Genomic DNA, 57,671 nt, shown 5'->3' on the forward strand with positions numbered 1-57,671 from the left:
TCCCAAACAGGACAGTCGAGACGTCAGTCAGGCGAGGGGTCAGACCCACCAGCGGCGTCACCACGTCACATCCTCACTGTCAGGCGAGTTCTCCGGCCGACTTCGCGCCACGCTCGCGCAGCCAGTCGGCCAGGCCGGGGTGGCCGGAGCGGTGCGCGGCGTCGAGCGGGGTCAGGTCGTCGTAGCCGGTCCAGTTGATGTCGCCGCCGCGCTCCAGCAGGTGGGCGGCCATCTCCCGCTGGCCGCCGTGGCAGGCGCACCACAGCGCGCCGGTGATCTCCTGCGGGCTGGGCGGCTCGGCGGCCGGCGGGAAGCAGGCGGTGACGCGGTCGGCCGCGCCGAGGGCGGCGGCCTGCCACAGTGTCGTGCGCGCTCCGCGCTCCAGCAGCCGCCGGGCGGCTCTCCACTGGCCAAAGGCCACCGCGTCGGACATCGGCGTGCCGCCGTCGATGACGGAGCCGTCGGCCTCGATGTCCGCGCCCAGGTCGAGCAGGGCGTCCAGGACGGCGACGTCGTCGCAGCTGGCCGCCCAGTGCAGCGGGGTCTCGCGGTGCGGGCCGGTGAACCGCGCGTTCACGTCCGCGCCCGCGCCGGCCAGGGCGGCGACCGTGCCGGGGCCGTTCGGGACGTGGCCGGGCCAGTCGGTGACGACGTGCAGCAGCGTGCGGGTGGTCTTCAGGTTGCCCAGCCGGGCCGTGGCCAGACCCGGATGGGCGGTCAGCAGGTCGCGCAGCGCCGGCACGTTGCCGGTGCGGATCGCCTCGACGGCGGCGCGGGCCAGTGGCGCGTTGGTGTCGATGAGCATCAGCTACCTCCCGGATCACCTCCTGGGTAGCACGCGCCACTGACAATCCGGTGCGGGGGGCCTCTCCTACGGCACCCTGCGGGCCCGGTCGTGGGTCACCCGGTGGGCAAGGTCGTGGATCGCCCCGAGCGCTGCTTCTTGAGTCAGTCCGGGAGGAAGAGCCGGCCGGTCTCCCCCGGCTGGAGGCGCACGTGGCGGTCCGGCAGCCGTACGTCGATCGGGTCGCGGTTGGAGGACGGCACGGCGATCTCCAGGTGGCGGCGTTCCAGGCCCAGCCGCACTCCCCAGTGGCCGTGGTAGCGGATGGCGAAGCCGTAGGAGGACAGCTCGGGCAGAGGCACGGGATCGAGCCACAGCGCGCCCTCGCGGGTCTCCATCCCGGTCAGTCCGCGCTGGACCAGGTCGAGGGTGCCCGCCATGGCGCCCAGGTGGATGCCCTCGCCGGTGGTGCCGCCCTGGATGTCGGCGATGTCGCCCTGGAGGGCCTCCTGGCAGAACTTCCAGGCCTCGGCACGCCGGGCCCGGGCAAGTACCCAGCCGTGGACCAGCCCGCTGAGGGTGGAGCCGTGGCTGGTGCGGTGCAGGTAGTAGTCGACGGTGCGGTGCCAGGTCTCCTCGTCCAGCGGGAGGCCCAGCCGCTGGAACAGGCCCTGCAGTTCGGACGGTGAGAACAGGTAGCCGAGCATCAGCACGTCGGCCTGTTTGGAGGCCTGGTAGCGGTTGACGGTGTCGCCCTCCGCCTCCAGGATCCGGTCCAGGCGGCGGATGTCGCCGTAGCGCTGCCGGTAGCCGTCCCAGTCGAGTTCGGCGAGGTCGCCGAAGCCCTCGAACTGGCTGATCACGCCGTCGTGGAAGGGCACGTGCAGGGCGCGGGAGACGTCCTCCCACTGCTCCAGTTCGCGGTAGTCCAGCTCGGTGCGCTCCACGAGTTCGCGGTGACGCGGCTCGGGCAGGGCGTCCAGCAGCTCCAACGTGCGGGTGAGCACCCAGGCGGCGGTGACGTTGGTGTACGCGTTGTCGTCGATGCCGGGTTCCGGCGCGCCGGGGTAGGCGTCGTGGTACTCGTCCGGGCCGACCACGCCGGTGATGCGGTACCGGCCGAGGGTCTCGTCGTAGCGGGCCGAGTTCGCCCAGAAGCGGGCGATCTGCAGCAGCATCTCGGCGCCCTTGGTGTGCAGGAACTCGGTGTCGCCGGTGGCCTCGCAGTACTGCCAGACGTTGTACGCGATCGCCGACCCGACGTGGTGCTGGAACCGGGAGTGGTCGGGCAGCCAGCGTCCCGAGCGCGGGTTGAGGTGCAGCCGCTGGGTCTCCTCGCGGCCGTCGCTGCCGCTCTGCCACGGGTACATCGCGCCCTTGTGGCCGGCGTCCACGGCGGCGGTGCGGGCCCGTTCCAGGCGCCGGTGGCGGTAGTGCAGCAGGGCGCGCGAGACCTCGGGGAAGTGCAGGTTGAGGTAGGGCAGGACGAACAGCTCGTCCCAGAAGACATGGCCGCGGTAGGCCTCGCCGTGCAGCCCGCGCGCGGGCACGCCGACGTCGAGGTCGGCGGTGTGCGGGGAGAGGGTCTGCAGGACGTGGAAGAGGTGCAGGCGCAGGATGCTGCCCGACTCGCCGGGCACGTCGAGTTCCGCGCGGCGCCACATCTGGTCCCAGGCCGTCCGGTGCGAGGCCAGCAGCGCCTCGAAGCCGGGGACGCGGCCGACCCGGTCGATCGCGGCGTACACGGGATCGCTGATCGCCGGGTCGCGCGAGGTGTACAGGGCGACGATCTTGTCGACGGTGGTGCTCCGGTCCGGTGCGAGGTCCAGGCGCGTCAGCTGGCGGGCGCACGGCGGGTCGTGCTGGATCAGGGCGGGCGCGTCGGCGGTGAGCCGGGACGCCATACCGACGCGGATGTCCGAGGTGCGGGTACGGCATCGCAGCCACACCGTGTGCGGGGCGGCGGTGCCGGTGTGCACGTGGGTCAGGTGGTGTCCGTCAAGCTCCCGGTAGCGCGGCACGCCGGCGTTGCTCACCCCGCCGTCGAGGGCCGCCTCGACGGTGAGCGCGCCGGAGAAGCCCTCGGCGGTGAACTCGGTGCGCAGCGCGGCCAGATGCGGGTCGGCCATGTGCACGATCCGCTGCTGGCGCACCGCGAGCACGCCGTGCCCGCCGACCCGGTACCGGGTCCGGCGCTCCAGCAGCCCCGTGGACAGGTGCAGCACCGCACGGTGGTCGAGCACGGTCGCGGTGTCCGGGGTCAGCCAGGAGCCGCCGTCGACGCGGAACCGCAGCGGGAGCCAGTTCGGCACGTTGACCAGGTCCTCGTTCTCGACCCGGCGGCCCGCCACCTCGGAGGTGAGCCGGTTGTAGCAGCCCGCGACGTACGTGCCCGGATAGTGCACGCCGTCGGCGGCGCACTCCGGCAGCGCCCCGCGCGTGGCGAAGTACCCGTTGCCCAGCGTGCACAGCGACTCCCGCAGCCGCTCGGCCGCCGGTTCGTAGCCCTCGTACTCCCAGCTCAACCCCGTCACTTCGCTCCTCCTCCCGGCTCGCCGAGCGGCTCTTTGGCCTCCCGTTCGACGACGGGTTCCCGTACACCGCCGTAGGGCCGTGCCGCGGCGGCCTGGCACCCGAGTCCCCCTCCAGGGCCCGGTCCACGCACGCGGCGGCTCACCCGTCCCAGGTCCAGTCGGCGACCTCCGGCAGGTCGGTGCCGTGGGCGCGGATCCAGTCGTGGTGGCGCAGCCGGACGTCCTCCATCCGCTGCCGTACGGCAGCCGCCCGCACGGCGAGGCCCGGGACGCGGTCGATGACGTCCATGACCAGGCGGTAGCGGTCGAGGTCGTTGCCGACGACCATGTCGAACGGCGTGGTCGTGGTCCCGATCTCCTTGTAGCCGCGCACGTGCAGATGGGGGTGTCCGGTGCGCCGGTAGGCCAGGCGGTGGATGAGCCACGGGTAGCCGTGGTAGGCGAAGATCACCGGCTTGTCGGCGGTGAACAGCCCTTCGTACTCGAAGTCGGTCATCCCGTGCGGGTGTTCCCCGCTCGGCATCAGCCGGGCGATGTCGACCACGTTCACCACCCGCACCGCCAGCTCCGGCAGGTGGCGGCGCAGCAACTGGGCGGCGGCCAGCACCTCCTGCGTGGGGACGTCCCCGGCGCAGGCAAGCACCACGTCCGGTTCGCGGCCGTTCTCGGTGCCCGCCCAGTCCCAGATCCCGGCGCCCCGCGCGCAGTGGGTGCGTGCCTCCGCCATCGGCAGCCAGTCGAAGCAGGGCTGCTTGCCCGCCACGATCACGTTGACGTAGTCCCGGCTGCGCAGGGCGTGGTCCGCCACGGCGAGGAGGGTGTTGGCGTCCGGCGGCAGGTACACCCGTACCGCCTCGGGGCTCTTGTTGAGGATGTGGTCGACGAAGCCGGGGTCCTGGTGGGAGAAGCCGTTGTGGTCCTGCCGCCACACGTGCGAGGTGAGCAGGTAGTTGAGCGAGGCGACGGGGGCGCGCCAGGGCAGGCGGCGGGTGACGCGCAGCCACTTGATGTGCTGGTTGACCATCGAGTCGACGATGTGCACGAACGCCTCGTAGCAGGAGAACAGCCCGTGCCGGCCGGTGAGCAGGTAGCCCTCCAGCCAGCCCTGGCAGGTGTGTTCGGACAGGATCTCCATCACCCGCCCGTCCCGCTGGAGGTGTTCGTCCACGGGCAGGATCTGTGCCTGCCAGGCCTTGCCGCTGGCGGCGTAGACGGCCTCCAGCCGGTTGGAGGCCGTCTCGTCGGGGCCGACGAGCCGGAAGTCGCGCCGGTCGGCGGTGACCCGCATGACGTCCTTCAGGTACTCGCCGAGAACACGGGTGGGTTCGTGCAGCACGGCGCCTGGCTTGTCGACTTCGACGGCGTAGGACTCCAGCGGCGGAAGGGGGAGTTCGCGCACCAGCAGTCCGCCGTTGGCGTGCGGCGTGGCGCCGAGGCGGCGGTCGCCGTCGGGGACGCAGGCGAGGACGTCCGGGGCCGGCCGGCCGTCGGCGTCGAAGAGCTCCTCGGGGCGGTAGGACCTCAGCCACTCCTCCAGCTGCCGCAGGTGGTCGGGGTTGTCGCGGACGGCGGCCAGCGGGACCTGGTGGGAGCGCCAGGTGCCGGACACGGGCAGGCCGTCGACCTCGGCCGGGCCGGTCCAGCCCTTGGGGGTGCGCAGCACGATCACCGGCCAGCGGGGGCGTTCGGCGGCGCCGTCCTCGCGGGCGGCGCGCTGGATCCCGGCGATGCGGTCCAGGGCGCTGTCCGTGGCCCGGGCCATCGCGTGGTGGACGGCGACCGGGTCGTCGCCGGTGACGTGGATCGGGTCGTGGCCGTAGCCCCGGAGAAGCTCGTCGAGCTCGGGTTCGGGGAGCCGGGCGAGCAACGCCGGATTGGCGATCTTGTAGCCGTTGAGGTGCAGGATCGGCAGGACGGCGCCGTCGTGCACGGGGTCCAGGAACTTGTTGGAGTGCCAGGACGCGGCCAGCGGTCCGGTCTCCGCCTCGCCGTCGCCGATGACGCAGGCGACGAGCAGGCCGGGGTTGTCCAGGGCGGCCCCGTAGGCGTGCGACAGCGCGTAGCCGAGCTCGCCGCCCTCGTGGATAGAGCCCGGTGTCTCGGGTGCGACGTGGCTCGGCACGCCGCCGGGGAACGAGAACTGCCTGAAGAGCCGCGCCATGCCCGCCGCGTCCCGGGTGACGTCCGGGTAGGTCCGGGTGTAGGAACCCTCCAGCCAGGAGTTGGCCACGACCGCGGGTCCGCCGTGGCCGGGGCCCCAGACGCACAGGGCGTCGAGGTCCCGGGCCTTGATGACGCGGTTGAGGTGGGTGTGGACGAGGTTGAGGCCAGGGGCCGTGCCCCAGTGGCCCAGCAGCCGCGGCTTGACGTGCTCCGGGCGCAACGGCTCGGTCAGCAGCGGGTTCGCCATGAGGTAGATCTGGCCGGCGGACAGGTAGTTCGCGGCGCGCCAGTGGGCGTCCAGCGTCCTCAGCTCGTCGTCCGCGAGCGCGGCGGGATGGGGGTCCCCCCGGCCGGAGGCTGGGGGAGGGGCGGTCGCCTGCTGGGGTTCGACGGACATCAGGGGTTCCCTTCCGGGTCGGGGACGGGGCGGGCGGGACCGGCCGGTCGGTACCTCCTCACCTTCCTCCCGCCGCCGGGTACCCCGTAGGGCCGGGCGGGCCATATGGCGCAGTACTTCGGCCATGAAGTGGGCCGGACGTGGCCGATCGCGCCATGAGGGGCTGACGGGGCGAAGGACGGTCGGCCTACTGGAAGGCGCAGCCGGGCGGATTGGGGGGACTTTTCGGGTGCCGGCCCTGGAACCCGTAGGTCGAACCCCCGCCGAGACGCGGTACGGAGGTCTCTTGGTGCGGCGCCGACGGGCAGCGGCGGTGGTCCTGCTCGCCTCGATCCTGTTGCTGCATCTCTTCGCCCCGGGAATCGCACCGGAGGTGGGCCCGGCGGTGCAGAGCGCGGTGGCTGCGGACACGGGCGTACCCGGCGAGGCGGCGGCCGGACGGTTCCCCACGCATGCCGCGGGTCGGAGCGCCGCGGCGTTGCAGACGTTTCGCTGCTGAGTACGGCAGTACCGATCAGGGCCTGCGCCGTGCGGCCTGCGTGCTGTCCGTGCCGCGACGCGGTGACGAGCAGGCCTTCGTGGCTGATATGTCCATGACATGATAGGGATGCTGGAGGCCGCGGCGGCGGACGGGATCACCACGGTCGACCTGGGCAGCGGCCGGGCCGCTACAAGGAGTCGCTCAAGACCCGTGACCTGCGGGTGCACGAGGGTGCGGTGGTGCGTCCGGTGCCGGGCGGCGCCGTGCACTGGCTGGGCCGGGAGCCGGCGCGGGCCGCTACGTCCGCAACCGGCCCCGGCTGGCGGGCGCGGCCGCGCGGGCGCTGGAGGAGGTGGGGCGGTTGCGGGAGCGGTGACCGCCGTTGGACCACGGCCCGCCATTGGTCCACCTGCCGGCCGTTCGTTCACTGCCCGACGTTGGTTCACTGCCGGCAGTCGGCCCGCGGGGTGCCCTCGGTCCGCCGGGCGCCGCAGGTCGCCAGGCTGCACCATCTGCGGCGCGCCCGCTCGCGTCGAGGAACAGCCAGCCGCAGTCCGCGCTGGGGCAGCGGCGGATCGTGAAGCGCTGGGGATCGGCGAGGAGTTCGCCCGCGCTGCGGGCCACCGCGCACAGGGGCTGCCGCAGACCGGCGGAGGGGGACGGCTGCCAGCGGCCCAGGCCGTCCTCGCCCCGAACGGACCGAGCAACTGGAACTCCATGGCTGCCCAGCAGCCTAACGGGGCGAAGTCCCGGCGTGGTGAGGGTTTGGTCAGCGGCCGGGACGAGACTGCCGTACGCCTCTTGGGCGAACCCTCTTGTCCCCTCCGACCGGGAGAGACTCATGCGACGAACCGTTCTCGCCCCGCTGGCCCTTGCCGCCGTGCTCGTGGCAGCACACCCCGCGTCCGCGGAAACCGGCGCCCGCACTGGCTGGGAACCGGCGCCGTCCGCGCCGTGGGACGCCGACGCCGGCCTGCGGTGCGACTTCCCCGTGCACGGCGAGCCCGTAGTCGACGAGGTGGTGCGGCGCGTCCTGGACACCCGTCCCGACGGCTCCCCGAAGCGGGTGGCGTACAAGGGCGATCTCGTCGTACGCGTCACGAACACCGGCACCGGCGCCTCCTACGACGCCGACGCGAGCGGCTCGGCCCTCGTCGAGTACCGCACCGACGGCTCCCAGTTCTGGACCGTGCACGGCCCCGTCCTGGTCGGTGTCGGTCCCGGCCTGGGCAGCCTGCCCCGCGGCCTGTACATCGTCGACGGTCTCTACACGATGAACATCGCCTCCGACGGGTACAAGACCGTGAACCTGCTCCACGGTACGACCGACGACCTCTGCGCCCGCATCGACTGACCGGCCCCGCGAGGCACGCCGGGAGGTCCGCACAGGTGACCGCCACCGTTCCCAAGGTCGATACTGCGGGAGAGCCGTTGTCACCAGGAGGTCCTCATGAAGATGCTCATCAACGTCCCCGAGACCGTGGTCGCGGACGCGCTACGTGGCCTGGCGGCCGCCCATCCCGAGCTGTCCGTGGACGTGGAGAACCGCGTGATCGTACGGCGGGACGCACCCGTGGCCGGGAAGGTCGCCCTGGTCTCCGGCGGGGGCTCGGGGCACGAGCCGCTGCACGGCGGTTTCGTCGGCCCCGGCATGCTGTCGGCCGCCTGTCCCGGCGAGGTGTTCACGTCGCCGGTGCCCGACCAGATGGTGCGGGCGGCCGCCGCCGTGGACAGCGGGACCGGTGTGCTGTTCATCGTGAAGAACTACACCGGTGACGTGCTCAACTTCGACATGGCCGCCGAACTGGCCGAGGACGAGGGCATTCAGATCGCCAAGGTGCTGGTCGACGATGACGTGGCAGTCACCGACAGCCTCTACACCGCGGGGCGGCGCGGCACCGGCGCGACCCTGTTCGTGGAGAAGATCGCGGGCGCGGCGGCGGACGAGGGGCAGCCGCTGGAGCGGGTGGAGGCCGTCGGGCGGCAGGTGAACGAGAACTCCCGCAGCTTCGGCGTCGCGCTGAGCGCGTGCACGACGCCGGCCAAGGGCAGCCCCACGTTCGAGCTGCCGCCGGGCGAGCTGGAGCTGGGCATCGGCATCCACGGCGAGCCGGGCCGGGAGCGGCGGCCGATGATGACCTCCGGGGAGATCGCCGACGTCGCCGTGGACGCGGTCCTGGCGGACCTCTCCCCGCGCAATCCCGTCCTGGTCCTGGTCAACGGCATGGGCGCGACGCCGCTGCTGGAGCTGTACGGCTTCAACGCCGAGGTGCAGCGGGTGCTCGCCGCGCGCGGTGTCGCCGTCGCCCGCACGCTCGTCGGCAACTACGTGACGTCACTCGACATGGCGGGCGCCTCGGTCACCCTGTGCCAGGTCGACGAGGAACTGCTGCGGCTGTGGGACGCGCCGGTGAAGACGCCGGGGCTGCGCTGGGGCATGTGACGCGCACCGGGGTAACCGATCACCGGTGAGCGCGACCCGCTCGGTGACCACACCGCACCTACCAGGCAAGGAGATCCAGTGCTCGACGCCGACTTCTTCCGCCGTTGGATGACGGCGACCGCCGCGTCCGTCGACCGCGAGGCGGAACGGCTCACCGCCCTCGACTCGCCCATCGGGGACGCCGACCACGGCAGCAATCTGCAGCGCGGGTTCACGGCCGTGAGGGCCGCGCTGGAGAAGGAGGCCCCCGGAACACCGGGTGCGGTACTGATCCTGGCAGGCCGTCAGCTCATCTCGACCGTCGGCGGCGCCTCGGGGCCCCTGTACGGGACGCTGCTGCGCCGCACCGGCAAGGCGCTCGGGGACGCCGCCGAGGTCGGTGCGGAGCAGTTGGCCGAGGCGCTGCGGGCGGGTGTGCAGGCGGTGATGACGCTCGGCGGTGCCGCGCCGGGCGACAAGACCATGGTGGACGCGCTGCTGCCCGCCGTGGAGGCGCTCTCCGACTCGTTCGCGGCGGCGCGGGCGGCGGCCGAGGAGGGAGCCCTGGCGACGACGCCGTTGCAGGCCCGCAAGGGCAGGGCGAGCTATCTCGGGGAGCGCAGTATCGGGCACCAGGACCCGGGTGCCACCTCGGCGGCGCTGCTCATCGCCGCTCTCGTGGAGGCCGGCGGTGAGTGACGAGAAGCTGGTCGGGATCGTGCTGGTGTCGCACAGCGCGGAGGTGGCGGCGTCGGTGGCCGCGCTCGCGAAGGGGCTCGCGGGCGGGGCGGCCGGGGTGCCCGTCGCGCCGGCAGGCGGCACCGAGAGCGGTGGGCTCGGCACCAGCGCGGAGCTGATCGCCGCCGGCGCCGCGTCCGTCGACCGCGGTGCCGGGGTCGCCGTGCTGACCGACCTGGGCAGTGCGGTGCTCACCGTGAAGGCCCTGCTCGCGGAGGGCGACGAACTCCCCGACGGCACGCGCCTGGTGGACGCCCCGTTCGTCGAGGGCGCGGTGGCCGCGGTCGTCACGGCTTCGACGGGAGCGGACCTGGCGGCGGTGGCCGCGGCAGCCGAGGAGGCGTACACGTACCGGAAGGTGTGAGGCTGACGGTTGGCCCGGGGGGACGCTCGGCCAAGGGTTGACGGCAAACGGCCGTTGGTGAGCGCGCGCCCCGTCAACGACTGTGGGCAAACGGCCGTTGGCGAAGCTCCCGTCCGGTGTGTCAACGAACTCCCGACAGGAGCCGGGGACCTGAGTCCGTGTCGGACTCCGGTCACCCGGCCACCCGCGTCGGCGCGGCATCAGCGACGACAGCGGCCCGCGCCACAGGCATGAACTCGCCATCTATCATGGGAAGTTCAGCCGTAAGGAGCTTCAGCACACGTAACGCCCCCGGCTCCTCACCAACGAACCCGGACGGCTGCCGCTCCAGATCCAGCTGCTGCTCGTGGAGCTCGGCGCGGCGCACGTCGATGTCGCGGAGTCGCTGTTCGCGGCCACCGGCCGGCACTGCTGCGCGCCTTCGCCCGGCCTCGGCATCAAGGTGACGCTGGTCGAGCCCGGCGTCTACGCCACCGACTGGGCGGACCCGTCGGTCCGGGCGCAGGGCGAGCAGGCCGCCTGGCCGAGAAGGGCCGGCCGTACCCGCGCGGGAAGCGCCATCCACAGCGGCGGTCCGCCCTGCGCCCGGAGGGCGGGCGGGGCGGACAGGTCAGGCCTCGGAGCCCTCCGCGCCGCGCTGTCCGATCATCTCGATCAGCTCGTCGGCGCTCGCCCGGGTGTGGCGTTCCACCTCGGCCTCGATGGTCCGGGGGTCGCCGCCGAGAATGGCGTCGATCAGCCGTTCGTGGACGTGCAGGGCCCGGTCGGGGTCGGACCGGGTGCTCTCGTCGACGGTGATGGCGAGGTTGATCTGTGCTTCCACGGTGGGCCAGATCCGCTTCAGCATGACGTTGTCGGAAGCGTCCCAGATGGTGCGGTGCAGGGCGATGTGGGCCTGATGGAGGCGCGCAGCGTCCTGCACCCGGTGCGCGGCCCGGTACTCCTGCCAGGCAGCCTCCAGTTTCGCCCGTCGCGAGCCGTCGGAGTCGTCGGCCAGCGCCTTCGCCGCGAGAGTCTCCAGGGCGACACGGACGGCCGCGGTGTCCACGATGAACTTCTCGTCGATCGACGTGACGACGACTCCGCGATAGGGCTGCTGTTCGAGGAGCCCTTCGTGGATCAGCTGGTAGATGGCTTCGCGTAGGGTCGGACGGCTGACGCCCAACTGCTGAGCGATGTGGACCTCACGCACGCGCTGGCCGGCCTTCAGCTCCCCGGCCATGATCGCCCGGCGGAGTTCGTCCACCACCGCGTCCCGGCGCGTCTGAGTGCTGACCGGCCTCGGACCGGCGGCCTGGGCGGCGTACTCGCTCATGAAACCTCCGCAGATTGTCAGACGCATTCTAGAAGGGATGGGAGCGGCCGGAAGGCACCGCAAGCGTCCGATGGACACGAGACCCGCGATGCCGTCGTCCCTCCGCACCGTTCCGGCGGAAGGGACGACGAGCACCCGGCCCGGTCAGAAGCGGATGGCGTCGATGAACGCCCGTAGCCCGGGTGTACGAGGGTTGGTGAACGCCTCGCTGGGCAGGGCGTCCTCCTTGATCACACCGTCCTCGAAGTAGCAGAGGCGGTCGGCGGCCTTGGAGGCGAACGCCATGTCGTGGGTGACGATGACGCAGGCGATGCCTTCCTCCTGCTTCAGCTTGGTCAGCACGCCCAGGACCTCGGCGGCGACCGGCGGGTCGAGTGCGGAGGTGATCTCGTCGCACAGCAGCAGGCGCGGGCGCATCATCAGGGCGCGTGCGATCGCCACGCGCTGACGCTCGCCTCCGGACAGCTGGGTGCAGCGGCTGCGCAGGTGCTGGGCCATGCCGACCTCGGTCAGAGCGCGTTCGGCGCGCTCCAGCAGCTGCGCCTTGCTCTCGCCCAGGACCCGCCGCGGGGCGATGGTGAGGTTGTCCAGGACGTTCATGTGGGGCCACAGGGTGTAGCTCTGGAAGATCATTCCGATCTGGCCCCGGAGCTCCTTCCATGCCTCGGTGTACTCGCCGTCCTGCACCACGCATTGGCCGTCGAGGTGGATGTCGCCGGCGTCCGGCTCTTCCAGACCGGCGATGACCCGCAGCAGGGTGCTCTTCCCGGAGCCGCTCTTGCCGATGAGCACGGCGATCTCGCCGCTGCCGATGCGGAAGTCGGCTTCCTTGAGGACCTGGCGTCCGTGGAAGGACTTGCTGACGCCTCGGGTGCGCAGGAACGCGGTGTCGGGGGGCTGTCCGCCGTCCTGGACGCCGGTGGTGGCCGCGTCGACGGGCGTGCCCTTGCTCAGGGCCGAGGGGTTGGTTTCCTGCGTCGCCATCAGGCACCTTCCGGTTGGAACTTCACGCTGGAGGGGTTCGCCGCGACGGGCGGCCGGTAGCCGGGCCGCAGCCGGCCGAGCGTGCCGCGCAGCCCGGACGAGGGCGGCGGAGCGCCCCGCGAGCCGGAGGTGATCATGCGCCGCTCGATGTAGCTGGTGAACAGCGTCGCGGGGAAGGCGATGGCGAAGTACAGCAGGGCGACCAGGGTGAAGATCTCCATGGGCCGGTAGGTCTGGCTGGAGAGGATGTTGCCCTGGAACGTCAGGTCCGGGCTGCCCAGAGCGGACACCAGGGAGGTGTCCTTGAACATGCTCACGTTCAGCGACAGGATCGTGGGGATCTGCTGGCGGAAGGCCTGCGGCACGATGATGTGCCGCAGGATCTGCACCCTTCCCATCCGCAGCATCCGGGCCGCCTCGATCTGTTCGACGGGGATCGACTGCATGCCGGCGCGATAGGTCTCGGCCATGAAGGCGGTCAGATGCGCGGTGAGCGCCATGATGATCGAGAGCTTCGCGGGGAAGGTCATATCGAGCAGGGCCGGCAGGGCATAGAACACCCACAACAGCTGGACCAGCAGCGGTGTGCAGCGGAACGCCTCGATGTAGAGCTGGGCGGGCCACCAGATGACTTCGATCTTCGACATCCGCGCCACGGCGACCGGGAATGCCAGGACACTGCTGGCCGCGATCACGATGGCCGAGATTTCCAGGGTCAGCCTCAGGCCGTCCAGGAGGGTGGGCAGCGCGGGACCGATGACGCTCAGGTCCGGCGTGTAGGCGAGATACATCGCGGTCTACCTTCGTCAGACGGGAAGCGGCGGTCAGGGCTTGATCTGGAGATCGCTCAGCGCGTCCACGTCGCGGTAGCCGGCCTGGGCGAAGGCACGCTCGATCTCACCGCTGGCCACGGAGTTGTCGACCGCGACGTTGAAGATCTCCATGGAGCGGGCGTCGATTCCTGCGGGGACGCCGTAGGCCACGTGGTGCACGAAGATCGCCGGGTCGGGGACGACGATGCCCACGGACTTGTCCTTGTTCGCCATGTCCACGGCGGTGCCCAGGTCGGTGAAGACCGCCACGGCCCGGCCGGCCTTCACCCCGCTGAGCGCGTTCTGGAAGGTGTCCACCCGCAGTTCCTTCGCCTTGACCTTCTGCAGCGCCGTATCCAGCTGCTCCAGGGTGCGTGAGAGCGCGGGCGGGCGGCGGCAACCTGCGCCACGACATCACCGACCCGGCACAGATCACGGAACTGTACGACCGGGCAGGCCGGGTGGACGCGGTCGTCAGCACCGCCGGCACGCCCGAGGACCAGCACGGCTCCTGCACCCTGATCACCGGCATCCTGACCCGCGAGCCGATCCCCACCGGCAGCGCGGCTTCCATGGCCAACGGCGCGCTGGAGGCGTTCGTGCGGGCCGCCATGGAAAACGCCCCGCAGCGCATCAACGCGGTCAGCCCCACGGTCTTCACCGAGAGCCTCGGTATGTACGTATACAGGCCGCCTCCGCAGTTCAGGGCTCCGGTGCCAGCGGGGCACCTGCTGCGCATGCAGCTACGCGCGTGCACGCGGCCTCAGAAATGCACCCCTCGTGGCGACAGGAGCAAGCTCATTTACAGGAAGTTCACCCCGCCTATTGACTGCACGGGATGGCGTGCCTAGCGTCTCCTCCACGCCGAAGATTGTTTGACAATCTGCACCGGGGGGAGGTTGTCGTCCCCACTGCAAAAGGCGCCCGGCGCGCCCTGTCAGGAGGTACTCGACTCCATGCGGACCATTGTTGTGGGCGCCGGTGCCGTCGGCCTGGCCAGTGCCTACCGGCTGGCCAGGAGCGGCTGTGAGGTGGTGGTACTGGACGCCCGGCGCGCGGGCTCCGCCGCCAGCCACGGCAACGCAGCCAAGATCGCACTCGCGGAGAGCGGTCCGGTGCCGGCCCCGGGAGTCATCCTGCAGGGCCTGAAGTGGATGCTGAAGCCGGACAGCCCGCTGTACGTCAAGCCCTCGCTCGCCCCGGGCTTCCTGAAGTTCATGCTGACCATGGCCCGGCACTGCACCGCCCGCGACTTCCGCCAGGTTCTGGAGACCACCCTGCGCCTGGCCGAGGGCACCATGGACCTGCTCGACAACTGGACCCGGGACGGCATCGCCTTCGAGATGCACAAGGCCGGTGTCCTGCTGGCCTTCGAGACCCGGGAGAGATACGAGGAGCAGTGCGCCTCCCTCGACGTCTTCGAGCGCTTCGGCATGGTTCCCGAGCACCTGCACGAGGACGCCGTCCAGGCCCGCGAACCGGCGCTGAACAGCCGGACCCGCCACGGCCTGTACTTCCCCGACGACCGGCAGGTCGAACCGGACTCCCTCACCCAGGGCCTGCTCAAGCGCTGTCAGGAACTGGGCGTGGAGATCCACGAGCACACACCGGTCCGCCGCTTCCTCCGCCAGGGTGACACCGTCACCGGCGTGCTGACCGACAAGGGCGAGATCACCGGCGACACGCTTCTCCTGGCGGCCGGCGTGTGGACCGGCCGCCTGTCCCGCGAACTGGGCGCCCCGCTGCCCATCCGCCCCGGCAAGGGCTACAGCGTCGACTACTCCCCCGCCCCCGTACGGCTGCGTACCTCCCTCACCCTGGAGGACGCCCGGGTCGCGGTGACCCCGCTGAACGGGTTCCTGCGCCTCGCCGGCACGATGGAGTTCGGCGGCCTGGAGGAGAACGTCAATCCCCGGCGCGTCGCCGCCATCAGGCAGGCCGCGGCCGACGCCTTCACCGGCTGGGGCAACCCCCGGGGAGAGGCCAGCCCCTGGGCGGGCCTGCGGCCCATGACCCCGGACGGCCTGCCGGTCATCGGCCGGCTCCACCCGCTGCCCAACGTCTACGTCGCCTCCGGCCACGGCATGCTGGGTCTCACCCTGGCCCCCGCGACCGCCGAGATCATCACCGAGGCCATCACCCGGCAGCGCCTGCCCACCGTCGCCGAGGCGGTCTCCCCGCTCCGCTTCACCCGCAGGTGACCCTCACCCGCTCTTCTCTCGTTTCCACCCCCCGTTCGACTTCAGGAGATCTCCCATGAGTGCCCCGCAGCTCACCGGCATCCTCGGCGCCGTCGTCACCCCGCTGACCGCCGACGGCTCCGCTGTCGATGCCGCGGGCGTCAAGCGCCAGGCCGACCACATCATCTCCGGCGGCATCCACGGTCTCGTCCCCGGCGGCAGCACCGGCGAGTTCACCACGCTGACCCTGGACGAGCGCAAGCAGGCCACCGAGTTGTACGTCGAGGCCGCCGCCGGACGCGTCCCGGTGGTCGCCGGGACCGGCGCGCTGAGCGCGGCCGAGACGGTGGAGCTGAGCGTCCACGCCGAGAAGGCCGGTGCCGCCGCCGTGATGATCGTGCCGCCGTTCTACGACGCCCCGTCCTTCGAGGAGCTTCTCGGCTTCTTCGGCACGGTGTCGGACGCGATCGACGTCCCGATCATGTACTACAACATCCCCTCCGCGACCGGTGTGCAGCTCAGCCCCGAGGAGCTGGCGCAGCTGGCCCGCGAGACGGCGGTGACCTCCTACAAGGACACCGGCGGCGACTTCGCCTGGCTCTCCGCCGTCCAGCAGCAGCACGCGCAGGACATCACCACCCTCAACGGCTGGGACACCCTCACCTTCGCCGCGCTGGCCAGCGGCGCGAAGGCCGGCGTGTGGGGTACCGCCAGCGTGATCCCCCGGCTGTGCGCCGACCTGTACGACGCCCTCGCCGTCCGCGCCGACCTGCACGCCGCGCGCGAGCTGTGGGCGAAGATCTTCCCGATCTGCCGGTTCCTGGAGTCCCACAACTACGCCTGCGGCATCAAGACCGGCGTCGACCTCGTCGGCGTGAGCGCCGGCCCCACGCGCGCCCCCGTCCTGCCGCTCGCCCCGGAGTACCGCGAGGAGCTGCGCACCCTGCTGGCCGCAGCCGGGGTGAAGACCACCGACGACCGGCTGGCCGCGTGATGGCCAAGCGGCATCGCCGCATCCACGCGATCGACGTCCACGCGGAGGGCGAACCGGGACGCGTGCTGATCGGCAGCCACCTGCACGTCAAGGGCGCCACCATGGCCGAACGGCTGCGGTACTGCGAGAAGCACCTCGACGCCCTGCGCGAACTCCTGCTGCGCGAGCCGCGCGGCTACCCGGCCCTGTGCGGCGCCCTGGTACTGCCTCCGGCCGATCCGTCCGCCGACTTCGGAGTGATCGTGCTGGAACAGGGCGGCTTCCGCCCGATGTCCGGATCCAACCTGATCTGCGCCGTCACCGCCCTCGTGGAGACGGGCGCGGTGCCGGTGACCGAGCCGGTCACGGAACTCACCGTGGACACCGCGGTCGGCCTCGTCCGGGTCCGCGTCGACGTCGAAGGGGGCAAGGCCACCCGGGTCACCTTCGCCAACGTGCCCGCCTTCGCGGTCGCCCTGGACCACGTCCTGGAGCTGCCCGAGTACGGGTCCGTGCCGGTGGACGTCGTCTTCGGCGGGCAGTTCTTCGTCCAGGCGCGCGCCGCCGACCTGGGCATCCCCCTGGAGGCCTCCGCCGCCAAGGAGATCGTCCGCGCCGGAGCGGTGCTGCGCACCGTCGCCCAGCAGCAGGTGCCGGTCAGCCACCCGCTCAACCCCGGCATCAACCAGATCTCCCTGACGATGATCCACGGCCCCTCGCCGACGCCGGGCGCCTCCGGCCGCAACGCGGTCGTCCTGCCGAACGGCCACGTGGACCTGGCGGACCCGGTGACCTGGACCGGCACGCTGGACCGCTCCCCGTGCGGCACCGGCACCTGCGGCCGCATGGCCGCCCTGCACGCTCGCGGCGAGCTCCCCCTGAACACACCGTTCGTCCATGAGTCGATCATCGGAACCACCTTCACGGGCACGCTCCAGGACACCACCCGGATCGGCCCCCACGAAGCCGTGGAGCCGACGATCAGCGGACGCGGCTGGATCACCGCGTTCAGCCAGTACGTCCTGGACGAGACCGACCCCTTCCCGCACGGCTACACGCTCGGCGACCTGTGGGGCGCCACCGAACAGGAGCGCTGATGGAGAGCACCGGAACGCAGTTCATCGCGGGCAAGCGCCGCTCCGGCACGTCCGGCGAGCAGTACTCGGTGACCAACCCGGCCACCGGAGAGGTCCTGGCCACCGACACCCTGGCAGGACCGGAGGACGTGCACGAGGCGGTCGCCGCCGCCCGCACCGCCTTCGCCGCATGGTCGCGCACCACCCCCGTCGAGCGCTCCGAAGCCATGCTGCGCTGGGCCGACATCCTCCAACAGCGCAGCGAGGAGTTCGCCCGCACCGAGAGCCGGATCGGCGGCAAGCCGATCAGGCTGAGCAGCGGCTTCGACATCCCCGGCACCATCGACAACGTCCGCTTCTTCGCCGGCGCGGCCCGCAACCTGGAAGGGCGCGCCTCGGCGGAGTACTCCGGCGAGCACACCTCCACCATCCGCCGCGAACCCATCGGCGTGATCGGCTCCATCGCCCCCTGGAACTACCCCCTCCAGATGGCGGCCTGGAAGGTGCTGCCCGCCGTCGCCGCCGGCAACACCGTGGTGCTCAAGCCGTCCGAGCTCACCCCGCTGACCTCGGTGATGTTCGCCGAGGCGGCGCAGGAGGCCGGGATCCCCGACGGCGTGATCAACATCGTCACCGGCAGCGGACCCGTCGCCGGGCAGGCTCTGGTCTCCCACCCCGACGTCGCCATGGTCTCGTTCACCGGCTCCACTGCGGTCGGCCGCCAGATCGCCGCGCAGGCGGCGGGGATGGTCAAGCGTGTCCACCTCGAACTCGGCGGCAAGGCGCCCTTCGTCGTCTTCGACGACGCCGACCTGGAGGCCGCCGCCCGCGGCGCCGTGGCCGGGGCCCTCATCAACGCCGGCCAGGACTGCACGGCCGCCACCCGCGCCTACGTCCAGCGCCCCCTGTACGAGGCGTTCGTCGAGCGGGTGGCCGCGCTCATGGACGGCGTACGACTGGGGCCGGTCGACGACCCCGACACCGACATGGGCTCCCTGATCTCCTTCCAGCAGCGCGACAAGGTCGCCGCCATGGTCGAGGACGCCCGCCGGGCCGGGGCCACGATCGTGCGCGGCGGGCGGATCCCCGACGGGCCGCTGGGCCGGGCCGCCTACTACGAGCCCACCCTCATCACCGACGCCGCGCAGGACTGCGCCGTCGTCCAGCAGGAGATCTTCGGCCCGGTCCTCGTCTGCCTGCCCTTCGACACCGACGACGAGGCCATCCGGCTCGCCAACGACACCCCGTACGGGCTGGCCTCCTCGGCCTGGACCAGCAACGTCTTCCGCGCCGGGCGGGCGAGCCGCGAGATCCAGGCGGGCTGCGTCTGGATCAACGACCACATCCCGATCATCAGCGAGATGCCGCACGGCGGCTACAAGGCCTCCGGCTTCGGCAAGGACATGTCGGCGTACTCCTTCGACGAGTACACCAACGTCAAGCATGTCATGTCGGAGATCACCGGCGAGCGGCACAAGTCCTGGCACGACGTGGTTTTCACCGGCCGCTGACCCTGCCTCGCGGCGTTCCGCGAGAGGACGGGACGCCTCTCAGGAGACAAGGACGTCTCTTCACGCAGAGGGAACATGACATGGAAAAACTCCTCACCACCATCTACGACCTCATCTGGAACCCGCTGGTATACGTCACGCTCATCACCGGGTCCGTCTACACCATCGCCACGCGCGGTGTGCAGGTAAGACACCTGCCAGGAATGATCAAGTGTCTTTTCGGGCGTGCTGATTCGGACACGGGCACCTCCTCTTTCCAGGCATTCGCCATGGCGCTGGGAGGGCGGGTCGGCGTGGGCAACATCGCCGGCGTCGCCACCGCGATCTCCTTCGGCGGGCCCGGCGCGTTGTTCTGGATGATCGCCACTGCCGTTCTCACTGCTTCCAGCGCGTTCATCGAGGCCACGCTCGGCCAGATCTACAAGGTCAAGTCCGAAGGCGAGTACCGCGGCGGCATTCCCTGGTACATCGAGAAGGGCCTCGGTCTGAAGTGGCTCGCAGTCGCGGCAGCCGGCGTGGCGGTGCTGTGCTACGCCCTGCTGATCCCCGGCGTGCAGTCCTCGACCATCGTCACCTCGATGGACGCCGCCTTCGGCATTCCGACGTGGCTGACCGGGCTGGTCGTGGTCGCCATTCTCGGGCTTGTGGTGTTCGGCGGCACGAAGCGCATCGCCGCGTTCTCCGAGAAGGTCGTGCCGTTCATGGCCGCCTGCTACGTGTTGCTCGCCATCGTCGTCCTGATCGCCAACTTCGGGGAGATCCCGGGGGTCGTGCGGATGGTCATGGGCTCCGCGTTCGGAACCGACGCCGTCTTCGGCGGCATGATCGGCGCCGCGGTGTCCTGGGGCGTTCGACGCTCCCTCTACTCGAACGTCGCCGGTGTCGGCGAGGGCGGCTTCGCCGGTGCGGCGGCCTCGGTCTCCCACCCGGTCAAGCAGGGACTGGTCCAGTCGTTCTCCGTGTACATCGACACTCTTCTGGTCTGCACGGCGACCGGCGTGATGATCCTCTCGACCGGGGCGTACAACATCCTGCCCGAGGGGCGAGACGCACTCGTCGAGAACCTTCCGGGAGTGGAACCGGGGGCGGCCTTCACGCAGACCGCCATCGACACGGGCATTCCAGGGGCGGACTTCGGCGCCGGGTTCGTGGCCGTTGCGATCTTCTTCTTCGCCTTCACCTCACTCCTGTCGTACTTCTACTACGGCGTGACGAACATCGTGTACCTCACCGGCAGTTCCCGAGGTGTTCCGGCCCGCATCGTGCAGGCCGTGGTCCTGCTGTCGGCCTACCTCGGCACGGTGCGCAGCACCGAACGGGTGTGGCAGCTCGGTGACATCGGGTACGGGCTCATCGCCTGGTTCAACATGATCGCCATCGCCCTGCTCCTGCCGATAGCGCTTCGCGCCCTGCGGGACTACGAACGCCAGATGAAGGACGGGCTCGACCCGGTCTTCGACCCCGTCAAGGCCGGCATCAAGGGAGCCTCTTTCTGGGAGTCCGGCGATGCCCCCGCCCGACTGTCACGGTCGGACAGCGCAGAAGCGGTGTCCGGGTGAACGGGTGCCGACCCAGGCGGCTCCACCTTGACCGCAACTCGCTGCACCGGGCGAAGGCCGACGAGTCGTACCTGATCGGCGAGCGCGGGCACCCGGTGCGGGCGTACCTGTCGGTCGACGAGATGATCAGGGCCGCCCGCACAGCCGGTGCGGACGCGGTCTGCCCCGTGCAGCGCCGGCACCAAGAAAGTCGTCGAGATCGTCCCGGCGCCGAACCTGGACCCGCGGCTGCGGGAGCGGATCTGCGCCGACGCCGTCGCCGTCGCCCGCCACATCGGCTACGTGAACGCGGGCACGGTCGAGTTCCTGGTCGACGAGCGCGGCAACCACGTGTTCATCGAGATGAACCCCCAGATCCAGGTGGAGCACACGGTGACCGAGCAGGTCACCGACCGGGACCTGGTGATGGCGCAGCTGCGGATCGCATCGGGCGCCACCCTGCCCGAAGGGGCGTCCGTCGAGGCCGGGCAGACCGTCGCCACCATCGACGTCAGGCATCGGACCGTCAGGAAGCCCTTCCCCACAGAAAGCTGGTAGCCATGCGCTGGAACAAGACTGTCACCGTCGTCGACTGTCATGCCGAGGGCGAGAGTGGCCGGGTCGTCGTCGGCGGGGTCGTCGACATACCCGGAGAGACGGTGTTCGACAAGCGGACGTACGTTGCCACGCAGCAGGACGACCTGCGCCGCATGATCCTCTTCGAGCCGCGCGGCGCCGCGCACCACAACGCCAACGTACTCGTCCCCTCCCACCACCCCGAGGCGCAGATGGGGTACATCATCATGGAGTCGACGGAGTACCCGGCGATGTCCGGCTCGAACACCATGTGCGTCGCGACCGTGTTGCTGGAGACGGGCATCCTGCCGATGACCGAGCCGGTGACCAAGCTGGTCCTGGAGTCTCCGGCCGGGCTCATCCGCGTCGAGTGCGACTGCGCGGACGGCAAGGTGGTCCGCGTCCGCTTCGTCAACCAGCCGGCCTTCTGCTACTTCCTTCAGAAGCCGGTCAAGGTCGAGGGGCTCGGTGAGATCGCGGTCGACGTCGCGTACGGGGGGATGACGTACGTCCTGGTGGACGCCGAGCAGATCGGCGTCGAGCTGCATCCCTCCGAGGCGCGTACGCTGTGCGAACTCGGCCAGCGGATCAAGAAGGCCGCGGCCGAGCAGCTGACCGTGAGCCACCCGGACAACCCCGAGATCCCCGGCATCACCATCACCGAGTTCACCGGCCCGCTCCGCCGGGAGCAGGGCGTACTCACCTCCCGCAACGCGGTGATCGTCTCCCCCGGCCGGGTGGACCGCTCCCCGTGCGGCACCGGGACATCGGCGCGGCTCGCCACGATGCACGCGAAGGGACAGATCGAGCAGGGCGAGACGTTCGTCCACGAGTCCCTCATCGGGAGCAGGTTCGAGAGCTCGGTGCTGGACACCGCCAGGGTCGGCCCGTACGACGCGGTCGTTCCCACGGTCGCCGGGCAGGCCTGGATCACCGGGGTCTACCAGATGGGCATGGACCCGACCGATCCGTTCCCACGCGGCTTCACCGTCGCGGACACCTGGCTGCGGTCGATCGACCACCTCGGGTCTGTGCAGTCAGCCGCTGAATAGCCGACCGGGCAGCGCACCCTTGAAGCCCACCCCAGCGCCACCTGCCCTGCCCGATGCGCCTGCCGGGCATCGGCCGGACGAGGGAATCCGTCACCTGCCCGGTGGCAGCCGGAATGCGGGCCGGGCCGCGGGCGCGTTGGCTGCCCCTGAGGCGGCACGGGCACCTCCCGACCCTCGGCGGCGCAAGGGACGTACCGCCAACCGTGTCGTCGGAGGGCAGACCACATGCGCAACTCCCAGCCACTCCTCCGCTCGGCCCTGACCGGGGCGGCCGCCGCCGCGCTTCCGCTCGCCCTGGCCGCCGGGCCGGCCGCAGCAGGCCCGGGCATCTCGGTGAGCACCACCGGGTCCACCGTGTCGGTCACGACCAGCGCCTGCACGCAGATCAACGGCAGCTGGGGCACCGCCTCGCTGCTGAACAGCAGCCAGGCCAACTTCGCCCAGGGGCGTCAGGTGTCGCTGTCGGGGACGAGCGCCCTGCAGTCGGCCGCCTGGTCGAACGTCAGCCCGGGCACGTACACCGTCATCGTGATGTGCTCGAACAACCAGACCGCGGGCACCCAGTCCGTCATCGTCTCCCCCGCTTCCACCCCGACGATCTCCGCCACGGCCTCGGCGTCGCCGCGCGGTGTGATGGGCGGGGTCGGCGGGGCGGCCCGGGACTACGGCACCGTCACGCTCGTGGCGGGCGGCGCCCTGGTCGGGACCGGGATCGCCGCCACGGCCTGGTACCTGCGGCGCCGGAACCGGCCGTACCGGCTCTGAGCCGAGGGGCGAACGGCGGTCAGGTGCGCTCGTGTCCGTGGCCGGGCAGGTCGGCGAACTCCGTCAGGGCTCGCCGCAGCCACTGGGTCCAGAAGGTCTCGAGGTCGATGCCGGCCCGCAGCACCAGGTGCCGCAGCCGGTCCTCGGTGCCGTCCCGGCCGGGCGGGAAGTCGCGTTGCTCGATCTCCTCGTACTCGGCCAGCTGCTGCTCGTGCAGCCGCAGATGGCGGCGCAGGTCGGCCTCGAGGCCGTCGGTGCCGACCACGGCCGCCGCGCGCAGCCGCAGCAGCAGGGCGTCGCGGTGCGGCTTGGGGTCCTGGGAGGCGGCGGTCCAGCGGGCCAGTTCGGCGCGGCCGGCGGGCAGCACTTCGTAGCTCTTCTTCTGCCCGCGGGCCGGCTGCTCGGCGGGCAGCGCCCGGATCAGGCCGTTGGTCTCCAGTTTTCCCAGCTCGCGATAGATCTGCTGGTGCGTCGCGGACCAGAAGTAGCCGATCGACCGGTCGAACCGGCGGGTCAGCTCCAGCCCCGACGACGGCTTTTCGAGCAGGGCGACGAGGATCGCGTGCGGGAGTGACATGGAGTCATCCTAGGGACGCGGCGTACGGCCCTCAGTGCCTAAATTGTCGCCGCCAGCTCCGTGCCCTGCTTGATGGCGCGCTTGGCGTCCAGTTCGGCCGCGAGGTCGGCGCCACCGATGAGGTGCGCGGAGCAGCCCGCGGCGACCAGCTCGTCGTACAGGTCGCGGCACGGCTCCTGCCCGGTGCACAGCACGATGGTGTCCACCTCGAGGACCGTGCTCTCCTCGCCGACGGTGAGGTGCAGTCCGGCGTCGTCGATGCGGTCGTAGCGCACGCCCGGGACCATGGTGACCCCGCGGTGCTTGAGCTCGGTGCGGTGGATCCAGCCGGTGGTCTTGCCGAGCCCCGCGCCGACCTTGCTGGCCTTGCGCTGGAGCAGGTGGACGGTGCGCGGCGGGACGGGCCGCTCGGGGGCGGTCAGGCCGCCGGGCGTCCGGTGGTCCGTGTCCACGCCCCAGTGGCGGAAGTACGTCGCCGGGTTCTCGTGCGCCTTGTCGCCGCTGTCGGTGAGGTACTCGGCGACGTCGAAGCCGATGCCCCCCGCGCCGAGGACGGCGACCCGGTCGCCGACGGGGGCGCCGTCGCGCAGGACGTCGAGGTAGCCGAGGACGCTCGGGTGGTCGACGCCGGGGATGTCGGGGGTGCGGGGCGTGACGCCGGTGGCGACCACCACCTCGTCGTAGCCATCGACGTCCGCGGCCCGGACCCGGGTGTTCAGCTGTACGTCCACGCCGTGCTGGGCGAGTCGCGTACGGAAGTAGCGCAGTGTCTCGTCGAACTCCTGCTTGCCGGGGACCTTGCGGGCGATGTTGAGCTGGCCGCCGATCTCGGGCGCGGCGTCGAACAGCGTCACGTCGTGCCCGCGTTCGGCGGCGGAGACCGCACAGGCCAGACCGGCCGGTCCGGCACCGACGACCGCGACGCGCAAGCGCCGCCGGGTCGGGGACAGCACCAGTTCCGTCTCGTGGCAGGCGCGCGGGTTGACCAGGCAGCTGGTGATCTGCCCGCTGAAGGTGTGGTCGAGGCAGGCCTGGTTGCAGCCGATGCAGGTGTTGATGGCCTCGGGCCGCCCGGCCGCGGCCTTGGCGACGAAGTCGGGGTCGGCGAGCATCGGGCGGGCCATCGACACCATGTCGGCGCAGCCCTCGGCGAGCAACTCCTCGGCGAGTTCGGGGGTGTTGATGCGGTTGGTGGTCACGAGCGGCACGGCGACCTCGCCCATGAGCCGCCTGGTGACCCAGGTGTAGGCGCCCCGCGGCACGGAGGTGGCGATGGTGGGGATGCGGGCCTCGTGCCAGCCGATCCCGGTGTTGATGATCGTCGCCCCGGCGGCCTCGACGGCCTTGGCGAGCGTGACCACCTCGTCGAGCGTGGAGCCGCCGGGCACGAGGTCGAGCATGGACAGCCGGTAGACGACGATGAATTCCTCGCCGACCGCCTCGCGCACCCGCCGGACGATCTCGACGGGGAAGCGCATGCGGTTCTCGTAGGAGCCGCCCCAGCGGTCGGTGCGGTGGTTGGTCTGTGCGGCGATGAACTCGTTGATGAGGTAGCCCTCGGAGCCCATGATCTCGACGCCGTCGTATCCCGCCTGCCGGGCGAGGCGGGCGGCGCGGGCGTAGTCGTCGATCGTGCGCTCCACGTCGGCGTCGGTGAGCTCGCGCGGCGGGTACGGGCTGATGGGCGCCTGGAGAGGGCTGGGGGCGACCAGGTCGCGGTGGTAGGCGTACCGGCCGAAGTGCAGGATCTGCATCGCGATCCGGCCGCCCTCGCGGCGCACCGCCTCGGTGATGACCCGGTGCTGCCCGGCCTCCGCCTCGGTGGTGAGCTTGGCCCCGCCCTCGTACGGCCGGCCCTCCTCGTTGGGTGCGATGCCGCCGGTGACGATCAGCCCCACTCCCCCGCGGGCCCGGGCGGCGTAGAACTCCGCCATCCGCGCGAACCCGCCCTCGGCCTCCTCCAGGCCGACGTGCATGGAGCCCATCAGGACCCGGTTTGGCAGGGTGGTGAAGCCCAGGTCGAGGGGGCTCAGCAGGTAGGGGTAGCGGCTCATCGGGGCCTCCGTGCGCGGTGTCGTGTGTGTAGTTGTAGAACACGACCTCGCCTTTGTGCAACTAGTTGCACAAAGGCGAGGTGCACGTCACCTGGGAAGACCGGTCTCGTCAGCCGCGCGTGGCGGCTCCCTCCGGCCGGAACGCCCACCGCATCTCCGGCTCCATGAGCACCCGGAAGGCCCGCTGCACGGGCGGGCTGCACAGCAGCGTCATGACCGCCGCCGCGACCACGGCGGCCGTGACCGCGCCCACCGGCCGGTGCATCCACGCGGGGTCGTACCAGCCCCAGAACTTGGCACCCTGCGCGAGGAAGCCGTGCAGCAGATAGCCGTACAGCGTGCCCGCGCCCAGGGCGGTGCACCACATCCGGCGCCGGGGCACCCAGGCGAGGAAGCACGCGACCAGGGTGAGCGAACAGCCGAACATGGCCAGGGTCATGAGCGGCCCGTACCAGTCGGGGGCGGCCAGCTCCGCCGCGCTGTCGTTGTGGAAGAACCAGGCGAAGTTCATCCGCGGGACCGCCCAGTACGCGAAGACGAGAGCCGCGATGAAGACCGGCACGGCCAGCACGCGCACCGCGCGGCGGTGCAGCATCCGGAAGTGTTCCGGCCGCAGGCACAGGCCCAGGACGTAGTAGGGCAGGAACTGCAGGACGCGCTGCGGGTCGAGGTCGTCGCCGATCTCGGGCGAGAGGGTGGCCGCCATGGCGAGGGCGAGCGCGAGGGGCACCGGCCACCGCACCATGCGCCAGATCGGGGTGGTCAGCCGCCAGATGAACAGGGCCGCAAGAAACCACGTCAGGTACAGGGGATCCAGCAGGCTGATCGGGCGGTCCGGTTCGCCGTCGGTCCATCTGGTGTAGAGCGTGTACGCCGTCTCGAAGATGATGTACGGCACGGCGATCCCGGTGACCAGTCGGCGGATCCGCGGCCCGCTCGCGTCGAAGTTCCGGGAGAAGTAGCCGGAGATGACGATGAACGCCGGCATGTGGAAGGCGTAGACGAGCGTGTAGAACGCGGTGACGGTGCGGCTGCCGTCCCGCAGCGGCTCCCAGGCGTGCCCGACCGCCACCAGGACGACTGCCAGGTACTTGGCGTTGTCGAAGAACGCGTCGCGCTGCCCGCCCGGCTGCCGTACGGCCGCGGAGGGCCGGTCCTGCTGCTTCGGAGTCGCCGCGTCCACCGAATGCGCGGTGTCAGCCACCGGGCCTCCCGATGCATTGTGGGACTGCTGTGCCTCCCCTGCTTTCCGGGGCCGCCGTGACTCTTCTTGCGTTCGTTACATGAGTGACATCAGAGCAGAACATCCTCCGCACCCTAGGCACTTCACCTGGCCCGATCCAACCGTGCAGCGTACGGACGGCGTATCACAGCGGCGTGGCGGCGTGCAGGATGAGGACCATCGTCACGGCGGAGTTCGCGGACGACATCGCCGACACGGCCGTGCCCGCGGCCGCGCCCCAGAGCGCCAGCCCCACCGAGGTGAACACCGGCGGCCACGCGCGCACCGCGGGAGCCGGGCCGAGCAAGGCCGCCACCCGGCGCGGCACCGGTCCCGGCGCCGCGAGACCGGCGAGGGTGGGGGCCGGGGTGCCGCGGGACACCAGGGCGGCCTTGCCGATGGCCGACGCGACCGTGCGGCGGCTGCCGACCGCCCGGGCCGCTTCCTCGTCCGCCCACCGCTCCGACGTGTACGACACCGCGGTGCGCAGCGGCCGCAGGAACGGGTTGGCGCGCGCGGCCAGTTGCGCGGTGAGCAGGTGGCGGTGGTGCCGGGCGGCAAGGTGCGCCCGCTCGTGGGCGAACAGCGCCCGCCGCTCGGCCGGTTCGAGACGGGCCAGCAGGGCCGTACTCACCACGACTCGGTCACGCCGGCCGCCGGGCAGCGCGTACGCGTACGGCACGTCGTCGGGCAGGACGGCTGCCTGAGTCACCGGCAGCCCGGCCAGCGCGCGGTGAGCGCTGCGACGTACCCGCCCGTGGCGCCACAGGGTCCGGCCGCAGGCGGCGACCACGAGGCACAGCGCGGGGATGGCCGCCTTGCCGGCGACCTCGTCGTACGGGACCGCCGCGCGCACCTCCGGGTCCGACCAGCCGTCGGGCAGGGGGTTGCCGGGCAGCTGGGCGGTGCCGACGACCATCGCCAGACCGAGGCACACCGTGCTGCACGTCGCCATCACCGCGGCCACGCCGGTCAGCAGCCGGGTGGCGCTGCGCGGATGCAGACGGTGCTCGGCGAGACGGGCGATGGGCCAGGCGCTCAACGGCAGCACCAGCGGAAGGAAGACGAACATCCCCATGCGGCTTCAGCCTTCCCCCTCGCCGCGCGGCTGGTCCAGCAGTTCGCGCAGCAGCCGCTCGTCGTCCGGGCCGAGGCCGGTGACGAAGCTGGCCAGCACCGCCTCGCGGTCGCTCTCGGCGGCGTCGAGCACCTTGCGCATCTTGTGCGCGGCCAGGCCCGCCTGGTCCGAGGCGGGCGTCCAGGCGAAGGACCGGCCGGACCGCTCCCGGGTGACCGCGCCCTTGGCCAGCAGCCGGGTCAGGATCGTGATCACGGTCGTATAGGCGAGGTCTCCGCCGACGCGCTCCTGCACCCAGCCGGCCGTCGCCGGGCCGTCCGCCTCCCGCAGCGCCGTCAGGACCAGCGCCTCCAGCTCGCCCTGCCCCCGCCGCCGGGGACGCTGCCGGTGACCGGTCACGCTCTGTCTCCCTTCCGCCGCTCCGCCGCCGTTTCCCGAGCGGACATCGTATAGACGCCCGGGCGCACCGCCCGTAGCGCTCCTCTACAGGATCGTAGAGGGAAGGCTGGCCAGCTTCCTCTACAGTCCTGTAGATTCTGTGTCCGGGGCCCGGCCCGCGGGCCTCCATCGCACCTGCCGAGAAGGAGCACACAGTGGGAGTTTCCCTGGCCAAGGGCGGCAACGTCTCGCTCAGCAAGGAGGCGCCGGGCCTGAGTGCCGTACTGGTCGGACTGGGCTGGGACGTGCGCACCACGACCGGCACCGACCACGACCTCGATGCCTCCGCGCTGCTCCTCGACACCTCCGGCAAGGTGCTGTCGGACCGGCACTTCGTCTTCTACAACAACCTGACCAGCCCGGACGGCTCGGTCGAGCACACCGGCGACAACCTCACCGGCGAGGGCGAGGGGGACGACGAGAGCGTCAGGGTGAACCTCGCGGCCGTGCCCGCCGAGGTGGACCGGATCGTCTTCCCGGTGTCGATCCACGACGCCGGGAACCGCGGCCAGAGCTTCGGGCAGGTCCGAAACGCGTTCATCCGCGTCGTCAACCAGGCCGGCGGCGCGGAGATCGCCCGCTACGACCTGTCGGAGGACGCCTCCACGGAGACGGCGATGGTCTTCGGCGAGCTGTACCGGAACGGCGCGGAGTGGAAGTTCCGCGCTGTCGGCCAGGGGTACGCTTCCGGGCTGGCCGGGATCGCCGCCGACTTCGGCGTCAACGTCTGACCCGCCCCGGCAGCGCCGGCTCACGAGAAGGACAGGACCCTGATGTTCGGACTGAGCGAACTCGCCGTCATCCTCATCGTCGTCATCGCCGTCCTCTGCGCCAAGAGGCTTCCCGATCTGGCCCGTTCGGCGGGCAAGTCGGCCCGCATCCTCAAGGCCGAGGCCCGTGCGACGAAGGAGGAGCAGGCGTCGGCGGCCGGGGAGCGGCCCGCACCTCAGGTGGTCCAGGGGGAGGTCGTCTCCCCCGGCACCGCGTCGGCGTCGGACGGCTCGGCGGCAGAGGGGAACATGCAGCAGCGGCAGTGAGCGTCCCGGCCAGGGCGAGGCCGGACGCCCCCCTATTCCTCGGCGACGACCCGGGGCCCGTGCGGATCGGGGACCGTCGCGCCGGCCTCGGTGGCGGACACCGCGGCCAGCAGCACCAGGTCCGCGATCAGGGCGACGAGAAGCAGGCAGACACGGGAGGGGCTCCAGAACATGGGGGCTCCTTCAGGGCGCCGGTGCACTGCGGGCTCGGTCGGCCGAGTCGGATCGGCCGGCTTCCTGCCTCATACGTAGACCGGCGCCGTGCGTCTCGCCCGCGCCGGGAAAGATCGGCGCGGCAGCACTCCGGCCCTTGCGGAGGTCAGGCGTCCGCGGACTTCACGAGGGATCGGGGGCGCAGGTCGCTCCAGTGGGTCTCGACGAAGTCCAGGCAGGCGTCTCGGGTGTTCTCCTCGAACACGATCGTCCACCCCCCGGGCACCTCGGCGAAGGACGGCCAGAGTGAGTGCTGGCCCTCGTCGTTCACCAGGACCAGAAAACGGCCTTCGGTGTCGTCGAAGGGGTTGGTGCTCATGTTCGGCGCCTCCTCGGGTCAGGGGACCAGCGGTGTTGAAGAACAGACCGGCTGCAATTAGGTTAGGCTCACCTAATCACGGCGAGCTTAGTCTTCCCACTCCCCTCTCACAAGGAGACGTTTGTGGCGGCCGACATGGAGAACCCCTTCGCCGGGTTCGGTCTGCCCGGCAAGCCCGGGACCGACGAGTTCTGGGCGGCGGCGCGGACACCCGCGTCGGTGCCTGCCGAGGACGGCGGTTGGGTGACCCTGTTCCTGTGGCGCGGGCCCGAATCAGCCGGCATCGGCTTCGAGAGCTGGTCGGAGCCGGTGCCCCTGCGCCGGTGGGGCGACACGGACTGCTGGTACGCCGAGGTGCAGATGCCGGCGCGGCTGCGGATGACCTACCAGTTCCTGGTGGGCGAGGAGGCTCACGCCGACCCGTTCAACCCGGTCGGTGCCGGCGGTGACCGGTCCATCGCGGCGACCCCGGACGCCCCGGCCCAGCCGCACTGGCCCGTCGTCCGCGCCGACGACGTCCTGCCCGTCCCCCGCACCCGGCTGCGCTGGGCCAGTGAGCGGCTCGGCGGGCGCCGTACCGTGCGCGTGCACCCGGCGGGCGGCGGCGGACCGGTGGTCCTGCTGCTCGACGGGGACGACTGGCTGTACCTGCACCCGGCGACGACGGCGTTCGACTCGGCCGTCGCCGGTGGCGACATGCCGCCCGTCACCCTCGTCTTCCTTCCGACCAGGGACCGGAAGGCCGAGTTCGGGTGCAGGCCGGAGCTGTGGGAGGCGGTCCGGGACGAACTGCTGCCGATGGTGGCGGAGTCCGGCGTACCCGCCGATCTGGACCGGCTGGTGGTCGCCGGGCAGAGCCTTGGCGGGCTGAGTGCGATGTACGCGGCGCTGGAGTTCCCGCACCTGGTGTCCCGAGTCGCCTGTCAGTCGGGGTCGTTCTGGTGGACGCCCGACGCCATGGGCCTGGCGGACCCGTTGGGCGGACCGGTCGGTGGGGCCATCGCCGCGCGGCTGCGGGAGCGCCCCGACCTGTCCGGGCTGCGGGTCGCGTTCGACGTGGGGGAACACGAGACGCGGATGCTGCCGCACTGCGCGCTGACCGAGGCCCTGGCCGAACAGGCCGGTGCGACCGTGCGGGTTTCGCGGTCGGCGTCGGACCACGACCGGGCGGGGTGGCGGCAGCCCCTGCTCAGGGATGTCGCCTGGGCACTGGGGGCACGGTAGTCACCTGCGGGCCGGTGGGGGCTGGGCGCGCCCACGCGGCGGAGCCACACATCGACACAGCCCCGCGCCCCTTACGGGGCGCTTCACCTGGCCACCGCCGAGCAGTACTCCTCGTCGGTGGCCAGGAGGTTCCGATGGGTGTCCTCGGCCGTGATGACGCCGTCGTCCAGGACCAGGACCCGGTCGGCGGCGTCCAAAATGGCCGGGCTGCTGGTGAGGACGATGGTGGTACGGCCCCGGCGCAGCTTCGCGACGCCCCGTGCGATGAGCTGTTCGGTGACCGCGTCGACGGCCGTCGTCGGGTCGTGCAGGACGAGGACGTCGGTGTCGGCGGCCAGGGCACGGGCCAGGGACAGCCGTTGGCGCTGTCCGCCGGAGAGGTTCGCGCCGCGGTCGCGGACGCCGTAGTCGAGTCCTTCGCGGTGGAGGGCGACGACGTCGGTCAGCATCGACGCCTCGACGGCCTCGGGGACCATCCGGCTGGTGCCCGACGGGTCGATGTTCGTGCGGAGGGTGCCCGCGAAAATCTCCGCGTCGTACGGGTTGACCAGCATGTGCTCGCGGACCGCCTCGACCGACAGGTCCGCGAGTTCCTGCCCGCTGATCCGCACCATGCCCTCGTACGCGTCGGGCGGGACGTTCACGGCGAGGACCGCCGCGAGGTCGGCCGCCGCGCGCGGCTGGTAGGCGGCGATGGCCACCAACTCGCCGGCGGACACCTGGAACTTCAGCTGCCGCAGGGTCCCGTACCGGACGCCGTCGAGTTCGACGTCCCCGCCCGCGGCCGGGCGCTCCGGCCCCGGCGTCGTCACCGGCGCCGCGGCCAGCACCAGCGCCATCCGCTCGGCCGAAGCGCGCGCGATCATCACGTACTTCGGCATCTCCGAGAACAGCTTGAGCGGTTCGATGATGAACTGCGCCAGCCCCACGGCCATGACGAGTTCCCCGATGGTGATGCCGCCGCTGAACGCCAGCCAGCCCGCCGTCAGGGTCACGGCCGCGGCGAGGACCGCGTTGAGGGCCAGCGCGGTGCCCGCGTACACGCCGCTCACCTTGGCGACGGTGACCGCCTGGTGCTTCGCCTCCGTGCTGACCTTCCGGTAGGACAGGAACGCCTGGTGGTTGCCGCCGAAGCCGTGCAGCGGGCGCAGGCCGCTGATCAGGTCGGCGACCTTCGCGCCCGCCCGCGCCACCCGGGCCTGCTGTTCCTGTGTACTGCTGCCGATCCGCTTGGACATCACGCTCAGGATCGTCAGGATCGCGAAGGTGCCCACGATCACGAGCAGGCCGAGCCGGATGTCGGCCAGGCCCAGCGCGATCGCCGTGACCAGCACCGCGACCAGTGAGCTGATCAGCAGCGGCACCACCTCGATGATGTCGGCGGTCTGGTCGGCGTCCTCGGTGGCGATGGTCAGCACCTCGCCGGACTTGAGGTCGACGTCCCGGGCCACCGGCTGGAGTCCGCAGGCGGCGACCCGCACCCGCCAGCGGTGTGCCTCGGTCGTGTTGGCCTTCTGCAGGATGCGCATCCCGAACCGCCACGACAGCGACACGGTCGTGATGATCACGGCCAGTGCGGCGATCGACAGACCGAGCGCGCCGAGGCTGCGGTCCCGCATCGTGTGCTCGACGATCAGGCCGAGCGCGATGGGGAAGGCGGTCTCCCCCGCCTGGTACAGGCCCATGAGGAGGGTGCCCCAGACCATGGCGCCGACGTTGCGGCGCAGTGCGGTCCGGAGGATCTCGGCCCCGGTGCGGGGCTGCTGCGTGTCAGGAGTTGGCATCGAGGTGGCGGGCAATCGCTTCGGGGGTCCGGAGGGTGAACAGGTCTCGGATCGTGATCACAGGGCCGTACTCGCGGCGGAGCAGCCCGATCAGCCGCACCGCCAGCATGGAGTGCCCTCCGAGGGACACGAAGTCGCTCATCGCGCTCACCTCGTCGTCGTCCAGGTCCAGTGCCTCGGCGAAGAACTCGCACACCACGGTCTCGGTCTCGCTCTCCGGGCCGCGCTCACCGGCCGTGGTGAGCGCGCCGAGCGGCTTGGCCTCCGGCAACGCCTTGGTGTCGGCCTTCCCGTTCACCGTGAGCGGGATGCTGTCGACCTGGGCGTAATGGGTGGGGCGCATGAAGTCAGGCAGGGCTGCACCCACGTCGGCGGCGACCGCCGCCATGTCGGAGCCGTCCAGCACGAGGTAGGCGGCCAGCCGGTACGCGCCGTCGACCTGTGGGTCGGGCTGGGCGACCGCGGCGACGAACCGCACCGCCTGGTGCGCCGCGAACGCGGCCTCCACCTCGCCCAGTTCGACCCGGTGCCCCCGGATCTTGACCTGCTGGTCGGTGCGGCCCAGGTACATCAGGTTGCCGTCGGGCCGCCGGACCACCAGGTCCCCGGTCCGGTACATGCGCTCGCCGGGTTCGCCGAACGGGCACGCGACGAAACGATGCGCGGTCTGGCCGGGCCGGCCGAGGTAGCCGCGTGCGATGCCGGTGCCGGACACGTACAGCTCGCCGGGAACCCCGTCCAGCAACGGCCGCAACCATGGATCGAGCACGTACACGTCCGTGTTGTCGATCGCCACGCCCACCACCGGGTCCTGGCATTCGAAGGTGCCGACGCCGAGGGTGTTGATGGTGTACTCGGTCGGTCCGTACAGGTTGTAGCCGACCGTCCCCTCGGTCTCGGCGAGCCGCCGCCAGAGCGTCGGGGTGACGGCCTCGCCGCCGAGCAGCACCAGCGCCGGCCGCCGTTCCGGGTTGTCGAGCAGACCCTCGGCCACCAGCTGCTGCGCGTAGGTCGGGGTCACGTTGATGACGTCGATCCCGTGCTCGAGGCAGTAGTCGACCAGCCGGGGCGCGTCACGGCGCAACTCCTCGTCGCAGATGTGCACTTCATGCCCGTCGGCGAGCCACAGCAGCTCCTCCCACGACATGTCGAACGCGAACGACACGGTGTGCGCGATCCGGAAGACCCGGTGCCCGTGCTCCGCCAGCACCGGCTCGAAGATCCGGCGCTGATGATTGATCAGCATGTTGGTGAGCCCGGCGTACTCGGTCACCACGCCCTTGGGCTTCCCGGTCGATCCGGAGGTGTAGATCGTGTACGCGGGGTGCCGCAGGCGGTCCGGGTCGTCCGGATCGAACGTCACGAACGTCTCGGCCTCGGGCAGGGGACGGTCCAGCTCGATCAGGTCGCCGGTCAGCCGGGGCGATACGGAGCGCACCGTGAGGATCACCTCCGGCCGGGCGTCCGCGACGATCGCGGCGATCCGCTCGTCCGGGTGGTCCAGCTCCAGCGGCACGTACGCGGCGCCGACGCGCAGTACGGCGAACAGCGCCACGATCGAGTCGAGTGAGCGCGGTATCGCGAGACCCACGGTCGTCTCCGGGCCGATGCCGCGGTGGGCGAGCACACCCGCCACGGCCCGGCTGCGGTCCCGGAGTTCCGCGAACGTCATCGTGGAGCAGTGGGCGACGAGCGCCACCCGCTGCGGGTCACGGTCCGCCGCCTGGTCGAACCGGTCGACGACGGTGTCCGTGCCGACGTCCGTGCGCTCGCCCCGCGACGGCTCCGGTCCCGGCCCCCGCAGCGCGCCGACCGGCCCGGTCGACCGGGCCAGGTCGTCGAGCACGCTCAGGTAGTCGCCGAGGAGACGACGGGCGCCCGCGGTGTCGCCGTCGCGGTACTCCAGCTTGACCGTGAGCCGCTCACCGGGCGTGACGACCCATGTGAACGGATAGTGCGTGGAGTCGTCGGCCTGCACCGAGGTGATGCCGTGCCGGGCGTTCATCTCGGCGAACGCGTCCATGTCCAGGAAGTTCTGGAGCACGAACAAGTTGTCGAACAGGGTGTCGTGCCCACTGGCCCGCTGGATCTCGCCGAGGCCGAGGTGCTCGTGCTCCATCGCCTCGACCCTGGCCGCCTGTACGGCCGACAGGTACTCCCGGACGCTGTCGTCCGGCCGGGCCCGCGTCCACATGGGCACGGTGTTGAGCAGCACGCCGACGATCTCGTCCAGCCCCTCGCCCTCCCGGCCTGAGACGGTCACGCCGAACACGGCGTCACTGCGGCCCGTGTGCGCGCCGAGCAGGAGACCGAACGCGCCGGTCAGTACCGAGTTCAGGGTGACGCCGTGTGCCCTGGCCGCTTCCCGCAGCAGGTCCGACTGTTCGGCGGACAGCGTGTGTACGAGTTTGCGCGGCAGGTCGTCCGACAGGGACGGCGCCGGTCCGGCGAGGAGTGTCGGGCCGGGGAGGCCGGCCAGGTGCTCCGCCCAGAAGCGTTCCGATACGGACGGGTCCCTGGCGACGAGCGCCCGGGCGTAGTCCTCGAAGCTCGGCGTGGCGGGAGTCGGGGCCGGCAACTCGCCCGCGAGGACGCAGTGGTAGGCGTCGAACAGGTCCCGCAGCACGATCTCGCGGGACCAGCCGTCCCACAGCAGCAGGTGGTAGCTCAGCAGCAGGCCGTCGCGGTCGTCGGGCAGACGCACCACGGTCAGCCGGATCAACGGCGGCTCACCCGGGTCGAATCCGGTGTCGCGCTCCCGGGCGCGCAGGGCGTCGACTTCCGCGTGCGTCGACAACTCCACCGTTCGGGCGGCGACTTGGCGCCACGCGCTGAGGACCTGGACCGGGTTTCCGTCGTCGTCGGTGGCGAAGCCGGCGCCCACGGCCGGGTGCCGCGCGATCACGTACGCCATCGCCTCGGCCAGCGCGTCGGTGTCCAGGCGCCGGTCGAAGGTGAACCAGCTCTGCGCGACGTAGTGTCCGACCGAGCCCGCCATCTGGGCCTGGAAGAACAGGCCCCGCTGGAGCGGGGTGACCGGTGCCGTGCGCTCGGCCGTCGCGGAGGCGTCCGCGATGTGCTCCAGTGCGCTGAGCCAGTGCTCGGTGATCTCGTCGGGGATGCCCTCGGCGAGGGTGAAGTCGGCGTGCAGGCTGTCGGTGGCGTCGTCGAGCCACGCGTTGACCTCGACCGCGTACGGGCGTCCCTGATCGCCGCCGGTGATGTGCAGCGCCTGGGACTCGCTGCCCCGGCCGAGGTAGTTGAACAGCACCTGCGGACGGGCGGTCAGCAGTGGGGCCGTCTGCGGGTTGAGGTATCTGAGCTGGCCGTAGGCGACCTGCGCGCGCTCGTCCGGCTGGCGTTCGGCGACCTCGCGCGCGGCCTCGACGGGGTCGGTGTGCGCGGTGAGCCGTACGGGTGCGATGGAGGTGAACCAGCCGACCGTGCGGGTGTAGTCGTGGTGTTCAAGAACCGGGACCCGGCCGTGCCGCTCCAGCTCGATCGCCAGATCGGTGGGAGATGGCTGGGTGTGGGTCAGGGCAGTGCGCAGTGCGCCGCACAGCAGCTCGGTCAGGCCGACGCCGAGTGCGGCGGGCGCGGTGCGTATCAGGCGGTCGGTCACTTCGGGGGCGAGCACGACGGTGGTCTCGCGCGGTTCCCGGACCACGGGCAGCAGCGCGGGTGCCTGGAGCGTGGTGATCCAGTGCCCGAGGTCGTCGATGGCCTGGGTGGACTGGGCCGCCAGCGCTTCGGCGTACTCGGCGTACGACGTGGTCGGCGGTGCCAGAGGCTCTGCGCGCAGGGCGGTGGCCAGGTCGTCCAGCAGGACCAGCCAGGACACCGAGTCGACGGCGAGGTGGTGCACGGTGACCACCAGGGTGCGGCTCGCCTCCAGCCACGTGACCGCGATGACGTCCCCGGACTCGGGGTCGAGCCGGTCGGCGGCCTCGTTCGCCGCGGTCGTCGGGTCGGGCTCGTCCGTCCGTACGACGGTGATTTCGCGGGCCGGTTCGGTGCGCAGGGCCCAGACTCCGTGGCCGGCTCGCAGCCGCAGCCGGAGGGCCGGGTGCGCGGCCACGACGGCGTTCGCGGCGCGCTCGGCGTCGGCGAACCCGGCGCCCTCCGGTGCCGCCAGTGTCCTGGCCTGGGCGAACCGGGCGAGCGAGCCGCCCAGTTCGCGTTGGCGCAGGATGATCGGCGTGGGTATCAGCGGGCCGTCCTCACGGAGCGCTGGCGCGGGTGCCGCGGCGGGCGGTGTGCTCGTCCCCAGGTACTCGGCGAGGGCGCGTGGTGTTCTGTGCAGGAACACGTCCCTGGGGGCGATCGGGAGGCCGAGTGCCCTGGCGCGGTTGACCACGGTGATGGCGACGATGCTGTCGCCTCCGGCGCGGAAGAAGTCGGTGTCGGGGTCCGGGGTGGTGCCGGGGAGCGTTTCGGTGAAGATGTCGACGAGCGTGGCGAGCGAAGAAGGAAGTGCCACGGCAGCAGCGTCTTCGCCCGCAGGTACGCCGTGGCTGGGCGCGCCCTGCGGCGGAGTCGCATATTGATACGGCCCCGCGCCCCTTCGGGGCGCGGCTGCGCGCGCCGTCAGGGCCTTTCGGTCCAGCTTCCCGTTCACCGTCAGCGGTAGCGCGTCGACCGGCAGCACCCGGCCCGGCACCATGTGCACGGGCAGCTTCGCGGACAGCAGGGCGGTGAGGTCGCCGGGCACCTGGCCCACGACGTGGGCCACCAGATGGTCGCCACTGTCCGCCACGGTGACGGCCACGTCGACCACGCCGTCGAGTTCCCTGATCGCGGACTCCACCTCGCCCAACTCGATCCGGAAGCCCTTGAGTTGGACCTGGTCGTCGGCGCGTCCGGCGAACTCCAGCTCACCGTCGAGCGTGCGGCGGGCGAGGTCACCCGTGTGGTACATGCGGGAGCCGTCGCCCGCGAACGGGTCCGCCACGAACCGGCTCGCGGTGAGCCCGGGCCTGCCCAGGTAGCCGAGAGACACCTGGTCGCCGGCGACGTAGATGGCGCCCACCTGACCCGGCGCCACCGGCCGGAGCAGGTCGTCGAGCAGGTAGGTGACCAGGCCGGGTATCGGACCGCCGATCGGGCTGACGTCGTCGCCGGAGTCGAAGTCCTCGTCGGTCAGCACCCGGTGGGTGACGTGGACGGTCGTCTCGGTGATGCCGTACATGTTGACCAGCTCGGGCGACCCGGTGCCGTGCCGCTCGACCCAGCCGCGCAGCCGCCCCAGGTCCAGCGCTTCGCCTCCGAAGATGATCCGGCGCAGTGCGGGCAGCGCCTCGCCGGCGTGCCGGTCGGCCTCGATGAACTGGTAGAACGCCGACGGAGTCTGGTTGAGCACGGTCACTGCGCGCTCGCGGACCAGCCGGTGGAAGTCGACCGGGGAGCGGGTCAGCCCGTACTCCGGGACCAGCAGCTCACCGCCGTACGCCAGCGCGCCCCACAGCTCCCAGACCGCGAAGTCGAAGGAGTAGGAGTGGAACTGGACCCACACGTCGTCGGGGCCGACGTTCATGTCGGGCTGGGTGTTCGCGAGCAGCGTCACCACGCTGGAGTGCGGGACGACGACGCCCTTGGGCCGGCCGGTCGATCCGGAGGTGTAGATCACGTACGCCGGATCATGCCAACCGACCTCACGCTCGGGCTCGGTGCTGGCGGGCGCCAACTCGTCCCCCTCCACCAGCACGCGGGCCGGCACGCCCGCCCGGGCCAGCAGCTGCGTGAAGCGGTCCCGCTGGTCACGGTCCACGAGGACGACCTGCGGGGCGGCGTCGGCGAGGATGTACTCCAGCCGTTCGTCCGGGTACGCCAGGTCCAGCGGCACATACGCGCCGCCCGCGGTGACGATCGCGACCAGGGCGACGACCTGCTCGACGGAGCGCGGGACGGCAACGGCGGCCCGCCTGCCCGGACCGACCCCGGCCGCGCGCAGGGCCGAGGCCAAGTCGTCTTTGGCGTCGGCCAGTTCGCCGTACGTCAGGGACCGAGTGCCGCCGTCGAGAGCGCACTGCGTGACGGCGGTGGCGGCCGGGTCGCGGTGCGCGGCGGCGTCGAACAGTGCGCCCAGAGTCGTCGGAGTGATCCGCGCCGGACGCCGGTCGCCCTCCCGCGCCAGGTCGTCGACCAGGGCCTCCGGCCGGGTGAGCAGATCCGCGAGCGTCTGCGAGAACGTGCGCAGGATCGCCTGGGCGCTCGCCTCCCGCAGCAGTTCACCGTCGTAGATCAGATGGAAGCCCGGGCGGCCGTCGAGCGCGCGCTCCACCACCAGCGTCAGGGGGTAGTGCGGGGCACCCTCGTTCACGATGTCGGTGACGACCAGCGTGTCGCCGGGCCGCCGCAGGGCTTCCACGTCGGTCGCGACGTCGAAGACCACCAGGGTGTCGAACAGGGAGCCGGCGCCGGCCTGGCGGCCTGTCCTCGTCAGCGAGACATGCTGGTGCGGCAGGACCGCGCTCTGGTGTTCCCGTACCGAGGCGAGCAGACCGCGCGCCGTGGTGGTTGCGGCCCAACGGGCACGTACCGGGATCGTGTTGATGAACAGACCCACCATGTCCTCGATGCCGGGCACATCCGCGTCGCGCCCGGACACGGTGGAGCCGAACACCACGTCGCTGCCGTGCAGGATGCCGCCCAGCGTCACCGCCCACGCGCTGTGCACGGCCACGCTGAGCGGTACGCCGGCCGAGCGGACGGCCGCGTCGATGTCGTCCTCCGGCTCTACGGCGGTGCCGGCGAACCGGTCGGACGGGGTGTGGCCCTCGGCGACGAGGGAGGGGCCGGGCAGGTCGGCGAGTTGCTCGCGCCACACCCGGTCGCTCTCGTCGTCGTCGCGTCCGGCGAGCCGGCGCACGTAGTCGGGGAAGCCGCCGAGCGGGTGCACGGTCCCCGGCGCGTGGTACTCGGCCAGCAGCGCGCGGAGCATGGGCGGCACGGACCAGCCGTCGGCGATGATGTGGTGCACGGTCTGCACCAGGACGCCGCGGCCGTCGCCCGCGCGGATGAGCGTGTACCGCATCAGCGGGCCGGTGGCCAGGTCGAACCCGGCGCGGCGGTCCCGCTCGGCGTAGTCGCGGATCTCGGCGTCGGTGATGCCGGGGCGGTCCAGCACGGTGAACGGCGCCTCCACGCCGCTGTCCAGCACGGAGACCACGCGGCCGTCGGCGAGGGCCACGAACCGCGCGGCCAGGTTCGGGAACAGCGTGAGCAGGCGGGTGGCCGCGGCCGCGAGGCGGTCGGCATCCACCTCGCCGTCCAGCGTGAGCAGTTGCTGCTCGACGTATGCGCCCGCGGAGTCGTCGAAGACCGAGTGGAAGTACAGGCCCTCCTGCAACGGGGTCAACGGCAGGATGTCCCGCAGCGCGGGGCCGTCCAGGGCGTCGACGTCGGCCTGTGTGAGCGGCACCAGAGGGAAGTCGCTGGGCGAGTGGCCGCCCTCGTCGAGCGCGGCAAGTCCGGCCAGGGCCCCCCGGAAGTACGCGCCGAGCGTGGCGATGTCCTCGTCGGTGAACATGCCGTCGGGCCAGGAGATGGCGGTGACCAGTTCGTACTCGCCGCCGACCGAGGTGGGTTCGGCGATCGCGTTGAACTCCAGGGGGCGGGGCAGACGCATCCTCGGGTCGCGCTTCTCGCCCAACTGACCTGTGGTGTGGGCGAGTTGCCAGTCGCCGGAGGCGCCCGCCGCGAAGCGGCCCAGGTAGTTGAACAGCACCTGCGGTGCGGGGGCGTCGAGCTCGGTCTGGGCCAGGTACCGCAGGGCGCCGTAGGAGGCGCCGTTGTCCGGCACCCGGGCGAGGTCTTCCTTGACCGCCTTGAGCGCGGCGGCGAGGTATTCGGGTGCGGTGGGGTCGGGCGCCGCGCCGGGGTCCACGGTCACCGGGAAAAGGGTGGTGAACCAGCCCACGGTCCGCGACAGATCCGGCTCGAAGCCGGCCGAGCCCGCCACGAACCCTCCCTCGCGGCCGTGGCCCTCCAGTTCGATGTGGGCGAACGTCTGGTCCTGGCCGAGGTCGCGGCGCCACCGGGCGAGGGCGACGGCGAGCGCGGTCAGCAGTACGTCGTCGACGCCCGCGTGGAACTTCGCGGGTATCTCGCCCAGCAGCGCGGCGGTGGCCTCGGGGCCGACCGAGACCGTTTGGATCCGTTCCTGCGCGACGGTGTCGGCCTCGGACAGCGCGCGTCTGCCCAGCGTTCCGTCCGCGCCCGGCAGGGGACGCCGGTAGTAGGCGCTGTCCGCGTCGAACGCCGCGCGCTCCAGGAGCTGCGTCCAGCGCCGGAACGACGTGCCCGCCGAGGGCAGCTCGACCGGCGCGCCCGCGGCGAGCTGTCGCCAGGCCGTGACCAGGTCGTCCATCAGGATCCGCCAGGACACACCGTCGACCACCACGTGGTGGGCGACCACGACCAACTGCCGTGCCGCACGGCGCCAGACGGCCCGCAGCATCACACCGCTGTCCGGGTCCAGGCCGTCGGTGGCGAGCGCGACACACTCGTCGAGCGGCCGGTCGCTCGCCTGCCACGCCACGTCGGCCTGGTCGGCCTCCGGGATGTCGAAGCTCCAGCGGTCGCTGCGCACCAGCCTGGCGCGCAGCATGGCGTGCCGGCCGACGACGGCGGTGAGGATCGCGTCGAGAGCGTCGGGGGTCAGGTCCGCCGGGGTGTTCAGCACCACGGACTGCACGAAGCCGTCGATCGCGTCCGTGGTCTCGCCGAGCCACTGCACGATGGGCGAGCCCACGACGGAACCGGTCGCGACATCCCGGTGGTCCACGGTGGAGATGTCCTCGCGGCTCGCCACCGCCGCCAGCGCCCCCACGGTGCTGTGGGCGAAGATCTGCCGTGCCGTGACGTGGAGCCCTGCGTCGCGCAGCGCGCTCAGCAGCGAGATCGCCAGGATGCTGTCGCCGCCGAGCTGGAAGAAGTCCTGGTCGACACCGACAGCGTCGACATCGTTCAGCCGCAGCACCGCCGCGACCGCAGCGCGCACCGCGCGCTCGTTCTCGGTGGTGGGTGCCATGAGCGAGCCAGTGCCGATCGTGGGCTCCGGCAGCGCGCGCCGGTCGAGCTTGCCGTTCTCGGTGAGCGGGAACTCGTCCATCACGACGATGTGGGCGGGCACCATGTACTCCACCATGTGCCCGACGGCCCACTCCCTGACCTCGTCAGCCCGCAGGTCCTCGCTGCCGGCGGCCGGGATCACATACCCCACCAGGTAGGTGCCGCCAGCCGCGTTCTTCTTCGCGACGACGCAGGTGTGCCGGACTCCGGGGTGCTCGGCGAGACCGGCCTCGACGTCCTCGGTCTCCAGCCGCATTCCGCGGATCTTGATCTGGTTGTCGGCGCGGCCGAGGAATTCCAGTGACCCGTCCGGGGTAAACCGTGCGAGGTCACCGGTCCGGTAGAGCCGGGACCCGTCCGCGGCGAACGGGTTCGCGACGAACCGGGACGCCGTCAGGCCGGGCGCGCCCACGTAGCCGCGCCCCAGGAGGAACCCTCCCACGTACAGTTCGCCGCCGACCCCGACCGGGACCGGGCGCAGTTCGTCGTCCAGGACGTACAGCTGGGTGTTGGGGTTGGCCTTGCCGATCGAGGTCGACAGGCGCTGCGCCGCGCCCCGGTAGATGACGTGCGAGACGCCGATCGTCGTCTCGGCAGGGCCGTAGCCGTGGTACATGGGGATGTCGAGCTTGGTGCGGAACCGCTCGTACAGCTCCGGGGTCAGCACCTCGCCGCCGCACCACACGTGCCGCAGGCTGTCCAGGCGGCCGGAGTCGCCCGCTATCTCCAGCAGCACGTCCAGCATGGACGACACCAGATACGTGAAGGTGACGCGCTGTTCGGCGATCACGCTCAGCAGGTGGTGCGGGTCGCGTTCGCCGCCGGGCCTCAGGACCACCAGCCGGGCGCCGCACACCAGCGGCAGGAAAATCTCGTTGATGGAGATGTCGAAGGACAGCGGGGCCTTGAACAGCGACGCGTCGTCGTGGCCGAAGCCCAGGATCTCGTTCACCTGCCACAGCAGGCGCTCGCTGATCGCCTCGTGCCGGATCATGGCGCCCTTGGGCCGTCCGGTGGAACCGGACGTGAAGATGACGTACGCCAGGGCTGCGTCGTGGACGGTGATCCCGGTCCCCTCGGTGGGGCGGGAGCCGAAGCGCCAGTCGGCGAGGTCGACGGGCACGGCTCCCGGTTCGCCGGGGTCGTGCTCGCCCGAGTGGTTGAGCTGGAGCACGATTTGGGCGTCCTTGATGACGACGGCCCGGCGCGCGGCGGGCCACTGCGGGTCGAGCGGCACGAACGCGCAGCCCGCCTGGAGCACACCGAGCAGCCCGATCACCATGTCGGCGGAGCGGCCCAGGGAGATGCCGACGACCTGTTCGCAGGTGAGCCCGCGTTCGATCAGGCTGTGGGCCAACTGGCTGGACAGCTCGGCCGCCTGGCGGTACGTCAGCGAGCGGTGGTCGTCGACGACGGCGACGGCGTCCGGCCTGGTGCGCGCCTGCTCGCGGAACATCTCCACGATGGTCGGGCGGACCCGGTCGGCCTGCGTGTCGTTCCACTCGGCCAGGGCCTCGAGCCGCGCCGCCACGCCGGCCGGGGCGATGGTGCCGAGGGACCGGACCGGGAAGTCGGCCAGGTCGTCCAGCGCGAGCTGTGCGTCGGCCGGGGCGACGTCTTCCGGTACGGCGATGCTCCGGCCGTCCGGCGCGACCTCCCAACCGGCGTGTCCGTCCCCGCCGTTGTCGACCCATCCGAGGACTTCGGCGAACAGAGTGCCGGGGGTCAGGTCGATGCCGTCGGGGCTCAGGCCCGTCGCCCAGTACGACAGCCCGATGGCGCACGCTTCGGCGATGGTCCTGTCGGAGAAGTCACCGGTTCGCCGGCGTACGTCGGCCAGACGTGCGGGAGAGAGCCGTACGACACGAGCACTCGGTTCCATCATCGAAGACCTCAGCGTCCCTTCCCGGGCATGAAAGCCACCCCGACCCAACTTAGGTTTACCTAACTACCTTCGCGCCAAGCCCGCCACAGCCGCGCGTACCGGCCGCCCAGGACCACCAACTCCTCGTGGCTTCCCTGCTCCACGACGCGTCCGGCGTCCAGTACGGCGATCCGGTCCGCCGCCATCGCCTGGGTCAGCCGGTGCGCCACGAACAGCGTGGTCCGGCCCGCGCACGCGGCCAGCACGGCCCGCTCCAGCTCGGCGGCGCCCTCGCTGCCGGCCTCGGCGGTCGACTCGTCGAGCACCACCACCGGTGCCCGGCCCAGCACCAGCCGGGCCAGGGCGATCTGGGCGACCTTGGTGACGTCCAGGCGCTCGCCGCCCTCGCCGACCATGGTCTTCAGCCCGTCGGGCAGTGCGTCGACCCAGCCGTCGGCGCCGACCCTGCGCAGCGCGTCCATCAGTTCGGCGTCGGTCACCTCCGGCGCGGCCAGCCGCAGGTCGTCGGTGAGCGGACCGGAGAACACGTGCGTCTCCTGCGTCAGGATGCTCACCAACGCCCGTGCCCCGGCCTCGTCCAGACCGGCGAGGTCGGTCGGTCCGACGCGTACCGAGCCGGCCTGCGGGGTCCCGACGCCCGCGATGAGCGCGGCCAGGGTCGTCTTGCCCGCGCCGGTCGCCCCGACCAGCGCGAGCGAACCGCCGGCCGGGATCGTCAGGTCGACGTCGCGCAGGACCGGCTCTTCGGAGCCGGGGTAGCTGAACGTCAGCCCCTCCACCGTCACCGGCAGCGGCGTGGGGGCCGCCGGCGCGACGGCCGCGTCGCCCACCAGCCGTTCCTCCGCGGGCTCCCCCATCACCCCGACCAGCCGGGTCAGGCTCGCGCCCGACTTCTGTGCCTCGTCGAAGGTGAACATGATGAGGCCGAGCGGGGTGAACAGCTTGTGGAACAGCAGCGGGGCCGCCGACACCTCGCCCAGGCTGGCGGCGTCGGCCTCCAGCAGGGCGTAGCCCACCACGATGATGAGGACCAGCCCGATGAACTCGGCGCGGTTCTCCCGGCCCACGAACCGGCCGAAGAACCGGAACACGTCGATGCCGAGAGTGCGCACCCGCCACGACTCGCTGGTGACCTTCGCGCGGAAGGTGTCCTCGAGGCGGTAGGCCCGGACCGTGTCGATCCCGTTGAGACCGCTGATCAGCGCCTGCGCGCGGTCGGCCTGGGCCGCCCGCTGCTGCCGGTAGAGCGGGCCGGAGCGCGGCAGATACCAGCGCAGGGCCAGCGCGTACGCGGGCAGCGCGCCGGCGCCCGCCAGGCCGAGCCGCCAGTCCAGGCCGAACATGCCTGCCGTGGCGATGGCGACCAGGACTCCCGCCGAGAAGATGGTGGGGACAGCCGTCCGGATGCCCTTGGACAGCAGGGCGACATCGTCACCGACCCGGGACAGCACATCTCCCCGGCCGACCAGCTCGATCCGCGCGCTCGGCATGCCCAGCACCGCCCGGACGGCGCCTTCCCGCAGCCGGGCGAGCAGATCCGCGCCCAGCCGCCCGATCAGGTAGGTCGACACCGCGGTGGCCGCCGCGCCGAGCAGTGCGGCGGCCCCCATCAACGCCCCGATGGTGACCAGGACGGAGCGCGACTCGCCCTCGACCACTGCGTCGACCACCCGGCCGAGCAGGAGCACCGGGAGCACCTGGAGCGCCGCCCCCGCCACCGTGGTGAGCACGGTGGCCGTCGTCAGCCATGGCTTATCCCGGCAGTGCGCCCCGACCCATCGGGTGGCCTCGCGTCCGGACGCCGTGCGCAGGGTTGCCGGGGCGACGCGCGTGTCGGTGGTGCTCACACCTAGCCGACCGACTTGACGAGTTCGTCGATCGCGTACGGCAGGGACGCCAGGGTGGCCTGGGACATGGCCGCGCCGACTGCCGGTCCCTCGCTGTCCAGCAGGTACGACACCTTGCCGTTCTTCACGGCGTCCAGGTTGGTGAACAGCTTGAACTTCTTCAGCGCCTCGGTGTCCGCCTTGTCGTTGATGACGACGATGCGGTCGACGTCGACCAGGTCGGTGCGCTCGGGCGAGAGCTGGGTGTAGAAGTCGCCGCCCGCGATCTTGTCGATCTCGGTCTGGTACTTGAAGCCCATGCCCGTCAGCAGCCGTCCGCGCACGTCGGTGGAGGTGAACGGCGCCAGCGAGTCCTTGTACCAGGACAGCGCGACGGCGGTCTGGTTCGCGAACTCGGGGTGCGCCTTCTTGGCCGCGTCGAGCTTGCCCTGGACGGCCTGCACCTGCTTCTCGCCCTCGGTCTCCTTGCCGAGCGCCTTGGCGATGTGGAGGGCGTTGTCCTGCCACGGTGCGCTGAACGGCTCCTTCTCGGCCTTGGTACGGCCCACCGTCGGCGCGATCTGGGAGAGCTTGTCGTAGGCCGCCTTGTCGATCTCGGAGTACACCGCGATGATCAGGTCCGGCCGCAGGGCGGCGATCTTCTCGTAGTTGGGGCCGGAGTCGCCGTTCTTCATGACGACCTCGGGCTTGGTGTCGCCCCACTTGTCCTTCACCCAGGGCCACTGGGTGTTGATGTCGGGGCTCTGGCCCGCCGGGTTCGGGTACTGGTCGACCATGCCGACCGGCTTGGTGCCGAGTGCCAGGACGGCCTGGTCGTCGGTGTAGCCGACGGTGACGACCCGCTTGGGCGCCTCGGTTATCCTCGTGGATCCGAACGCGTGCTCCACGGTGACCGGGAATGCGCCGGAGGCGGCAGCGGGAGTGCTGTCGCTCGCGTTGTCTTCCGAGTCGGACGCCGAGCCGGAACCGCATCCCGCGAGGAGGCCGGCGCCGAGGGTCGCGGCGGACAGTATCGCCGCCAACCGCCGCCAGGGCTTCATACGCGTCGTTCTATGGAGGAGCATCCCGAATCCCTTGCTCTCGCGCTGTTCACTGCGCCCCTGTGTGAGGGCAGGCAAACCTTACCGTGCGCGAGTGAGGTTAGCCTAGCCTTACTTACGAGATTGTCTCGGCCGGGGCGCGGCCGGGGCCTGGTCGAGCTGCACGTGGGTGCGGCCGATGGGCACGATGAGCGGCCGGTCGCCCACCGGATCGTCAATCACCTTGGCCCGCAACCCGAATGCCTCGTCCAGCAGCTCGGCGGTGATCACGTCGCGCGGGTGCCCCTGCGCCAGGATCGACCCCTCGCGCATCACGATGAGGTTGTCGCTGTAGCGCGTGGCCAGGTTGAGGTCGTGCAGCACCATGACCACGGTGCATCCCGATTCGTGCAGGTCGTCCACCAGGTCGAGCACGTCGATCGCGTGCGCCAGGTCCAGGTAGGTGGTCGGCTCATCGAGCAGCAGCAGGTCGGTGCCCTGAGCCAGCGTCATCGAGATCCAGACACGCTGACGTTGCCCCCCGGACAGTGAGTCGACCGGGCGGTCGGCCAGGTCGGACACGCCGGTCATGGCCAGCGCGCGCTCCACTACGGCGGCGTCGTCCGACGACCACTGCCGCAGCCAGCTCTGGTGCGGATGGCGGCCCCTGGCGACCAGGTCGGCCACCGTCAGGCCCTCCGGCGCGACCGGTGCCTGCGGCAGCAGACCGAGCTTCTTCGCCACGTCCCTGGTCCTGAGCCTGCCGATGTCGTCGCCGTCCAGCACGACCGTCCCCCTGGCCGGCTTCAGCAGCCGCGTCAGGGTCCGCAACAGGGTCGACTTCCCGCAGCCGTTGGGGCCGGTGATCGTGGTGATCACCCCTGGCGGGATCGTCACGTCGAGGTCGTCGATGACGGTCCGGGCGCCGTACCCGACCGTGACGCCCTTCGCTGCCAGCCGTGCGACGTCCTCGGCCCCGGACCTGGCCCCGGACTTGGCCCCGGACTTGGCCTCGGTTATGTGCTGAGCGACCACAAGGCCCCCCTCATTCAGGTATGCCTAACTTTGTATCAGCTACCGGCGGTTGGCCCGCACCAGCAGACAGACGAGGAAGGGGCCGCCGATCGCGGCGGTGACCACACCGACCGGGAGACTGATCGGCAGTGCCGTGCGGGCGACCAGGTCCGAGCCGATCAGCAGCAACGCGCCCACCACGCCGGAGGCCACCGTCGGCGGCGTCGGGCTCCTCACCAGACGCATCGCCACCTGCGGCGCCACCAGCGCGACGAACGGGACCGGGCCGGCCGCGCTCACCGCCATGCCGGCCAGCAGGACCGCGCACAGCAGCAGGACCGCCCGTACCCTCGCGTACCGGACGCCCAGACCGGCGGCGACCTCGTCGCCGAAGTGCAGCGGCTTGAACTGGAACGCGACGGCCGACACGACGACCAGGAGGGCCAGCGTGCCCCACAGCGCCACCCGGACCTCGCTCCACGCGCGGTCGTCCAGCGAGCCGACCAGCCACGCCTGGGACTTGGCCACGTCCCTGATGTCGGCCGTGACCAGCAGCCAGGTCGTGATCGCCTCCATCACGGCGCTCACCGAGATGCCGATCAGGATGAGACGGAAGCCGTCGACTCCGCGCCGCCACGCCAGGAAGTACACCAGCAGGCCCGTGCCGAGACCGCCGGCGAGCGCGGCCGCGGACAGGCCCACGGAGTTGACGATCGCCGCGGCGGTCCCGCCCGACACCGTCACCAGGAACACCGCGACCGCGCTCGCACCCCCGGTGATGCCCAGCACGTCCGGACTGGCCAGCGGATTGCGTGCGATGGACTGTGTGATGGCCCCGGACACCCCGAGCGCGATCCCCACGACGAGCCCGGCCATGGCACGCGGCAACCGCAGGTCCATGATCACGAACTCGTCGACCTGCTCGCCCCGGCCGAGGATCGTGGCGATCACCCGGGGCAGGCTGATGGGGAAGTCACCGACGCCCATGGACAGGCAGAACACCAGGAAGGTCGCCGTCATCAGCAGCAGCGTGACGAGTACGAGCCAGGGCCGCCATACGAACGACACCTGGCCGAGCCGCACGCCCGGCGGCACCGATGGCTGCACGTCTGTCCCGTTCATGCGCTCTTGATCTTTCCACGCCACACCAGAACCCCGAAGAACGGGGCGCCGAGGATGGCGACAAGGACGCCCGCGTCCAGCTCGCCCGGCCGCACCACCAGGCGCCCCACGATGTCGCACACCAGGAGGACGACGGCGCCGAGCAGACCCGCGTACGGCACCAGCCAGCGATAGTCAGGGCCGGTCAGATACCGGGCTACGTGGGCCACCATGAGCCCGAGAAACGCGATGGGGCCGCACGCCGCCGTCGCCGCGCCCGCGAGCAGGGTGATGGCGGCGATGCCGACGGTCCGGCTCAGCGCGATGTTCACGCCGAGCCCGCGTGCCACGTCGTCCCCCAGGTTGAGCAGGTTGATGGTGGGCAGCGTGGTGAGTGCCAGCACCAGCCCGGCCACAATGAACCCGGTGATCGGCCAGATGACACCGAATCCGACCCCGGCCACGGAGCCGGCGTTCCAGAACCGCAGCGCGTTCAGCGACGCCTGGTTCGACAGCGCGATCGCCGTGGTCATCGCCATGAGGAACACGGTGACCCCCTGCCCGGCCAGGGCGAGCGTCAACGGGTTGCCAGCGCCGCGGCCGATGCTCGCCAGCCCGAACACGACGACACCGGCGATCCCCGCCCCGAGGAAGGCGAACCAGACGTACTGGAACGGGTTGGAGAAGCCGAACACGGCGATCACCGTCACCACGGCGAACGACGCGCCAGAGTTCACCCCCAGCAGGCCCGTGTCGGCGATCGGGTTGCGCGTGTACCCCTGGATCAACGCCCCGCCGACCCCCAGGGCGATGCCCGCCACGACGGCGAGCACCGTCCGGGGCACGCGCACGGTCTGCACGATGAGCCTGATCTCGGTGAGCCGCTGGTCGGACTCCGGCCCCGCGGACAGCCCGTGCCACACCTCGGCGGGACTCAACGCGCGCGCCCCGACGGCCAGGGACACCGCGCCCACGGCCACCAGGCCCACCACAAGCGTGCCCAAACCCACAACCCGCCGCCGACGGGCCGGTGTTGTGCCCGAGGGCATGAGGCGCTCAACTGCAATGGTGCCCATGTCGACGTACGTTATCCCTTTGATCAAACGGGAACGGCAGCGCCCTGAAGGGCGCGAGGAACTGCGCGACCAGCCACAACGGACCCGCAGACGAAGTACGGCCTTCCCAGCGGAGCGCTAACGCGCGGAACTGCCGATCCCGTCGGTGAGCGGACCGGCCTCATCGGTAGCGGACTCACCGCCGCGGTCGAGGACCGAGTCGAGGATCTCGCCGACCCTGATCGCCGTGTTGGACAGCAGGGACGACGTGATGCCGTGCGTGTGCTCCGTGCCGCCCTGCAGGTAGATCCCGCAGCGCAGTTCGGGATCGGTGGCGACACAGTAGTCGCGTGTGACGCGCAGGCGGCCCTCGTCGTCGCGCAGGCAGCGGTCCGCGACCTCGCCGAGGAGTCCGACGGGGTCGGCGGGGCCGTAGCCGGTGGCGAAGACGACGACATCGGCGTCCAGCGGGGTCTTCTCGCCGGTGACGAGGGACTCGACGGTGGCACGGACCTTGTCCGGCGTCTCGATGACGCCGGTCAGGCGGGAGACGTTGAGGAAGCGCAGCCGCTCGGTGCCGAGGACCTTCTCCTGGTACATCTGCCGGTACAGATCGTCGATCAGATCGATGTCCACCACGGAGTAGTTGGTGTTGCCGTGGTATTCCATCAGCCTGCGCTTGACGGCGTCGGGCGCGGCGAAGTACTCGTCGACCGCCGAGGGGTCGAAGATCCGGTTGGCGAAGCTGCTGTCGTCGGCGGGGCTGTAGCCGTAGCGGGAGAAGACGGCGCACACCTCGGCCTCGGGGAAGCGCCGGTGCAGGTAGGCGACGTTCTCGGCGGCACTCTGCCCGGCGCCCACGACGATGAAGCGAGCGGGCGAGGTGCCCTCCAGCTCTTCGACTCTCCTCAGGAGTTCGGAGTTGTGCCAGAGGCGGCCGGTGCGCTCCACGCCCTCCGGCATGAGGGGACGCAGGCCGGTGCCGATGACGAGGTTGCGGGCCCGGTGCACCGCGAGCCCCTCCTCCGAGCGGACCGTCACGTCCAGGTACTCCACGGCTCCGTCGCGGACGACGGGCGTGACGCCGACGACCTCGTGGCCGTAGGAGACCATGTCGTCGACCTTGGCCGCGGCCCACTCGAAGTAGTCGTGGAACTCCACCCGCAGTGGGAAGAGGGTCTTGTGGTTGAGGAAGTCGATCAGCCGTCCCTTGCTCTTGAGGTAGCAGAGGAAGCTGTACTCGCTGGCCGGGTTCCGGAGCGTCACCAGGTCCTTGAGGAAGGACACCTGCATGGTGGCGTCGTCGATGAGCATGCCGCGGTGCCAGCCGAACCGCGGCTGCTGCTCGAAGAAGTGAGCGGTGACCGCTCCCTGCCTGCCGACGCGTGCGTTGTGCTCGTTGAGCGCGATCGCCATCGCCACGTTGGACGGCCCGAAGCCGACGCCTATGAGGTCGTGGATCAGTGGTGCGTCGTCGCCAGGAAGAGCCTGTGCCATGTCACTCCCATCGTGCGGGTCGGCCGCCGGATGCGGCAGCCGCTTGTCGAGCCGGGAATTGGGCACACCGGCGGAGCCGCGGCCCAAAACTTAGGTAAGGCTAAGCTGATCCCGTGGAGCTGTCGATAGGCAAAACGGACAACGGAGGTGCATCACCTTCAACACGCACTTCAGCAGGACCCGTTGCATACTTAGGTAAGCCTTGCTTTACTGTCGCTGGCCATTCCCTGCGCTGAGGAGGAACCCCATGCGGGTCGTCATGTTCGGTTACCAGACCTGGGGGCATCGCACCCTGCAAGCCCTCCTGGACTCCGAACACGACGTGGTGCTGGTCGTGACGCACCCCAAGAGCGAGCACGCGTACGAGAAGATCTGGAGCGACTCGGTCGCCGACCTCGCCGAGGAGCACGGCGTCCCGGTGGTCATCCGCAACCGGCCCGACGACGAGGAGCTGTTCCAGCGCCTCAAAGAGGCCGATCCGGACATCATCGTGGCCAACAACTGGCGGACCTGGATCCCCCCGCGCATCTTCGACCTCCCGCGCCGCGGCACGCTGAACGTGCACGACTCGCTGCTGCCGAAGTACGCCGGCTTCTCCCCGTTGATCTGGGCCCTGATCAACGGCGAGCCCGAAGTGGGCGTCACCGCGCACATGATGAACGACGAGCTCGACGCCGGCGACATCGTGCGCCAGGAGTCGGTGCCGGTCGGACCGAGGGATACAGCGACCGACCTGTTCCACAAGACCGTCGACCTGATCGCCCCGGTCACCATCGGCGCGCTCGGCCTCATCGCAGCCGGGCAGACGGAGTTCGCCAAGCAGGACCGCTCGCAGGCGAGCTTCTTCCACAAGCGGTCCCTCGAGGACAGCCGCATCGACTGGACCTGGCCGGCGGAGGACCTCGACCGCCTGGTCCGCGCCCAGTCCGAGCCGTACCCCAGCGCCTACACCTTCCACAAGGGCAAGCGACTCGGGGTCCTGGCCGCGGTCGTGTCCGAGGGCCGGTACGGCGGCACGCCCGGCCGCATCTTCTACCGCGAGGGCGACGGCGTGGTCATCGTGGCCGGCGCCGACGCCCGCACCGGCCGCAACCACGGGCTGGCGATCACGCGCGTGCGGACCGAGGACGGCCGGCAGCTGCCCGCGACCGAGTACTTCACCTCCATGGGCGGCTACCTCACCACCCACCCCTGACACGCCGGCCCCACCGACAGGTCGGCCCCGGTACGGTCCCGGGGCCCACAGGACATCGCCGCGCTGCGGGGTTCCCAGTCCCCGCACAGCGGCGAAGTCTTCCCCGGTCACGCGCCCAACTCCCGCCGCGCCCAACGTCACCGCGGACGCCGCGGACACTCTGCTGCCCGTCAACACCGCGCTCGCCACCGCCCTGGTCGTCCTGCTGCTCGCGGTGGCCTGCTTCCTGTTCCTGATGGTCGCCGTGCAGCCCGCACCCCGCCGGGCGGCGCATCACCGTCAACCACACGTGGTGGTGGGCCGCCCTGCCGATCGCGGTGCCCGTAAGCCCGGTCGTCGCCGGTCTGGTGCTGGCCGGCCTGCTGACCGTGCCCGGCATCGCCAACGTCCCGGTGATACCGGCATCCTCATCGGCGGCGCGCTCACCGCGACGGTGCTCGGGCGCCTTCGTCGGCATGCCGCTGGCCGGCGTCTCACCCGTGCTCGCCGGCGCCGTCCGGGTCTTCGTGCTCATCGCCCTGCTGGCCGTCGAGGCGCTCTCCGTGGCCCTGACCGTCGCACTCGTCGCCCGCCGCAAACTCCACCGCGAGACCGGGAAGCGCTCCTGAAGCCCTTCCGGAGTCAGCCGGGCTTGGTCTCCAGCCGCACGTGCAGCTCCTCCTCCTGGTCACCGGAGGCCGTGCTCAGGTCGTGCACGGTGAACAGGGAGTCGAGGGTCCTGCGAAAGCGTTCGACCGCCCAATAGCCGCCTTGCAGGTCGGCGTCGACGGAGGACGACAGGCGGGCCGGACGGGCGCCCTCATGCGCGTCGGCGACGTCGAACGTGCCGAGCCAGACCGTCGGGCGCGTCTGAGACAGCTCTTCGGGTACGTCCTCCGCGCACCGGTCGGAGGCGAAGCACGCGCACAGCGTGTCGAACACGACCCGAGCGTCGTCCTTGCTGCATCCGCTGATCTCCACCGAGACGGATTCCGGGTACTCGCTGTCCATCGTGGTCGCTCCTCTCGTGGCGGCGGTGCGCTACCCGGGTGCCCCGCAGGGCCGCACCCCACCCACAGAAAAACCAGCAGGCGGGACATGGTGCCCCGCTCCCCCGCCGGCATCCACTGGCCCTCCGGCTAGCCACCCACGAGTCGTTCGCCGCCTCGCCCGCGGCGAGCGTGTGGACGTACTCCGCCCAGCCGCCGCCCGGCGCCTGCACGCGGCCGGACACCTCGGCGGGGACCGCGGTGCCGGGGGCACAGGGGCATGGGGCGGCTCCTCCGTGGGGGGGACGGTTCCGGCGGACAGTCTGGCCCGATCTTATCGTCATGTACAGATCAAAGAGGTACGGTGCGGGACCGCCGATGGTCGATTCGGTGACTCGCCGTGCCCGGCCGGGGCCGCTCCGGAGCCGTCGGCGCAACTGCCCCGCCCGCGTGCCGGTTTCTCAGGACGCCCACCCCTGAGTTGAGGGATGGTGGAGAAGCGCGCGGGTGGCCCCGCAGGCAGGTTGAGCGCGATAGAACAAGGGAGTCGGCACGGGGGACTTCGTGCCGAGTGGATCGGCGAAGGCGGTGCCTGGGATGACAGCACTCGGGACTCCCGTGGCGGAAGGCGAGGAGCCCGTACGCGGCCCCGTGCGGCCGAGCGGACTGCTGGACGTGCTGGGGGTGGCCTCGGTGGTGCTGGACACCGAGGGGCGGATCGTGCTGTGGAGCCCCCAGGCCGAGGAGCTGTTCGGCTATCCGGCGCACGAGGCGCTCGGCCAGTACGCCGCCCGGATCATGGTCCACGAGCAGCACCTCGACCTGGTCGTCAAGCTGTTCTCCGACGTCATGGCCACCGGCGAGGGCTGGGCCGGGGCGTTCCCGGTGCGGCGCAAGGACGGCAGCACCCGGCTCGTGGAGTTCCGCAACATGCGGCTCATGGACGACCGGGGCGATGTGTACGCGCTGGGGCTGTGCGCCGATCAGTCGACCGTGCGCCTGCTGGAGCGGGACGTGGCGCTGTCGAGCCGGATGGTGGCGCAGTCCCCGATCGGGCTGGCCGTCCTGGACACCGGCCTCAGGTACGTCTCGGTCAACCCGGCGCTGGCGCGGATCAACGGCCTGCCCGCCGAGAAGCACCTCGGGCGGACCATCCGCGAGGTGCTGCCGCTGATCGACATCGGCCCGCTCGAAGCGGCGGCACGCGAGGTGCTGCAGACGGGCCGCCCGCTGGTCGACCAGCAGATCGTGGGCCGGGCCCAGTCCGATCCGGACGAGGACCACGCCTGGACGATCTCCCTGTACCGGCTGGAGGACGCCCTCGGCACGGTGCTGGGCGTGGCTGCCTCGGTGGTGGACGTCACCGAGCAGTACCGGGCGGGCGTCGAGGCCGAGGCGGCCCGGCGGCGCCTCGCCCTCATCGCCGACGCCTCCGCCCGGATCGGCACCACGCTGGAGCTGGACCGTACCGCCCGCGAGCTGGCCGACGTGGCCGTGCCGGAGCTCGCCGACGTGGACCTGCCCACCGGAGCGCCGCTGGGCGTGGGCGGCGTCGCCTTCACCACCACGACGGTCGACCTCGAACCCGGCGACCGGCTGGTGTTCTACACCGACGGCCTCGTCGAGACCCGTCGTCACCTGCTGGACGAGCGGCTCGACACGCTGCTGGCCCTGCTGGACGGCCCCGACCGCCCGCTGGACGAGGTCTGCGACCTCCTTCTGCAGGCCCTGCGCGAGCCGGACAACTCCGACGACGTGGCCCTGCTCATCGCCCGCGCGCGGCCGATGCCGTAGCCGAACCGGTTCACCTGCACGCGCGGTGGTCGCGGCCGCCGCGTCCCCCTCGTCGTGCTGGCCACCGCCGCCCGGCACGGTGGCGTACGGCGCGCCGGGCGCCGGCAGTGGCGTACAGCGGCCGCGACGCCGGCCCTACGCTCCCCTGCTGCCCACCACCACGGTGGCGTACCGCTCCTCGCACACGGCGAGCCGGGTCGTCAGGCCGCCGCGGGTGAAGGCGTCCACGGCCGTCGGCGCCTGGCGTTCGCTGGTCTCCACCAGTACGCAGCCGCCGGGCGCCAGCCAGCGCACCGCCTCGGCGGCGACCCGGCGCAGCACGTCGAGGCCGTCCGAGCCGCCGTCCAGGGCGGCCGGCGGCTCGTGGTCGCGGGCCTCCGCGGGCAGCAGATCGATATCGCCGGTGGGCACGTACGGCACGTTGGCCGCAAGGATGTCGACGCGGCCGCGCAGTTCGGCGGGCAGCGCCTCGAACAGGTCGCCCGCGTGCACCCGGCCGCCGACGGCGGCGACGTTGCGGCGGGCGCAGCGCACGGCGGCAGGGTCTATGTCGGCGGCGTGCAGCTCGACCCGGCCGAGCACCGTGGCCAGCGCGGCGCCGACGGCTCCCGAACCGCAGCACAGGTCCACGACGGCGGCCGCGTCCGGCCGCTGCGCGAGGGCCTGTTCGACGAGGAACTCGGTACGGCGACGGGGCACGAAGACGCCCGGTTCGACCGCTATGCGCAGGCCCCGGAACTCGGCCCAGCCGAGGACGAGTTCGAGGGGCTGTCCGGCGACCCGGCGGTCCACCAGGGCGGCCAGCTCGTCCGGGGTGCGGGCGGCGGCCAGGAGCAGTTCCGCCTCCTCCTCGGCGAAGACACAGCCCGCGGCGCGCAGCGCGGCGACGACGGAGCCGGCCGACGGGGAGGAAGAGGCGGGGAAACGGGAGGGCATGGGAGAACGAGAGCCTTTCGGGAGCCGAAGGGCGCTCTCGCGGTCACCTGCCTGCGGCGGTCCGCGGCGACGGGAGGCGAGAGCACCCGGCCTGACACGGCATCAAGAGGTCGCACCTCCTCGTTCCCTCGACGGCCGGACGGTCCGCGGCCGGAGACAGCGATACTACCCGGCGTGCCCCGGCGGGGGCGCCTCACCCGCGGGCCGCCACCGGCCACAGCGCCGCAACCTCGCCGGGATCCTTCAGCACCCCGCACAGGCCGACGAGGCCCAGTACGGCGGGCTGGGGTGATTCCCGGACCGGGGAGGGGCCGGCAAGGTGCGGCACGTACGGTGGAGTACGTCATCACTGATCACGTATGACCACTGATCACGCCGGTCGGCGGGCGCCGTCGGTCCGGCTCGAAAGGCTCCACCCCGCATGAACATCACTCGAGGCTTCACCGGGCGCCCGCGCGTGGCCGACCCGGGTCTGCCGCCCGGCCAGTACGACGCCGGCGACGACTGGCCCGTGCTGTCCGCCGAGGTCACCCCCGACCTCGCACCCGCCGACTGGACGTTCCGCGTGGACGGCCTGGTGGCAGCGCCGCGCACCTGGGACTGGGAGCAGGCGCACGCACTGCCCGAGTCGGTGTACGAGGGCGCCATCCACTGCGTGACGAGCTGGTCGAAGTTCGGGACGCGGTTCGGCGGCGTGTCCCTGGACGCCTTCCTGGGGAGGGTGCGCCCGCTGCCGTCCGCCACCCACGCCGTGGCCTACTCCCACACCGGGTACACCACGAACCTCCCGCTCGCCGACCTGACCGGCGGGCGCGCCTGGATCGCCTGGGAGCTCGACGGGCAGCCGCTGCCGCCCGAGCACGGGGGTCCGGCGCGGCTGCTGGTACCGCACCTGTACTTCTGGAAGAGCGCCAAGTGGGTCGCGGGCCTGAAGATCCTCGACCACGACGAACCGGGGTTCTGGGAGCAGAACGGCTATCACGAGCGGGGCAACCCGTGGGAGGAGCAGCGGTACTCCGGTGACTGAGACCTTCACTCCCCCGACGCGGTTCGCCGTGCCCGGGCGCATCGCCGTGAGCGCGCCGGCCGCCTCGGTGTGGCAGACCGCAACGCTCACCGAGATCCGCCGCGAAACCCCGCGCGCCGCCACCTACCGGTTGGCGGTAGCCGGCTGGCCGGGACACGTGCCCGGCCAGCACCTGATGCTGCGGCTGACCGCCGAGGACGGCTGCACGGCCCAGCGCCACTACTCGATCGCCTCCGCACCCGACGACTCCGGGCACATCGAGCTCACCCTCGACCATGTCGACGGCGGTGAGGTCTCCGGCTGGTTCCACACGGTCGCCCGGCCCGGTGACCGGGTCGAGGTGCGCGGCCCGGTCAGCGGCTTCTTCGCCTGGCCCGGCGACCGGCCCGCGCTGCTCGTCGGCGCGGGTTCCGGGGTCGTGCCGCTGATGTCGATGGTGCGGTACCACCGGGCGCGCGGGCTGTCGGTGCCGCTGCGGCTGCTGGTGTCGGCGCGCTGCCCCGAGGAGCTGATCTACGCGCGCGAGTTCGGCGCGGAGACGACGCCGGTGTTCACGCGCCGGGCGCCGGACGGGGTGCCCGGCGGCCGTATGACGGCCGCGCACGTGGCACCGCTGCTGGCCGAGGCGCCGCCCGGCGGGTGGGAGGCCT

The 57,671-nt window shown here is 71.5% G+C and carries 47 protein-coding genes and 1 pseudogene (1 of these 48 running past the window's edge); 22 read left to right on the forward strand and 26 right to left on the reverse strand.

All coding sequences use genetic code 11. From position 1 onward, the window contains the following. Positions 1-79: 79 nt before the first annotated feature. The 3 genes from H8R17_RS23765 to H8R17_RS23775 all read right to left on the reverse strand — a co-directional run bounded on the left by H8R17_RS23765 (position 80) and on the right by H8R17_RS23775 (position 5,878). Positions 80-805 (reverse strand): ankyrin repeat domain-containing protein, encoded by a 726-nt coding sequence (locus H8R17_RS23765; protein ID WP_187825238.1) that lies wholly within the window; start codon positions 803-805, stop codon positions 80-82. Positions 806-948: 143 nt separating this feature from the next. Further along, positions 949-3,318 carry a glycoside hydrolase family 65 protein gene (locus H8R17_RS23770; RefSeq protein WP_187825239.1) on the reverse strand — a complete coding sequence of 790 codons (2,370 nt, stop codon included), beginning with the start codon at positions 3,316-3,318 and terminating at the stop codon, positions 949-951. A gap of 139 nt (positions 3,319-3,457) precedes the next feature. Further along, positions 3,458-5,878, reverse strand: a complete 2,421-nt coding sequence (locus H8R17_RS23775) for a phosphoketolase (RefSeq protein ID WP_187825240.1) — start codon at positions 5,876-5,878, stop codon at positions 3,458-3,460. Positions 5,879-6,164: 286 nt separating this feature from the next. Between H8R17_RS23775 and H8R17_RS23780 the strand changes: the two genes are divergently transcribed. From H8R17_RS23780 to H8R17_RS23800, 5 genes are all read left to right on the forward strand, one after another. Further along, a complete protein-coding gene (locus tag H8R17_RS23780) occupies positions 6,165-6,377 on the forward strand; it encodes a hypothetical protein (protein WP_187825241.1) in 213 nt (70 codons plus the stop codon). Between the two features lie 823 nt (positions 6,378-7,200). Next, on the forward strand, positions 7,201-7,713 hold the full coding sequence (locus H8R17_RS23785; protein ID WP_187825242.1) for a hypothetical protein: 513 nt from the start codon (positions 7,201-7,203) through the stop codon (positions 7,711-7,713). 96 nt (positions 7,714-7,809) lie between these two features. Continuing rightward, positions 7,810-8,802, forward strand: a complete 993-nt coding sequence (dhaK, locus tag H8R17_RS23790) for a dihydroxyacetone kinase subunit DhaK (protein WP_187825243.1) — start codon at positions 7,810-7,812, stop codon at positions 8,800-8,802. Positions 8,803-8,880: 78 nt separating this feature from the next. Beyond that, the gene (gene dhaL, locus H8R17_RS23795) at positions 8,881-9,480 is read left to right on the forward strand and encodes a dihydroxyacetone kinase subunit DhaL (protein ID WP_187825244.1); all 600 of its coding nucleotides are present in this window, start codon (positions 8,881-8,883) and stop codon (positions 9,478-9,480) included. Further along, positions 9,473-9,883: a PTS-dependent dihydroxyacetone kinase phosphotransferase subunit DhaM gene (locus tag H8R17_RS23800; protein WP_187825245.1), complete on the forward strand. Its 411-nt coding sequence runs from the start codon at positions 9,473-9,475 to the stop codon at positions 9,881-9,883. The genes dhaL and H8R17_RS23800 overlap by 8 nt, the downstream gene beginning before the upstream one ends. Positions 9,884-10,055: 172 nt before the next feature. On the opposite strand, the gene H8R17_RS23805 is transcribed toward H8R17_RS23800, so the two are convergent. From H8R17_RS23805 to H8R17_RS23825, 5 genes are all read right to left on the reverse strand, one after another. Continuing rightward, positions 10,056-10,292, reverse strand: a complete 237-nt coding sequence (locus H8R17_RS23805; RefSeq protein WP_187825246.1) for a hypothetical protein — start codon at positions 10,290-10,292, stop codon at positions 10,056-10,058. Between the two features lie 201 nt (positions 10,293-10,493). Continuing rightward, on the reverse strand, positions 10,494-11,198 hold the full coding sequence (locus H8R17_RS23810) for a GntR family transcriptional regulator (RefSeq protein WP_187825247.1): 705 nt from the start codon (positions 11,196-11,198) through the stop codon (positions 10,494-10,496). A 144-nt stretch (positions 11,199-11,342) separates the two neighbouring features. Beyond that, a complete protein-coding gene (locus H8R17_RS23815) occupies positions 11,343-12,182 on the reverse strand; it encodes an amino acid ABC transporter ATP-binding protein (protein WP_187825248.1) in 840 nt (279 codons plus the stop codon). Beyond that, a complete protein-coding gene (locus H8R17_RS23820; RefSeq protein ID WP_187825249.1) occupies positions 12,182-12,973 on the reverse strand; it encodes an amino acid ABC transporter permease in 792 nt (263 codons plus the stop codon). Before H8R17_RS23820 ends, H8R17_RS23815 begins: the two co-directional genes overlap by 1 nt. 33 nt (positions 12,974-13,006) lie before the next feature. Further along, on the reverse strand, positions 13,007-13,312 hold the full coding sequence (locus tag H8R17_RS23825; RefSeq protein ID WP_187825250.1) for a hypothetical protein: 306 nt from the start codon (positions 13,310-13,312) through the stop codon (positions 13,007-13,009). A gap of 56 nt (positions 13,313-13,368) precedes the next feature. Between H8R17_RS23825 and H8R17_RS47260 the strand changes: the two genes are divergently transcribed. From H8R17_RS47260 to H8R17_RS23870, 9 genes and pseudogenes are all read left to right on the forward strand, one after another. Beyond that, positions 13,369-13,845, forward strand: coding sequence for a hypothetical protein (locus H8R17_RS47260; protein ID WP_316959512.1), 477 nt, complete (start codon positions 13,369-13,371; stop codon positions 13,843-13,845). 105 nt (positions 13,846-13,950) lie between these two features. Continuing rightward, complete coding sequence (locus tag H8R17_RS23835; protein ID WP_187825251.1) at positions 13,951-15,195, forward strand: FAD-binding oxidoreductase; 1,245 nt, start codon at positions 13,951-13,953, stop codon at positions 15,193-15,195. 55 nt (positions 15,196-15,250) lie between these two features. Continuing rightward, entirely contained in the window at positions 15,251-16,168 is a 918-nt protein-coding gene (locus tag H8R17_RS23840; protein ID WP_187825252.1) for a dihydrodipicolinate synthase family protein, read from the forward strand. Further along, positions 16,168-17,244, forward strand: coding sequence for a proline racemase family protein (locus H8R17_RS23845; RefSeq protein WP_187825253.1), 1,077 nt, complete (start codon positions 16,168-16,170; stop codon positions 17,242-17,244). The genes H8R17_RS23840 and H8R17_RS23845 overlap by 1 nt, the downstream gene beginning before the upstream one ends. After that, positions 17,244-18,734 (forward strand): gamma-aminobutyraldehyde dehydrogenase, encoded by a 1,491-nt coding sequence (locus tag H8R17_RS23850; protein ID WP_187825254.1) that lies wholly within the window; start codon positions 17,244-17,246, stop codon positions 18,732-18,734. Before H8R17_RS23845 ends, H8R17_RS23850 begins: the two co-directional genes overlap by 1 nt. A gap of 80 nt (positions 18,735-18,814) precedes the next feature. After that, positions 18,815-20,293, forward strand: a complete 1,479-nt coding sequence (locus tag H8R17_RS23855) for a sodium:alanine symporter family protein (protein WP_187825255.1) — start codon at positions 18,815-18,817, stop codon at positions 20,291-20,293. 23 nt (positions 20,294-20,316) lie between these two features. Next, positions 20,317-20,740: pseudogene (locus H8R17_RS23860) on the forward strand (biotin carboxylase N-terminal domain-containing protein); the annotation flags it as partial. Positions 20,741-20,832: 92 nt separating this feature from the next. Further along, complete coding sequence (locus tag H8R17_RS23865) at positions 20,833-21,900, forward strand: proline racemase family protein (protein ID WP_187825256.1); 1,068 nt, start codon at positions 20,833-20,835, stop codon at positions 21,898-21,900. 225 nt (positions 21,901-22,125) lie between these two features. Then, positions 22,126-22,665 carry a hypothetical protein gene (locus tag H8R17_RS23870; RefSeq protein ID WP_187825257.1) on the forward strand — a complete coding sequence of 180 codons (540 nt, stop codon included), beginning with the start codon at positions 22,126-22,128 and terminating at the stop codon, positions 22,663-22,665. 19 nt (positions 22,666-22,684) lie between these two features. On the opposite strand, the gene H8R17_RS23875 is transcribed toward H8R17_RS23870, so the two are convergent. From H8R17_RS23875 to H8R17_RS23895, 5 genes are all read right to left on the reverse strand, one after another. Further along, a complete protein-coding gene (locus H8R17_RS23875; RefSeq protein WP_187825258.1) occupies positions 22,685-23,242 on the reverse strand; it encodes a PadR family transcriptional regulator in 558 nt (185 codons plus the stop codon). Between the two features lie 38 nt (positions 23,243-23,280). Then, a complete protein-coding gene (locus H8R17_RS23880; RefSeq protein WP_187825259.1) occupies positions 23,281-25,296 on the reverse strand; it encodes an NADPH-dependent 2,4-dienoyl-CoA reductase in 2,016 nt (671 codons plus the stop codon). Positions 25,297-25,405: 109 nt separating this feature from the next. Next, positions 25,406-26,500 carry an acyltransferase family protein gene (locus tag H8R17_RS23885; RefSeq protein WP_187825260.1) on the reverse strand — a complete coding sequence of 365 codons (1,095 nt, stop codon included), beginning with the start codon at positions 26,498-26,500 and terminating at the stop codon, positions 25,406-25,408. Positions 26,501-26,663: 163 nt separating this feature from the next. Then, entirely contained in the window at positions 26,664-27,596 is a 933-nt protein-coding gene (locus H8R17_RS23890) for a M56 family metallopeptidase (protein WP_187825261.1), read from the reverse strand. A gap of 6 nt (positions 27,597-27,602) precedes the next feature. Further along, positions 27,603-27,995 carry a BlaI/MecI/CopY family transcriptional regulator gene (locus H8R17_RS23895; protein ID WP_187825262.1) on the reverse strand — a complete coding sequence of 131 codons (393 nt, stop codon included), beginning with the start codon at positions 27,993-27,995 and terminating at the stop codon, positions 27,603-27,605. Between the two features lie 194 nt (positions 27,996-28,189). Between H8R17_RS23895 and H8R17_RS23900 the strand changes: the two genes are divergently transcribed. After that, positions 28,190-28,765: a TerD family protein gene (locus H8R17_RS23900; RefSeq protein WP_187825263.1), complete on the forward strand. Its 576-nt coding sequence runs from the start codon at positions 28,190-28,192 to the stop codon at positions 28,763-28,765. Between the two features lie 42 nt (positions 28,766-28,807). Next, positions 28,808-29,071: a twin-arginine translocase TatA/TatE family subunit gene (locus H8R17_RS23905; protein WP_187825264.1), complete on the forward strand. Its 264-nt coding sequence runs from the start codon at positions 28,808-28,810 to the stop codon at positions 29,069-29,071. Positions 29,072-29,103: 32 nt separating this feature from the next. Here H8R17_RS23905 and H8R17_RS23910 read toward each other — a convergent pair whose 3' ends face one another. Both H8R17_RS23910 and H8R17_RS23915 read right to left on the reverse strand, forming a co-directional pair. Further along, complete coding sequence (locus tag H8R17_RS23910; protein ID WP_187825265.1) at positions 29,104-29,244, reverse strand: hypothetical protein; 141 nt, start codon at positions 29,242-29,244, stop codon at positions 29,104-29,106. A 146-nt stretch (positions 29,245-29,390) separates the two neighbouring features. After that, positions 29,391-29,603 (reverse strand): MbtH family protein, encoded by a 213-nt coding sequence (locus H8R17_RS23915; protein WP_187825266.1) that lies wholly within the window; start codon positions 29,601-29,603, stop codon positions 29,391-29,393. Positions 29,604-29,738: 135 nt separating this feature from the next. Between H8R17_RS23915 and H8R17_RS23920 the strand changes: the two genes are divergently transcribed. Beyond that, the gene (locus tag H8R17_RS23920; RefSeq protein ID WP_187825295.1) at positions 29,739-30,827 is read left to right on the forward strand and encodes an alpha/beta hydrolase-fold protein; all 1,089 of its coding nucleotides are present in this window, start codon (positions 29,739-29,741) and stop codon (positions 30,825-30,827) included. 83 nt (positions 30,828-30,910) lie between these two features. Here H8R17_RS23920 and H8R17_RS23925 read toward each other — a convergent pair whose 3' ends face one another. From H8R17_RS23925 to H8R17_RS23960, 8 genes are all read right to left on the reverse strand, one after another. Next, on the reverse strand, positions 30,911-32,611 hold the full coding sequence (locus H8R17_RS23925) for an ABC transporter ATP-binding protein (RefSeq protein WP_187825267.1): 1,701 nt from the start codon (positions 32,609-32,611) through the stop codon (positions 30,911-30,913). Next, positions 32,598-43,568, reverse strand: coding sequence for a non-ribosomal peptide synthetase (locus H8R17_RS23930; protein ID WP_187825268.1), 10,971 nt, complete (start codon positions 43,566-43,568; stop codon positions 32,598-32,600). The genes H8R17_RS23925 and H8R17_RS23930 overlap by 14 nt, the downstream gene beginning before the upstream one ends. Before the next feature lie 59 nt (positions 43,569-43,627). Beyond that, positions 43,628-45,415 carry an ABC transporter ATP-binding protein gene (locus tag H8R17_RS23935; protein WP_187825269.1) on the reverse strand — a complete coding sequence of 596 codons (1,788 nt, stop codon included), beginning with the start codon at positions 45,413-45,415 and terminating at the stop codon, positions 43,628-43,630. A gap of 2 nt (positions 45,416-45,417) precedes the next feature. Then, positions 45,418-46,479 carry an iron-siderophore ABC transporter substrate-binding protein gene (locus tag H8R17_RS23940; protein WP_187825270.1) on the reverse strand — a complete coding sequence of 354 codons (1,062 nt, stop codon included), beginning with the start codon at positions 46,477-46,479 and terminating at the stop codon, positions 45,418-45,420. Positions 46,480-46,566: 87 nt separating this feature from the next. Beyond that, entirely contained in the window at positions 46,567-47,469 is a 903-nt protein-coding gene (locus H8R17_RS23945) for an ABC transporter ATP-binding protein (protein WP_399477172.1), read from the reverse strand. 39 nt (positions 47,470-47,508) lie between these two features. Next, positions 47,509-48,570 (reverse strand): iron chelate uptake ABC transporter family permease subunit, encoded by a 1,062-nt coding sequence (locus H8R17_RS23950; RefSeq protein ID WP_187825271.1) that lies wholly within the window; start codon positions 48,568-48,570, stop codon positions 47,509-47,511. Continuing rightward, positions 48,567-49,625, reverse strand: a complete 1,059-nt coding sequence (locus tag H8R17_RS23955) for an iron ABC transporter permease (RefSeq protein ID WP_187825272.1) — start codon at positions 49,623-49,625, stop codon at positions 48,567-48,569. Before H8R17_RS23955 ends, H8R17_RS23950 begins: the two co-directional genes overlap by 4 nt. A gap of 117 nt (positions 49,626-49,742) precedes the next feature. Next, positions 49,743-51,101 carry a lysine N(6)-hydroxylase/L-ornithine N(5)-oxygenase family protein gene (locus H8R17_RS23960; protein ID WP_187825273.1) on the reverse strand — a complete coding sequence of 453 codons (1,359 nt, stop codon included), beginning with the start codon at positions 51,099-51,101 and terminating at the stop codon, positions 49,743-49,745. A gap of 247 nt (positions 51,102-51,348) precedes the next feature. On the opposite strand from H8R17_RS23960, the gene H8R17_RS23965 reads away from it, so the two are divergent. Together H8R17_RS23965 and H8R17_RS23970 are read left to right on the forward strand one after the other, a co-directional pair. Then, positions 51,349-52,296: a methionyl-tRNA formyltransferase gene (locus H8R17_RS23965; protein WP_187825274.1), complete on the forward strand. Its 948-nt coding sequence runs from the start codon at positions 51,349-51,351 to the stop codon at positions 52,294-52,296. Positions 52,297-52,613: 317 nt separating this feature from the next. Next, the gene (locus H8R17_RS23970; RefSeq protein ID WP_187825275.1) at positions 52,614-52,904 is read left to right on the forward strand and encodes an ABC transporter permease; all 291 of its coding nucleotides are present in this window, start codon (positions 52,614-52,616) and stop codon (positions 52,902-52,904) included. 13 nt (positions 52,905-52,917) lie between these two features. Here the strand turns inward: H8R17_RS23970 and H8R17_RS23975 are convergent, their stop codons facing one another. Beyond that, on the reverse strand, positions 52,918-53,286 hold the full coding sequence (locus H8R17_RS23975; RefSeq protein WP_187825276.1) for a hypothetical protein: 369 nt from the start codon (positions 53,284-53,286) through the stop codon (positions 52,918-52,920). Positions 53,287-53,861: 575 nt separating this feature from the next. Between H8R17_RS23975 and H8R17_RS23980 the strand changes: the two genes are divergently transcribed. Beyond that, positions 53,862-55,058, forward strand: coding sequence for a PAS domain-containing protein (locus H8R17_RS23980; protein WP_187825277.1), 1,197 nt, complete (start codon positions 53,862-53,864; stop codon positions 55,056-55,058). Positions 55,059-55,193: 135 nt separating this feature from the next. On the opposite strand, the gene H8R17_RS23985 is transcribed toward H8R17_RS23980, so the two are convergent. Together H8R17_RS23985 and H8R17_RS47265 are read right to left on the reverse strand one after the other, a co-directional pair. After that, the gene (locus tag H8R17_RS23985) at positions 55,194-55,994 is read right to left on the reverse strand and encodes a putative protein N(5)-glutamine methyltransferase (RefSeq protein WP_187825278.1); all 801 of its coding nucleotides are present in this window, start codon (positions 55,992-55,994) and stop codon (positions 55,194-55,196) included. 193 nt (positions 55,995-56,187) lie between these two features. Beyond that, positions 56,188-56,322 (reverse strand): hypothetical protein, encoded by a 135-nt coding sequence (locus tag H8R17_RS47265; protein WP_262505458.1) that lies wholly within the window; start codon positions 56,320-56,322, stop codon positions 56,188-56,190. A 93-nt stretch (positions 56,323-56,415) separates the two neighbouring features. Between H8R17_RS47265 and H8R17_RS23990 the strand changes: the two genes are divergently transcribed. Continuing rightward, positions 56,416-57,021, forward strand: coding sequence for a sulfite oxidase-like oxidoreductase (locus tag H8R17_RS23990; RefSeq protein ID WP_187825279.1), 606 nt, complete (start codon positions 56,416-56,418; stop codon positions 57,019-57,021). Then, positions 57,014-57,671, forward strand: the 5' portion of a protein-coding gene (locus H8R17_RS23995; RefSeq protein ID WP_187825280.1) for a ferredoxin reductase. The gene runs 98 nt beyond the window's last position; the window shows 658 of its 756 coding nt (coding positions 1-658); it begins with the start codon at positions 57,014-57,016; the stop codon falls past the right edge of the window. The genes H8R17_RS23990 and H8R17_RS23995 overlap by 8 nt, the downstream gene beginning before the upstream one ends.

This window comes from Streptomyces sp. TRM68367, from assembly GCF_014495685.1.
Lineage (GTDB): Bacteria > Actinomycetota > Actinomycetes > Streptomycetales > Streptomycetaceae > Streptomyces.

Coding starts and splice junctions, on each gene's coding strand:
- H8R17_RS23765 (WP_187825238.1), bottom strand. CDS start 805: ATGCTCATCGACACCAACGCGCCACTGGCCCGCGCCGCCGTCGAGGCG.
- H8R17_RS23775 (WP_187825240.1), bottom strand. CDS start 5,878: ATGTCCGTCGAACCCCAGCAGGCGACCGCCCCTCCCCCAGCCTCCGGC.
- H8R17_RS23785 (WP_187825242.1), top strand. CDS start 7,201: ATGCGACGAACCGTTCTCGCCCCGCTGGCCCTTGCCGCCGTGCTCGTG.
- dhaK (WP_187825243.1), top strand. CDS start 7,810: ATGAAGATGCTCATCAACGTCCCCGAGACCGTGGTCGCGGACGCGCTA.
- H8R17_RS23810 (WP_187825247.1), bottom strand. CDS start 11,198: ATGAGCGAGTACGCCGCCCAGGCCGCCGGTCCGAGGCCGGTCAGCACT.
- H8R17_RS23815 (WP_187825248.1), bottom strand. CDS start 12,182: ATGGCGACGCAGGAAACCAACCCCTCGGCCCTGAGCAAGGGCACGCCC.
- H8R17_RS23820 (WP_187825249.1), bottom strand. CDS start 12,973: ATGTATCTCGCCTACACGCCGGACCTGAGCGTCATCGGTCCCGCGCTG.
- H8R17_RS23835 (WP_187825251.1), top strand. CDS start 13,951: ATGCGGACCATTGTTGTGGGCGCCGGTGCCGTCGGCCTGGCCAGTGCC.
- H8R17_RS23840 (WP_187825252.1), top strand. CDS start 15,251: ATGAGTGCCCCGCAGCTCACCGGCATCCTCGGCGCCGTCGTCACCCCG.
- H8R17_RS23845 (WP_187825253.1), top strand. CDS start 16,168: ATGGCCAAGCGGCATCGCCGCATCCACGCGATCGACGTCCACGCGGAG.
- H8R17_RS23850 (WP_187825254.1), top strand. CDS start 17,244: ATGGAGAGCACCGGAACGCAGTTCATCGCGGGCAAGCGCCGCTCCGGC.
- H8R17_RS23855 (WP_187825255.1), top strand. CDS start 18,815: ATGGAAAAACTCCTCACCACCATCTACGACCTCATCTGGAACCCGCTG.
- H8R17_RS23865 (WP_187825256.1), top strand. CDS start 20,833: ATGCGCTGGAACAAGACTGTCACCGTCGTCGACTGTCATGCCGAGGGC.
- H8R17_RS23870 (WP_187825257.1), top strand. CDS start 22,126: ATGCGCAACTCCCAGCCACTCCTCCGCTCGGCCCTGACCGGGGCGGCC.
- H8R17_RS23875 (WP_187825258.1), bottom strand. CDS start 23,242: ATGTCACTCCCGCACGCGATCCTCGTCGCCCTGCTCGAAAAGCCGTCG.
- H8R17_RS23880 (WP_187825259.1), bottom strand. CDS start 25,296: ATGAGCCGCTACCCCTACCTGCTGAGCCCCCTCGACCTGGGCTTCACC.
- H8R17_RS23890 (WP_187825261.1), bottom strand. CDS start 27,596: ATGGGGATGTTCGTCTTCCTTCCGCTGGTGCTGCCGTTGAGCGCCTGG.
- H8R17_RS23905 (WP_187825264.1), top strand. CDS start 28,808: ATGTTCGGACTGAGCGAACTCGCCGTCATCCTCATCGTCGTCATCGCC.
- H8R17_RS23910 (WP_187825265.1), bottom strand. CDS start 29,244: ATGTTCTGGAGCCCCTCCCGTGTCTGCCTGCTTCTCGTCGCCCTGATC.
- H8R17_RS23915 (WP_187825266.1), bottom strand. CDS start 29,603: ATGAGCACCAACCCCTTCGACGACACCGAAGGCCGTTTTCTGGTCCTG.
- H8R17_RS23920 (WP_187825295.1), top strand. CDS start 29,739: ATGGAGAACCCCTTCGCCGGGTTCGGTCTGCCCGGCAAGCCCGGGACC.
- H8R17_RS23925 (WP_187825267.1), bottom strand. CDS start 32,611: ATGCCAACTCCTGACACGCAGCAGCCCCGCACCGGGGCCGAGATCCTC.
- H8R17_RS23930 (WP_187825268.1), bottom strand. CDS start 43,568: ATGATGGAACCGAGTGCTCGTGTCGTACGGCTCTCTCCCGCACGTCTG.
- H8R17_RS23940 (WP_187825270.1), bottom strand. CDS start 46,479: ATGCTCCTCCATAGAACGACGCGTATGAAGCCCTGGCGGCGGTTGGCG.
- H8R17_RS23950 (WP_187825271.1), bottom strand. CDS start 48,570: ATGAACGGGACAGACGTGCAGCCATCGGTGCCGCCGGGCGTGCGGCTC.
- H8R17_RS23955 (WP_187825272.1), bottom strand. CDS start 49,625: ATGGGCACCATTGCAGTTGAGCGCCTCATGCCCTCGGGCACAACACCG.
- H8R17_RS23960 (WP_187825273.1), bottom strand. CDS start 51,101: ATGGCACAGGCTCTTCCTGGCGACGACGCACCACTGATCCACGACCTC.
- H8R17_RS23965 (WP_187825274.1), top strand. CDS start 51,349: ATGCGGGTCGTCATGTTCGGTTACCAGACCTGGGGGCATCGCACCCTG.
- H8R17_RS23975 (WP_187825276.1), bottom strand. CDS start 53,286: ATGGACAGCGAGTACCCGGAATCCGTCTCGGTGGAGATCAGCGGATGC.
- H8R17_RS23980 (WP_187825277.1), top strand. CDS start 53,862: ATGACAGCACTCGGGACTCCCGTGGCGGAAGGCGAGGAGCCCGTACGC.
- H8R17_RS23985 (WP_187825278.1), bottom strand. CDS start 55,994: ATGCCCTCCCGTTTCCCCGCCTCTTCCTCCCCGTCGGCCGGCTCCGTC.
- H8R17_RS23990 (WP_187825279.1), top strand. CDS start 56,416: ATGAACATCACTCGAGGCTTCACCGGGCGCCCGCGCGTGGCCGACCCG.